Genomic DNA, 56,366 nt, shown 5'->3' with positions numbered 1-56,366 from the left:
GCCTCGACACACACGTCCGGTCCCCGCCCACCGCTGAACTCCCGCAACTGCGCCGCGACATCGGTGCCCCGCCGGTCGATGGTCTCGGCGCCGACGTGCTGCCGCGCCATCAGCAGCCGCGCGGGGTGCCGGTCGACGACGACCACCCGCTCGGCACCCAGCAGCCAGGCCGCCCGAGCGGCCAGCTGACCGACCGCACCCGCTCCCCACACCGCCACCACGTCACCGGGTCGCACCTCGCCTCCCTCGGCACCCAACCAGCCGGCCGGTGCGGCGTCCGAGGCGAACAGGGCCCGGTCGTCGCCGACGGACTCCGGCACCGGAAACGCCCCGACGTCGGCGTACGGCACCCGTACGTACTCGGCGTGGCTGCCGGCGAAGCCACCCGCGGCCCGGGGCTGGCCGAAGCAGCCCGCCACGGGGTGACCCCACTCCGCCTCGCTCGCGCTCGGGTCGCTGCTGCCGTTGTCGCAGCTGGACGGCAACCCTCGCCGGCAGTACCAGCAGGCACCGCAGGCCACCGACGCGCAGACCACCACCCGGTCGCCGACCCGGTGCCGGCGTACTCCGGCGCCCACCTCGACCACGTCGCCGAGGAACTCGTGGCCGAGTACGTCACCGGCGGCCAGGCCCGGCACCTGCCCGGTGAGCAGCGGCAGGTCGGCACCGCAGGTGGCGCTGCGCCGCACCCGGACGATCACGTCGTGGTCGTTTCGCAGCTCCGGGTCGGGCACCTGGCGTACGGCCAACTCGCCGCCGGTGGTCCAGCACAGCGCTCTCACCGTGGCGGCCCGTCCGTCCGCGGCCGGGGAATGTCGATCGGCACCACCGGCCCGCGCTCGCCGGGCGTCCGGTCGGCGCGTAGCACCTCACCGGTCTCGGCGAGCTGCTTGACCTGCCACAACGCTTGTCGCACCAGCAGGCCAGGGTCGTCGCCCAGCAGGTGCGCGGAGAGCCCGGGCCAGGCCGCGTGCGGCCGTGGCCGGGCCGCGAGTTCGGTACCCCGGCCGCCCGGTGCGCGTGCCACCGCGACCTCGACGGCGCCGTCGAGGCGGCGGAGCGGCTCGGGCCAGGCCGCGGTGGGCAGCACCTGCTCTGGTGGCCGGTCGACCGTGACCACCTGCCAGCGTCCCGGGTCTCGGGCGTGCCGGGCCCGCTGCCGGGTGACGGCGGTCCGCGCGGCCCTGGCCGCCGCCACGCCGAGGGCGCCGGCCACCGCGACAACTGTCCCGACCTGTCCCACTCGTACCTCCGACCCCGCTTTCGACCGTGTCGTTCCCCCGACCGGACGGCGTCGCCGGGTGACCCGGTGGGATCTGCGACGCGTCCGCCCAGCTCATCGCCAGCGTCGCCGCTGGCCGGGTGAACCCGGTTCCCCCGGAAGGGGTGAACCGTCGCGGGTCGGGTAACCGCCCGCCGCAGGGCCGGGGGAGGAAGCACGCGTCCGTGGGGGTGGGCCGGATGCCGGATGACCGCAGCACCGTCCGGGTCGACGCGGCGGTCCGTGCACCGGGCGGCCCACCCCTGCTGGCCTCCCGGCTGGCACCCGCCGTGCCGGGAGAACCGATGGTCCTGCGGCCCCGGCTGGCGCGGTTGCTCGACGAGGCGGTGACCCGCCCGGTCACCCTGCTCCGGGCACCTGCTGGCTGGGGCAAGACCACACTGCTGGCCACCTGGTGGCGGTCGCGGCAGGAGGCTGCGCCGGAGTTGCTGGTGCCGGCCTGGGTGTCCGTTGAGGCGGGTGACGACCCGGACCGCCTCTGGTCGTATCTCGGTGCCGCGCTGCGCTCCGTCGTGGACCCGGCGGAAGCGCCGCTGCCCGACCGGGCACCGCGTCCGGACGAGTTGGAGATCCTTGCCGCCGCCCTGGCCACCCGGGAACGGCCCCTGGTGCTGATCGTCGACGACCTGCACCGGATCACCGAACCGGCGGCGCTGGCCGGTCTGGAGTTCCTGCTGCGCCACAGCGAGCAGCGGCTGCGGCTGGTGGCGGCCGGGCGGACCGGTCCGCCGCTGGCGGTGCATCGGCTGCGGCTGGCCGGGGAGTTGACCGAGATCGGCCCGGACGACCTGGCATTCACCGGCGACGAGATCGCCGACCTGCTCACCGCGCACGGGGTGGCGGTGCCGGCCGCCGCGGTGGCCCGGCTGCGGCAGCGGACCGGGGGCTGGGCGGCCGTGCTGCGGATCGCCGCGCTCGCCCTGCGTGACCAGCCGGACCCGGAGCGCTGGATCAGCGAACTCGGCGCCGACCAGCCGGAGATCGCCGGCTACCTGCGGGCGGAGCCGCTGGCCGAACTGGAGCCGACGGACCGTGAGTTGCTGCGCCGCGCGGCGGTCGTCGACGCCGTCTGCGCCGGCCTCGCCGCCGCCCTCAGCGGCGACGCGGACGCCGAGGAACGCCTGCGCACCCTCGCCGACGACAGCGGTCTGCTCCACCATGACGGCAGCCGGCCGGTGTGGTACCGGTGCCATCCGCTCCTGGCCGATCTGCTGCACCGCGAGCTGGTCCGGCTGCCCGCGGTGGAGTTGCACGACCTGCACCTGCGGGCGGCCGGTTGGTACGCCCACAACGGCCGACCCGCCGACGCGTTGCGCCACGCGCTCGCTGCCGGTGACTGGACCGCCGCCACCGATCTGTTCGTGGTCCGGTGGCCGGAACTGGTGCCCTACGAGCGCCCGGCCGGCGTCGGGCCGGTGCCCGCGTCACCCCCGCCGGAAGCGGTGGAACGCGACCCGGAGCTCGCGCTGGCCTGCGCCGCCGAACGGGCGCTCGACGGCGACACCGGGGCGGCCGTGGCGTACCTGCGGCTGGCCACCGGGCACACCCGGCGGCTGCCGCAACCGCGCCGGTCCCGGTTCGGTCGGCTGGTCACCGCGGTCGAACTCACCCTGGCCCGACTGGCCGGCGACCCGCAGGCCGTACGCGACGCCGCCGCCCGGCTGCTCGCCACGGACGCTGGCCACCCGGCCGACGACCCGCAGCCCGTACCCGCCGTCGCGACGGCGGCCGGCAGCGGTGTGGCCGGGACGCCGGGCCACGCCGGAGAGGCCGCCGACGTGCGCGCTGTGGCCGGTACCGCGCTCGCCCTGCTCGCGTTGGACGAGGGCGACCTGACCGGGGCCGCGACGGGCTTCGCCGAAGCGCTGGCGGCTGCCCGGCAGGCGGCACGTCCGCGCACCGAGCTGGTCTGCGCCAGCCGATGGTCCCTGGTGGCGGCGCTGCGTGGACAGCTTCGCGCCGCCGAGGAGGCGGCCCGGGCGGCGTTGGCCCTGCCGCCCTGCCAGGGCTGGGCGGCCTTGCTCGACTGCGGGTACGCGCAGCTCGCGCTGGCGGTCGTGGCGCTGCACCGGAGCCAGCCGGCGGAGGCCGAGGCACACCTGGGGCTGGCCGCGCCCGCCGGCGGGGAACCGGTGCCCGGCGCGGTGGCCGGTTGGTGCCGCGCGTACCTGCGCCACGACGAGGGTGAGCCGAGCGTCGGCCACCGGCTGCTGGTGGAGGCCCGCACCGGGTGGGGCGCGCGCGGCGGTGAGCTGGGCTCGTGGCTGCGCGCTGCCGAGCTGGACCTGCACAGCGCGCGGGGCGACGTGCAGACCGCCCGGGAGCTGGCCGGCGAGTGGCCGCCCGGGCCGGTGACCGGTGCGGCGGCGGCGCTCGCCGTCGCGGCGGCCCGGACCGAACTGCGGGCCGGTGACCCACGTGCCGCCGACCGTCTGCTGCCGGACTGGACCGCCGCAGCGGCGGCCGACTGGCCGCTGCCGGTACGCCTCGACGCCGCGCTGCTGGCCACGGTGCTGGCCATCCGGGCCGGCGACGACCGTCGGGCGGGCCGGCTGCTGGAGCAGGCGCTCGACCTGGCCGCACCGGAGGATTACCGTCGCCCGTTCCGGCAGGCCGAGCCGGGACTGCGGGAACTGCTCGCCGCCCACCTCGACTCCGGCACCGCCCACTGGTCACTGGTGAGCGACCTGGTACGCGCCGTCGACGCGCCGGCCGGGCAGGGGGCCGGCACGGCCACCGCCGACACGGCGATGGCACCGCTTGACGAGCCGCTCACCGAACGCGAGCTGACGATCCTGCGCTACCTGCAGAGCATCCTCTCCAACGTGGAGATCGCCGCCGAACTGTCGGTCTCCGTCAACACGGTCAAGACCCACGTCCGCAACATCTACCGCAAGCTCGACGCCACCCGCCGTCGCGACGCCGTCCGCCGCGCCCGCCAACTCCACCTCATCTGACCTGTCCCACCCCGGGGCCCCTCCCCGTCGATCATGAAGTTGTTGTGCCCCTGCCCGGCGTGGCGCGACAACAACTTCATGATCAACGGGGGTCAGGGGGTGGCGGCGTCGATGGTGGTGAGGAGGGTGGGTGGGGTGAAGTCGCCGTCGTGGCGGATGTCGTTGACGAAGAGGGTGGGGGTGGCGTCCACCCCGCTGCGGATGGCACCGACGAAGTCGTGTCGGATCCGGTCGCCGTGCGCGTGCCGTCCGATTTCCGCCTCCACCTCGTCGACGGGCAGGCCGAGCTGCTCGACACCGAGCGTCAGGTGCACCGGATCCAACTGGTCCTGGTGCTCGTAGAGCCAGTCGTGCATCTCCCAGAACCGACCCCGCCGTCCGGCCGCCTCGGCGGCCTCGGCGGCCCGTTCGGCGTACGGGTGCATGTTGGTGATCGGGAAGTGGCGGTAGACGTGACGGACGGTGTCGGCGCGCTGCTGCAGCACCTCCGTCAGGTTGGCGTGGGCGAGACCGCAGAAGGGGCATTGGAAGTCGCCGTACTCGACGATCGTCACCGGTGCGTTCAGCGGACCACGGACGTGGTCGTGCTCCGTGACGGGTGCGCGGAGTCGCGCAGTGACCTGTAGGGGCGTGGTCAGCTGATCGGTCATACCCCCCAGCCTCGGACCGGGTCGGGTGAGCGCGACTCACCCGACCCGGGTGGTTCCGGTCGGCTCAACGGAGCACCGGGGCGACCGCGATGTGGTTCTGCACCTCGCGGATGCCGGGGGCGGACCAGACGACCCGTTCCACCTCGGCGCGTTCGGGCATCGAGTGCACCAGCCCGCCGAGCAGCACCGTGTCGCCGTGTACGCGTACCGTCACCTGTTCCGCGTCGGTGGCGCGGTTGCGGGCCAGCGCGTCGACGATGCGCCGGGCCAGGAGGGCGCCGTCCGGGCGTACCGGCGGCCGGACGCTCATGCCGTTGCTGACCCCGCGTACGCCGGTCAGTTGGCCGACGGCCTGCTCGGCGGCGCGGCGCTGGTACTCCCACTCGACCTCGCCGTGCAGGGTGACCCAGCCCTGGGAAACCGTCACGTCGAGCGCGTCGACCGGCACGAACGCCTGCCACTGCAGGGCGTGCTGGACCGCGGCGGCAATCTCCGGGTCGGTGCGTTCGGCCCCGGTCACCAGTCGCACCGCGAGGTCGTTGGCCACCGCCCGCACCTGCGTGACCCGGTGCGCGGCGCGCTCGGCCGCCCACTTCTTCGCGTAGCTGTCGACCCGCCCGGTCAGCGTCACCACGCCCTCGGTGACGGCGACCCCGATCTCGTGTGGCCGGACCCGGGGCTCCCAGTCGAGTTCGTCCAGCACCGCGGACTGGATCTCCTGGTCGGTACGGTTGATCGTCGAGATGCTGGCCATCGGTCGCTCCCTTCCCACCAGGGTGGCGCGGACTTCGTACCGGAGATGGCGCGAACTCCCCACCGGACTGGTGTGAACTCCTCGTCACGATGGCGGGAATTGGCGCGCCGTCACGCTGCCCCGGTTCCGTGTCGCGGAGCGCGCGGGCCGGCGTGCCAGGTCCGCCGCGACCGAGCCTGGTTACCGTGCGGGTGAGCCGGCCTCACCCGCACCGGACGAGGTCGGCCCGCCCCGACCGGAACCGCACGAAGGTTCCGGCTGGTGAGAGGGCGATGGGTGGCAGCACGACGGGCCCCGCCCGACCTCATCGGTCGGTGGGGCCCGTCGTCGCGGAGACCGTCAGGTGACGGGATTGGTCGGGTCGGCGGGGGAGTCGGGCCGGTCGACGTCGACGAACTCGATGTCCTCCAGGGCCCGGTCACGGCTGCCGGCGGCGCGTGCGGCGGTGCCGGCGGCCCAGCCGACCGCGGCACCGACCAGGGCGGCACCGATCAGCAACGTCCACGGCAGCGCCGGGCGGCGTCCGGCGAGCGCGTCGAAGGCGCGGCTGGCGCGGTGGCGGGCCTCCTCGGCGGCCGACTCGACCAGGTCACCGGCGTCGCCGGCGAAACCGGCGGAGCTGTGTCGGGCGGTGCGGGCAGTGTCTCGGATGCTGTCGCCGGCGTTGTTCACCGCCGAGACGAGGTGTTGCCACGCCTGGTCCGCGATCCGCTCCGGCTTGCTGCGGCGCTCCAGCAGATGTGTTCCGAACATTGTGGTTCCCTCCTCGACAGTGCCGGAGCCGGTGCACGCATCAGCTGTCGGCGGCGTTGTCCGGCCGGTGGCGGTTCGCATCGAGGCTGTGCCCGAACCGGCCCGGCCGCAAACCAGCGAAACTCTCGCCCCGGCCCGAAACGCCGGTGCGTTCCCCGGTGCGTTGCGGTCCGGACCGCACCGGGGCGACGCCGTGGGGGGCAGGGTCAGCGGACGACGACCGCCACCACCGCGGCGCGGGCGAAGTCGTCGTCATCGTCATCGTCGTCGTCACCGTCACCGCCGCCGAACCCGCAGGCAAGTACGAGGGCGAGTAGTGCACTGACACCGGCGAGCGCGGCGAGTCTGCGGAGCATGATGTCGTCCTCCCGTCATAGGGGTCACCCGTGATGCTAGGCACACCACGCCAGTGTCGCGCACCGAGCGCAGGTCAGGCCGGTTGTCGTGGGGCACGCCGGTAGTGCCGGGAAACGACGGGGATGGCGTCGGCCCGCTACCCTGGTTCGGCGGCGTCGGCAGAGGCCGACGCCGAGTGATAAGGCCAATAAAGTTCGGATATGGGTGATTTGCTGTGCCCGCATCCGTGAATTGCTCATCCCGAGGGGTGGCGACCGAGGCGGTTGAAGGAATACTGTCGGTCGCGGCCCGCGTACTGATGAGGCGCCCGTCGTACGGGCGAGTGGAGGTGCTCGCGTGAGCCTGTCGATCCTGCAGACGGTTCGGCCCGGTGGTGTCATCGAGATCGCCCCTCGGGGCGAGATCGACGTCGACACCGCGTACGAGGTGAAAGAGGCCATCGCCGAGGTGCTGGCCAAGGGGCGTCCGGCCCGGATCGAGCTCAACATGCGGCTGGTCACCTTCATCGACTCGGTGGGCATCAGCGCGATGGTCGCCGGCTTCCAGACCGCCGAGGTCAGCGGGGTGAAGCTGATCGTCACCGAGCCGAGCCGGTTCGTGCACCGGCAGCTCTGGGTGACCGGCCTGCTCGGTCTCTTCGGCGCACCCGAGCCCTACTACGCCGGGGCTGCCACGGCTCCCGAGGTGCTTCCCGGGGCCTGACCGCCTCGACTACCGCGCGGCCCTGATCACTCCCCGTCGAGGCCGGACAGGTCCACGTCGGCCACCTCGGTGACCGCCCGGACCGCGGTCACCGAGGCATAGCCGTCGGCGAGCAGAGCGAGGTCCGTGCCGGGCTGTACCGCCTGTCCCGGCTCCTCCAACGAGGTACGCACGAAGCCGTGCCCGGATTCGGCGACGGTCATCTGCACCTGGCCGAAGGTCGCCAGGGTGGCCTGGCGTACCCCACGCAGTCGACCCAGCGGTAGATCCGGCGCGTTGACGTTGAGCACGCTCTCCGTCGGCGCGGCGGTCAGTCGGGGCAGCAGATCCAGGGCGACGCGGGCGGCGGTGGCCCAGTTCCGTTCGGCGTCGCGTACCTGGGCGGCAGCCGCCACCGCGGCACCGCCGCTGGCCGCGGTGGCCTCGCCGGCCGAGAGCACGTCCAGCGACACCGCCATCGCCCGACAGCCGTTCGCCGCGGCGGTGAAGGCGGCACCCACGGTGCCGGAGTGCAGCACCGCGCGCCCCGCGTTGGCGCCCCGGTTGATGCCGGACAGCAGCACCGACGGTGGTGGTCCGAAGGCACCGTGCACGGCGATGAGGGCGATGAACCCGGGCGAGCCGCCGACGCCGAACGCCGGCACCCCGTCGAGTTCCGGCAGCGGATGTTCGCGGACCACCACCTGCCCGTCCTGCTCCATGGCGCTCATCGCGGCGCTGGTGCCGCTCGCCTCCTCCAGCGGGGCGGCCACCACCACGTCCAGGCCTCGGTCGACGGCTGCCCGGGCCAGCGCCTGGATTCCCGGCGCGGCGATCCCGTCGTCGTTGGTGATCAGCACCCGCAGCGTCATCGGCCACCCGCCCGTTGTGCCAGTTCGTCGGGGGTGGTCCGCTCCTGTGGACGGCTGCCCGCCGGTTCCAACCGGACCCGGTCGACGAGGCCGTTGATCGAGTCGAGGCGGCCGGTGCCGAGGCCGTGTCGGGTGACGTTGAGCGCGCCGGCTGCCGCGCCGGTACGGATCGCCGTGCGGACATCGCCACCCCGGGCCACCACGGCGGCCACCCCGGCGGTCATCGAGTCGCCCGCCCCGCGCGGGTCGGCCGCCTCCAGTCGCGGCATCTGCACCTCGAACACCTCGCCGTCGACAAGCGCCAACGCGGGCTTGTCGGCCCGGCTGACCACCACGTTCTCGGCACCGGAGGCGTGCAGGTCGTACATCGCGCGGGTGAGCTGTTCCTCGTCGTCACCGTCAGCCCGCCCGTCGGTGATCAGTTCCTCGTGACTGACCTTGAGGAAGAAGACGCCGCTCTCCAGAACTGCGGCGAGATGCTCGCCGCAGAGGTCCACCACCACTCGGCCACCGTTGGCGCCGAGATCGGCGGCGAAGCGCCGGTAGAGGTCGGCCGGGACCAGTGACGGATGGTTCGGCCCGCTCAATACGCTGACCGGCGCGCGCAAGCCCTCGCCGAGTGCGAGGTTGTACAGCTCGTCCAGCTCGTGCCGGCTCAACGGCTGGCCGACCACGTCGACGATCTCCCGACGGGTTCCCTCGCGGCGGTCGTGCACGTACCCGCCGGTGCCGCCGGAGTCGCGGGCCACCACCTTGAGGTCGACTCCCTCGCTGACCAGCAACGGCTCCAGTACCTGCCCGACCTCGCCGCCGAGCGCCGCGCAGAGCACCACGTCGACGCCGAGGGACAGCACCATCCTGGCCTGCCACACCCCCTGCCCGCCCGGGTGCAGGTGCAGCTCCGGCGCGTCGCTCGGCTGGTCGATGGTCACGGTCAGCAGCGGGGTCGGGGCGAAGATCATGACGCGGTCGCTCATGACCGCTCCCCGTTGTCCGTACCGCCGTCGCGCCTGGCGATTCGCTCGTTCATGGGGCGTCCCTCCCGTTAGCGGACAAATACCGCTTCCTGGTACGACGGTAACCAAGGAGACGCGTCAACGCGCGCCGAAGGGACGGTGCCCCGCCGCCCAGCGGTGGAAACGCAGCGCCGGGTGAACCGCTCGTGAAGAGCGGCTCACCCGGCGCGACGATGGACTCAGTACACCGACAGGTGGACGTGGTTGGTGTGGTCGCTGGACGGGTCACCCCGGGCGCCGCTGTACGACTTCCAGCCGCTGCTGGGCAGCCAGATCTGCCTGTACCAGATCACGTAGAGCACCGCGAGCCGGTCGGCGTTGTTGACGAAGTACGCCGCCAGGTTGTTGCCGTAGGACCGGTCGCCACCGGTCGCGTCCCCACCGAAGCCGTTCTTCTGGGCCGCGAAGTCGCAGGCCCGGCCCTTCGGGTGCTCGCCCGAGCCGCCGGAGCGGTAGCAGGAGACGTACCGGGTGAAGCCGGCCGACTTGGCCTGCTTCAGCGCGTGCAGGGTGCGTGGGGTGATGCAGCCGTTGGCCGGGGTCGGGTCGTTGACGCTGCACGACTCCGACGGCCATGACCCGTCCGAGTTACGGGGAGCGGGCTTGGCGGTGGGGCTCGACCCGCTGCTGCGCGACGGTGACCGGGCGGCCCGTTCGGCGGCCCTGGCCCGCTCGGCCGCCTCGTCCCGCTCGATGGACACGGTCAACGCCCGCTCGGCCTGGTCCTTGCGCTTGGCCATCACGGCCACCTGCTTGCGCTGTTCCTGGATCTCCGCGTCCAGCGCCTGCTTGGTGGCGCCGACCTCGTCTCTGGCGGTCTGGAGCTCGCGCAGTGCGCGATCCTCGTTGGCGGCCACCACGTCCAGCGCCGCCGCCCGGTCCATGAAACCGGCCGGTGAACCGCTGTTGAGCAGCGCCGACGCGGCACCCAGTCGCCCGGTGCGGTACGCCTGCGCGGCGATCTCGGCGACCTTGGTGCCGCGCTCGGCGACCTGGCTCTCGGTCGTCTTGAGCTGCTCGGCAAGCTGCTTCTGACGCTTCACCGAGCGGTTGAGCGCGGTCTTGGCGTCGAGGTAGCCCTTGCTGGCGGCCTCCAGTTGAGCCCGGAGTGCCGGGGTGCCACCCTCGTCGTCCACATCGCCCGGAGCTGCCGCCCGCAATTGCTGCGGTGCCGCGACGGCTTGGGTGAAGGGGGCCAGCGCGACGCCGAGGGTGAGGGCGAGCGCGGCGGCGATCAGGGCCGCCGTACGGGCGGCCGGTCTTACCGTTGCCACTGCTGGCATGCACATTTCCTTCCGTCAGCCGCCGACCGGGTTAGCTGACGGGTTCGGGACGGAAGATCCCTACCGCTGACGCGGATACACCCCAGGAACATGGTTCCCCGGTTCGCCCTGGCGGGCGATTAGGCGGCGGCCGCCGCCGGCACCGGTGGGCGCCGCCTGGCGGAGGCCGGGTCCGAGCCTACCGGTGCCCATGTGACCGGTGCAGCTGCTGTTACCGCTGGTGTTCAGTTGTTGACTAGTAGACCAGAACAAAAGCGGACGATAACCCCTTTCCGGTCGATTGCTCCGGTCACCACCGCGCCGCCCCGCAGTCCCCCGGATCCGATCGCGGCTCGACCTGCAGTGTCGCGTGCTCGATCTGGAAGTCCTCGTGCAGCGCCGAGCGGGCCGCTGCCAGCACGGCGCCGACGTCGGCGCCCGGGCTGACGGTCAGGTGCGCCGAGGCGACCTCCATGCCGGAGGTCAACGTCCAGACGTGCAGGTCGTGGACGCCGGCCACGCCCGGCACCGCGGCCAGCCGGTCGTACACCGCGGTGACCTGAAGGTGTTCCGGCGCGGCCTGGACAAGGATGCGTACCGCCGCCCGGCCCAGGCGCCACGTCCGGGGCAGAATGAACGTGGCGATCGCCACCGCGACCAGCGGGTCGGCCCACCACCAGTCGGTCACGGCGATCAGCAGGGCGGCCGCGATCACGCCCAGCGAGCCGAGTAGGTCCGCCAGCACCTCCAGGTAGGCACCGCGCAGGTTGATGCTCTCCCGCGCCCCCGGGCGCAGGAGAGCGAACGCGGCGATGTTGGCGAGCAGGCCGAGGGCCGCCACCACCAGTACCGGGCCGGCGAGCACCTCGGGTGGATCGCCGAACCGGCGTACCGCCTCGACCAGCACGTACACCGCGACGCCGGAGAGCAGTACCGCATTGGCCAGGGCCGCGAGCACCTCCAGCCGGTAGAGCCCGAAGGTGCGTTGCGGGTCGGTGTCGGCCCGTCGGGTGGCGGCCACGGCCGCGAGAGCCATCCCGATGCCCAGCACGTCGGTGAACATGTGCCCGGCGTCGGAGAGCAGGGCCAGCGAACCGGTCCGTAGAGCGGTGGCTGCCTCGACCAGCGTCAGCGCGCTGAGCAGGGCGAATGCTGCCCACAGCCGGCCGGAGTGGCGGTGCGCGGCGTTCGACACCGCAGCATGGTGGTGGTCATGGCCGGCACCCACCCAGACACCTTGCGTCGTCCGCCGGGCCGGGGACGGAGCTATGCCAACATCGCTATGTGTGCAATCGTCGGGTGGCTCGCGGTGCTCGGGCTCAACCGGTCGGGTCGACGGTGGTCAACCGCTGAGTGGCCCGGGACAGCGCGACGTAGAGGGTACGGACACCGGAGCCGGGCTCCGCCCGGATCTCGGCCGGGGCGACCAGCACCACACCGTCGTACTCCATGCCCTTGGCCTCCAGGCTCGTCACCACCTGCAACCGCTCCCCGCCCAGCGCCCCCAGCCAGACCGCGACCTGGTCCCGGCGGGGCACCGGCGTGATCACGCCGACGGTGCCCTCGACCTCGCCGAGCAGGGCGCTGACGGCCGTCACGACGGTGGTCTCCAACTCGGGCGCCCGCACCTGGAGCTGGACCGGATCGATCCCGGTGGAACGGACTGCGGTGGGCAACGCGAGATCCGGGTACGCCCGCCGGATCTCGGCCGCCGCCACCGCGAAGATCTCCGCCGAGTTGCGGTAGTTCGTGGTGAGGGTGAACCGGTGCCGCCGACGGCGACCCAGCGCCTGGTCGCGGGCCCGGGCCAACTCCTGTGGATCCCCCGTCCAGGCGGTCTGTGCCGGGTCACCCACCACCGTCCAGGACGCCAGCCGCCCGCGTCGGCCGACCATCCGCCACTGCATCGGTGAGACGTCCTGGGACTCGTCGACCACCAGGTGGGCGTAGTCGCGATAGTCCTCGGGCCGTTCCCGGGCGGCCTGCCGGGCGGCCCGTTGCCGGTCGGCGAAGGTGCTCAGCTCGCGCACCCCGCCGGCCAGCTGGAACGGGTCCCGCTTCCGTTTGGCGGGGCGCATCGGCTTGCCGAGCAGCGCGTCCAACTCGTCCAGCAGCGCGACGTCGGCGACGGACGGGCCGTCTTGGGCCAGCCCCCGGTACGCCGCACCGAGCAGCCGGATCTCGGCGCCGGAGAGCAGGCCGCCGGCGTACCGGCGCAGCCGCTGCGGATCGGCCAACCAGGCGAGCACGTGCCGCGGATGCAGCCGTGGCCACCACGCCTTCAGGAAGTCACGGAAGTCCGTCCGGTCGATCAGCTCGTCCTCGAAGGCGCGCTGCTCGGGCAGCCCGGCGATGCCCAGCCGGCGGGCCTGCGCCCAGAGCCCGGCGAGCACGCCGTCGAAGCCGGCCCGACGCACCTCGTTGCGGCGGGCACCGCGGGGCAGCGCGCGCTCCCGGATGGCGTCCAGTTCGGCCCGCTCCAGTCGCAGCAGCGTGCCCCGGTACAGCAGGCGCAACTCGGTCGGGGAGTCGGGCACCGCGTCCCGGGCCGCCCGTTCCAACACCCGGCGCATCCGCAGCGACCCCTTGACCGCCGCCACCTCGGGTGGGTCGGTGCGGGTGGCCATCACCCCGGGGAAGAGGCTGCCCAGCGAGTGCAGGGTGGCGGTGTCCTCGCCCAGCGACGGCAGCACCGAGGCGATGTACTCGACGAAAACCGAGGAGGGGCCGATCACCAGGATGCCGCCGCCGGCATACCGGCTGCGGTCGGCGTAGAGCAGGTACGCCGCGCGATGCAGCGCCACCGCCGTCTTGCCGGTGCCCGGGCCTCCGGAGACGAGGGTGACCCCCGAGCCGGGGGAGCGGATCGCCTCGTCCTGCTCGCGCTGGATGGTGGCCACGATGTCCCGCATGCCCCGACCGGTGGTTCGGGACAGGGTGGCCAGCAGCGCACCGTCCCCGACCACCGGCATGTCCGGTGGGGCGGCGTCCGGGTCCAGCAGGTCGTCCTCGATCCGGGTGACCCGCTCACCGCTGGACTGGATCGTCCGGCGCCGGACGACGCCGAGCGGCTCGGCCGGGGTCGCCTGGTAGAAGGCGGCGGCGGCCGGGGCCCGCCAGTCCACCACCAGGGTGGTGGCGTCCTCGTCGCGGATACCGAGTCGCCCGACATAGAGGGTCTGCCCGTCACGCAGGTCGAGCCGGCCGAAGACCAGCCCCTCGTACTCGGCGTCGAGCAGGTGGCGTCGCTGCGCGGCGTGGAAGACCATGGCGTCGCGCTCGACCAGCGCACCGAAGTTGCCGACCCGGGCGAGCCGGTAGCCCTCCCGTTCCGCACGAACCGCGGATCGGCGCAGCTCGGCCAGTCGCGCGTACACCCGGTCGAGATGCCGTTGCTCGGCGGCGATCTCCTGATCCAGGGTGCTCTGGTCCACCGCTCGCTCTCCTCGTGACGCCGCCCGGCCAACCGCACGAGATTACGCCCCGCGTCCCAGGGCGCTTCCCCCGGATCTTCGCCGACCTGCGACGGACCCGGCGGCAGGGCACCGTGGCCGCAGCGGGTGGCGGTCAGCCGAGGACGCGCTGCCCGGCCGGGAGGTCATCGAGGACCCGGCGCAACACGCCGGCCAGGGCGGCGTTGACCTCCTCCGGCCGCTCCATCATCAGCATGTGCCCGGCACCGGAACAGACGGTCAGCTCGGTGGCGGGTAGCGCGGCGGCGATCGACTCCGCGCACGGCGGCGGGGTGAGCCGGTCCCGGTCGCCGACCAGCGCCGCCGCCGGCAGGTGAGCCAGCGCGGTGAGCGTCGCCAGCCGGTGCTGGGTGCCGATGGAGGCCCGGAACCCGCCGATCGACCGGAGCGAGGCGCGGGCCACCGCCGAGGTGACCAGTCGGATGTCCGTGGGGTCGCAACGGTCGCCGAAGAGCATCCACCGGATGCTCGGGCGTAGCGCGCGCAGCAGGGCCCGAGGCGGTCGCCAGGCGCCGCAGCGGGCGAGGACCCCGGCTCCGGTGGTTTCGGCCAGCCGGATGATCCGGGCGATCCGGGGAGAAAGGCCGTAGACGGTGTGGGTGTGCCCCTCGGCGGTGGTGGAGACGAAGACCAGACCGGCGGTGCGTCGGGAGAAGTGGCCCGGGTGGCGGTGCGCGTACTCCATGATTGTCATGCCGCCCATCGAGTGACCGACAAGCACCACCGGGCCGGTGGGCGCCACCGTGTCCAGCACCGCGGCCAGGTCGTCACCGAGTTGGGCCAGGGTGGCCGTGGGCAGCGCCATACAGCTGGACCGGCCATGACCACGCGCGTCGTAGGTGACCACCCGGACCGAGCCGAACGTCTCGCGGAGGGCGGCGAGTTGCCGGTGCCAACTGCGTCCGTCCAGGGTCCAGCCGTGCAGCAGCACGGCGGTCACCTCGGCGTCGGTCGGGCCGGTGGTCTCCACGTGCAGGCGTACGTCGTCGCCCAGCCGTACCTCGGTCGGCTCCGGCATCGCCACCTCCCCACGGCGCACGGATGCGTAACACCGGGGATACCCGGTGGTAACACCGGCTACCCGCCATGACAACACGCCAACCCGGGTGTTGAGAAGATCTCGTCGATCGGCTCCGTCCGGGCGACGGCCCGGCCAGGCTTAGGAGATGGCATCCACGGGGGGAGTACCCGCCGGCTCCGCGCTCGCCGGCCAGGCCCGCGGCGGCACCCCGCGCGCGGCCCTGGCCGAACTGCTCGCCGGTAACCGGCGCTTCGTCAGCGGGCAGCCGGTGCACGGCCACGACGTGACCGCAGCGGCCGCCACCGCCTCCGGCGACCAGCAGCCGTACGCCGTGGTGCTGGGCTGCATCGACTCGCGGGTGCCGTTGGAGGCGATTTTCGACCAGACGTTCGGCTCGATCTGTGTCATCCGCACCGGGGCGCACGTGCTGGACCGGGCGGTGCTGGGTTCGATCGAGTACGTGGTGGAGGTGTTGGGCGTACCGCTGGTGATGGTGCTGGGCCACGAGCGGTGCGGCGCGGTGCAGGCGACCGTCGATTCGCTGCGTACCGGCCGGCGTCCGGCCGGTGCGCTGGCCCATCTGGTCGACCGGATCGCGCCGGCGGTCACCGAGGTGGGGATGGACGAACCGAACCTGCTGCCCCTCGCGGTCCGCCGGCACGTGGTCCGCACCGTGGCCGCACTGCGCGCCGACCCGAGGCTGGCGCCGCCGGTCGCCGCCGGCCGGGTCGCCGTCGCCGGGGCCCTCTACGACCTCGCCACCGGCGAGGTCGCCCTGCTGGATCCGCCGGAACGGACCTGACAGACCGGGCCGGCCGCAGCGGCCGTGAGTTCTCCGGCCGTCGCTGCGAACGGTGAACGCCCGCCGGGCGCGACCCGACGGGCGTTCACAGGTGGTACGGAGAGGGCGCGCCGCCCTCGGCCGATCAGGACTCGAAGACGCCGGCCTCGACCAGGCGCTTCTCGGTGGCGTCCCAGCCGTCACCCGGGTGGGCGGCGTTGAGACCGTTGAGCTCGGCCCGGATCTTGGCGGCGTGGCCGGCAGCGGCCAGCACCCGGATCTCCTCGATGAAGGCCTCGGAGTCGGTGCGCAGGTGCGCCGTCCTGCCGTTGGTCAGGTTCCGCACGTAGGCGTGCTTGCCGCCGTTGAGCGGGATGACGTACTTGAACTCGCCCAGCACGCTGAGGGCGCCACCCTGGCCAGCCTGGCCGGCCCGGACTGACGCGCGCGCGGTCTTAGAGGTGTTGCTCGCCACGGAGGTACTCCTTGCAAGACGTACGGAGGACGGAACGTCCGGGGGCTGTTGCGGGCGCCGTCGAAGGCGAGACCCGCGGAGGCTTACGCGGCACAGGCCGCCGATGGAACTGTACACGACCCACGATGCCGGCTGGTCATCGCGGCGTCACGAGGTGGAACCGCGGTCACCTGTCCGGGTATTCCGAGCGGCGGATTTTCCGATTCTCTGGCGTACCATCCGTCACACCAGTCATCATGTGTTCCACAAGCCCGGATCGGGCGAGGTCGTAGGGGAAGACGCACCTCGCACTCCGGGAGGTCACCGTGCCAACGTGTGGCGTCGTATACGTCCACTCGACCCCGCTCGCCGTGTGCTCGCACGTCGAGTGGGCGATCGCGCGCGTCCTCGCCGCGCCGGTCAACCTGCAGTGGACGGCTCAGCCCGTCGATCCCGGCGCCCGCCGGGCCGAGTGCGGGTGGTCCGGTCGCCCTGGAACGGGCGCCGAGTTGGCCGCTGCCCTCCGGCAGTGGCCCATGATCCGTTTTGAGGTCACCGAGGAGCCCAGTCCGGGGGTCGACGGTGAGCGTTTCATGCACGTGCCGGGCCGGGGTCTGTTCCGGGCGACCGTGGGCGCCGCCGGGGACATCCAGCTCGGCGAGGACCGGTTGCGCAGCATCATGGCCGGCGCGCGGGCGCCGGAGGCCCTCGCGCATGCCCTCGACAAGGCGCTCGGCACCGCCTGGGACGCCGAACTGGAGCCGTACCGCCACGCCGGGGACGGCGCACCGGTGACCCTGCTCACCCGGGTCGGATAGGCAGGTCCACCCGGTCGCGCGGGCAGCGGTCGAGTTGCCCGGTACGCGGTGAACTGGTGGGATGGTCCGCGTGTCGACTACCCCTCGGCGCGTCGCCGCCGCGCTCGTCCTGGTGACCGCGCTGCTCGTCGCCGGCTGTTCCGAGGCCGGCCAACGCCCCTCGGCGGGCCCCGCCTCGGCCCCGGTCACGGAGCCCGCGCCGCCGTCGAGCGTCCCACCCGAGGACCCGGCCACCCTGGCCGCCGCTCTCGTCGCCGAACTCGCCGACGAGGACCTGGTCGGCCAGGTGCTGATGCCGTACGCGTACGGCGACCACGCGACGAAGGTGTCGGCCGGTTCGGCGGCCGGTAACCGGACGCTGGCCGGGGTGGACACACCTGCCGAAATGATCGAGAAGTACCGCCTCGGTGGGCTGATCCTGGTGGGTTTCAGCGCGGACGACCCCACCCAGGGCAACCAGGAGACCACAAACGTCGACAACCCGAAGCAGGTCCGCGGGCTCACCACCGGGCTGCGCGAGGCCGCCGGGCGGCTGCCCGCCGGTGTGGCACCCTTCCTGATCGGCACCGACCAGGAGTACGGGGTGGTCACCCGGATCACCGACGGGGTCACCATGCTGCCCAGCGCGCTCGGTGCCGGAGCCGCCGGTGACCCGGACCTGACCGAGGCCGCCTGGCGTGCCGCCGGCACCGAACTGACCGCCATGGGCATCAACGTCGACTTCGCGCCGGTGGCCGACGTGCTGGTGACCCGCAGCACCGTCATCGGGTCCCGCTCGTTCGGCTCGGACCCTGAGCGGGCGGCCGACCAGGTCGGCGGCGCGGTACGCGGGCTGCAGACCGCCGGGGTGGCCGCCACTCTCAAGCACTTTCCGGGCCACGGTCACAGCGCCGTCGACTCGCACAAGGACCTGCCCCGGCTCTCCCAGTCCCGCGGCAAGCTGGCGGCCGAGGCGTGGCCGCCGTTCACCGCCGGCATCGAGGCCGGCGCGCTGGCCGTGATGTCCGCTCACCTAGACGTACGCTCGGTCGACCCGGGTGTGGCCGCCACCTTCTCGTACAAGCTGCTCACCGAGGTGCTGCGCGGGGAACTCGGCTTCCAGGGCGTGGTGATCACCGATGGGATGAACATGCCGCCGGCCCGTCGCTTCCCGCCCGGCGAGGCGGCGGTGCGGGCGTTGAAGGCCGGCAACGACCTAATCCTCATGCCGCCGCACGTCGGCCAGGCGTACGAGGGGCTGCTGACCGCGCTGCGCGACGGCACCCTGCCCCGCAGCCGGCTGGTCGAGGCGGCCACCCGCGTGCTGACCATGAAGTTCACCCTGGGCGACACACCCGCACCTCAGTTGTCCACGCTGGGCGCACCGGCGCACCGCGAGGCGGCCAACGCGCTGGCCGCCGGCGCGGTGACCGTGCTGCGCGGCCGGTGCGACACCACCGGCGTACGCGGTCCGGTCACCGTCACCTCGTCGGGCGGACGGGCACACACCCGGGCGGCCCTGACCGAGGCGCTGACCTCGGCCGGCGTGAAGGTGGTGCCCAGCGGTGGCACCGTCGTGCATCTGGTCGGCTACGGCGACGGCGCGAACGACCTGCGGGCCGACGCGGCCGTCACCGTCGCCATGGACACCCCGTACGTGCTGGCCAGGGCGAAGTCGGCCACGCTGCTGGCCACCTACTCGTCGAGCCGTGCCTCGATGACCGCGCTGGCCGACGTGCTCGCCGGCAAGACCCGCCCGGCGGGCCGCTCCCCGGTCAAGGTGCCCGGGCTGCCAAGAACCACCTGCGCGGACTGACCCCTCGGGGTCACGACGCCGCGCTCTCGGTGAAGGGCACCGCGTCCCTCGGTTGCCAAGCGCCGCGCCCCCTCCGGCTCAGGGCGCCGCGACGAGGGTGTCGCGGGCCAGCCGGTACGCGGGCAGCACGTCGAGCGGCTCACCGAGGCTGGTGCTGCTCGCCTCGACCAGGACCGTCCGGTCGGCCACCGTCACGGCCAGCGCCCACTCCCGCACGTCGGAGTCGGTAAGCGCCCGCCGGCTGAGCCAGGTCGCCTCCACCACGTCGAGGTTGCCGGCACGGGTCTCGCGGTACTGCTGCCCGCGCGACTCCGACTCGGCGGTGACGAACTCCTCCAGCGCCTGCCGGGCCGCAACGCCTGCGTCGTCGGCCGTCCAGACCCGCAGGAATCCCGGCGCCACCGCGCGGCCGTCCAGCTCGCAGCGCACGGTCGAACCGCCGCGGCGGGTCAGCGCCTCGGCCACCGCGTCACCCAGCTCGTCGGTGGGTTCCGGTGTTTCGATCGGCTCCGCCGCCCAGCCGTCGGCCAGCCCGAAGGTGACCGGCAGCGGGCAGGGCGCGCCGCCGCCGACCGTGCCGGCGGACTCCGCGGCGGCCACCTCGTCGTGCCACGGCTCTCCGGTCACGCCGCCGGCACCTTCCCCGGTGCCGCTGCACCCGGCGAGCAGCCCGATGGTCAGCGCTGCCGCGATCGTCCGTCGTCCCACGTACCCAACCCCCGTCAGTGATCGACAAGGGAGCCAGCAAAGCGGTGTCCCGAGTGGAAGTCAAGTCGTCGGGGCGACCACCGCTCGCCGGTCCGGGAGTGCCGGGAAACGCCGCGGTCGTGGCGGGTTTCCCGACACCCGGGTCGGCTCAGGGCCGGGTGAAGACCAGCGCCACGTTGTGACCGCCGAAGCCGAACGAGTTGTTCAGGGCGGCGGGCACGTCCATGTGCCGTGCCTTGTTGGCCGCCACCTCCAGGGTGAGACCGTCGTCCGGGTCGTCCAGGTTGATCGTCGGCGGCACCACGCTGTCGCGGATCGTCAGGATGGTGGCGATCGACTCCAGCGCGCCGGCCGCGCCGAGCAGGTGACCGGACATGGACTTGGTGGCGGTGAGCAGTGGATGATCGCCCAACGCGGCCCGCAACGCGGTGATCTCTGCGATGTCGCCCACCGGGGTCGAGGTGGCGTGCGCGTTGACGTGGACGATGTCGGACTTCGCCACGTCCGCGTCGGAGATCGCCTTCGCGATCGCCCGGATCGCGCCGGCACCCTCCGGGTGCGGCTGGACGATGTCGTAGCCGTCGGAGGTGATGCCCGCGCCGGCGAGCCGCGCGTACACCCGGGCGCCCCGGGCAGCGGCGTGGTCGGCGCGCTCCAGCACGATGACGCCGGCGCCCTCGCCGAGCACGAAGCCGTCGCGGCCCTTGTCCCAGGGGCGGGAGGCCCGCTCCGGCTCGTCGTTGCGGGTCGACATCGCCCGCATCGAGGAGAAACCGGCGATCGGCAGCGGGTGGATGACCGCCTCGGTGCCGCCGGCCACCACCACGTCGGCGCGGCCGGCGCGGATCATGTCCAGGCCGAGCGCGATCGCCTCCGCACCGGTGGCGCAGGCGCTGGCCACGGAGTGCACGCCCGCGCGGGCGCCCAGTTCCAGGCCGACCCACGCGGCGGGGCCGTTCGGCATCAGCATCGGGATGGTGTGCGGCGAGACCCGCCGTGGCCCGGACGCCTCCAGGACGTCGTCCTGGGCGAGCAGGGTGAGCGCCCCGCCGATGCCCGAGCCGACGCTCACGCCGAGCCGCTCCGGATCGAGCCCGGAGTCGGCCAGGCCGGCGTCCGACCAGGCCTGGTGGGCGGCGATCAGCGCGATCGCCTCGGATCGGTCCAACCGGCGCAGCTTCACCCGGTCCAGCAGGCCGGCCGGATCGACCGCGAGCTGGGCGGCGATCCGGACCGGCAGTTGCGCGGCCCACTCCTGGGCGAGTGAACTCACCCCGGAGCGGCCGGCGAGCATGGCGTCCCAGGTCGACGCGACGTCCCCGCCCAGCGGGGTCGTCGCGCCGAGCCCGGTGACGACGACGTCGATGCGACTCATGATCAGGACTGCGCCTCGATGTAGCTGACGGCGTCCCCGACGGTCTTGAGGTTCTGCACCTCGTTGTCAGGGATCTTGACGCCGAACTTCTCCTCGGCGGCGACCACGACCTCCACCATGGAGAGGGAGTCGACGTCCAGGTCGTCGGTGAAGGACTTCCCCTCGGCCACGTCGTCCGGGTTCACCCCGGCAACCTCTTCGAGGATCTCGGCGAGGCCGGCGGTGATCTCGTCACGGGTCATTGCGGTGGGTTCCTCTCATCGGGTTCTCTCGACGGGGCGGCGACGCCACCCGTCGCTCCTCGGCGCCACGCGCCGTGGGGGTATCAGGGGCAGCGGACGACCTGACCGGCGTAGGTCAGGCCGCCGCCGAAGCCGAACAGCAGCACCGGGGCGCCGGAGGGCACCTCGCGGCGCTCCACCAGCTTGGACAGGGCCAGCGGGATGCTGGCCGCGGAGGTGTTGCCGGACTCGACGATGTCCTTGGCGATGATCGCCTGTGGGATGTTCAGCCGCTTCGCGATGCCGTCGATGATCCGGGCGTTGGCCTGGTGCGGGACGAAGGCGGCCAGCTCCGACGGGTCGACACCGGCGCGTTCACACGCCTGCAGGGCGAGCGGCGCCAGCGCTGTGGTGGCCCAGCGGAACACCGTCTGACCCTCCTGGGCGACGTACGGTCGCCAACCCTCGATACGTACCGCGTCGCCGCGCTCCGGCACCGAGCCCCACACCACCGGACCGACGCCGGCCGGCTCGTCCTCGGCAGTGGCGGTGACCACGGCCGCGCCCGCGCCGTCGCCGAAGATGATGCAGGTGGAGCGGTCGGTCCAGTCGGTGAAGTCGGACAGCTTCTCCGCGCCGATCACCAGGGCGTTGCGTGACGCGCCCGCGCGGATCGCGTGGTCGACCGTGCCCAGCGCGTACGCGAAGCCGGAGCAGGCGGTGTTTACGTCGTACGCCCCCGGGACGTTGATCCCCAGCTTGGCGGCCACCCGGCAGGCCACGTTCGGGCTGCGGTCGATCGACGTGCAGGTGGCGACCACGACCAGGTCGATGTCGGCGGCGGTCAGGCCGGAGTTGGCCAGCGCCTTGTCGGCCGCGGCAGCGGCCATGTCGGCGACCGTCTCGTCACCGGCGATCCGGCGGGTCGCGATGCCGACCCGGTCACGGATCCACTCGTCGCTGGTCTCCACCAGTTGGGCGATCTCGTCGTTGGTCACCACCCGGGACGGCTGGTAGTGCCCGAGGGACAGGATCCGGCTGCCCGTCATGACGAGGCCTCCCCAGCGTCGGTGTTGTCGCGAGACGTGAGCGGACTGTTTTCGTTTACCGGACCGCCCGCCGTCGTGCCGTGCCGGGCGATGAGCTCCCGGGCGGCGGGCAGGTCGTCCGGGGTCTTCAAGGTAACGATCTCCGGCGCACCGGCACCGGCGAGTTCGCGCTTGACCAGGCCGGCGAGCGTGCCGGCGGGCGGCAGCTCGATCACGCCGGTCACGCCGAGGCTGGTGAGAGTGGCCATGCAGAGGTCCCAGCGGACCGGGGCGGTCACCTGGCGGACCAGCCGTTCGAGCAGCTCGCGGCCGTTGTCGACCGCCGTCCCGTCGAGGTTGGACAGCAGGATGCGGTCCGGATCGCTCGGGGTGATCCCGGCGGCGACGGTGGCCAGCGCCGCCTCCGCCGGAGCCATGTACGGGGTGTGGAAGGCGCCGGCCACCTGCAACCGGACGACCCGGACCCGCTCCGGGGGCTCGGCAGCCAACTTCTCCAGCCCGTCGAGCGCACCAGCGGCGACAACCTGGCCCTTGCCGTTGCGGTTGGCGGCGTGCAGCCCGTGGGCGCTGATCGCGGCGGTCACCTCGTCCGGGTCACCACCGAGCACGGCGGCCATGCCGGTCGGCTCCAGCGCGCAGGCGGCGGCCATCTCCCGGCCGCGTACGCCGGCGAGGGTGATCGCCGCCTCCGCCGGCAGCGCCCCTACCAGCGCCGCCGCGCCGAGTTCACCGACACTGTGCCCGGCGGTCACCGCGACCTGGCGCATCGGCAGGTGCTCGGCGGCGAGCAGCGCGGCGGCGACCAGCAGCGGCTGGGTGCGCGCGGTGTCCCGGATCTCGTCGGCGTCGGCGGTGGTGCCCAGGTGCACCAGGTCGACGCCGGCCAGCTCGGACCACGAGTGCAGTCGGGCTTCGGCGTCGGGCAGGTCGAGCCAGGGGGTCAGAAAGCCGGGTTTCTGGGAACCCTGGCCGGGGCAGAGTACGGCGAGCACGTCTATGACTCTCCTGGATACCCATGGGTTGCGCTGTGCCGGCTGGCACCAAACCGCACTAGGACAGTTGGAGGGATCCTACAAAGATTGACGCTGGTCATCACCATGCTGTGATCTTTTACTGACTGGTGGGGCCAATGTCTGGGTCGGTACCACCGGGTCGAGCCGGCCGACGGTCAGCGCGACCCGCAGCGCGAATGCGTCCCGGGGCGTCAGCGGGCTGAAGCCGGTCACCTCGGAGATCCGCCGCAGCCGGTAGCGCACGGTGTTCGGGTGCACGTACAGCGCCCGGGCGGCGCTCTCCAACGTGCCACCGGCGGCGAAGAAGGCGTCCAACGTCTCCAGCAGTTCACCGCTCGCGCGGACCAGCACCGCGTACACGTCATGGCGCAGCCGGCGACGGGCCTCGGTGTCGCCCGCCAGGGCCCGCTCGGGCAGCAGGTCACCGGCGTGCACCGGGCGTGGTGCCGCCGGCCACGCCGGGGCGGCCCGGTATCCGGCCAACGCCGCCCGGGCCGACTCGGTCGCCTCGTCCAGGCTCGGCACCGCCGGACCGACCACCACCGGTCCGTCGCCGAAGGCGGTGAGCAGCTTGCCCGTCGCCGCGACCGGGTCCGCCGCTCCGCCGAGCACGATCACCAGGCGGTCGCCGTGTACGCCGCCGATCACCTCGACACCGATCCGCCGGGCCTGCCGGTAGACGGTGTGCAGGACCGCGGCGACCTCACCGCCGGGGGAGGGACCGACCGCAACCGCCACCGGTGGCGCGTCCGTCCAGCCGAGCGCGGCGGCCCGGCTGGCCAGCACGTCCGGCGAGTCGCCGCGCAGCAACGCGTCAACCAGCAGGGCCTGCAACCGGGCGTCCCAGGAACCGCGCGACTCGGCGGCCCGGGCGTAGACCCGGGCGGCGGCGAAGGCGATCTCCCGGGAGTACCGCAGCACCGCCTCCCGCAGCTGCGGCTCCTCACCGGGGGCAGCGAGGTCGCCGACCTGCTCCTCGACGACGTCGATCGTGACCTTGATCAGGGCGACGGTCTGCTGAAGGGTGATCGAGCGGGCCAGCGCCTGCGGCGCGGTGGCGAACACCTCGTCGGAAACCTCCTGGGTGCCCTCGGCGGCCCCGCCGCCGGCACGCAACCACTGGACCAGGGAGCGGGCGCCGGCCTGGGCCACAAGCATCACCCAGGAGCGCTGGTCGGCCGGCAGCTCCCGGAACCAGGGCAGGGTCTCGTCCATCCGGACCACGCTCGCGGTGGCCAGCGCACCGGCCGCCCGCTCGATCCGGCGCAGCGTGGCTGACAGGTCCGTGCCGCCCGACTCGCTCACCCGCCTAGCCTGACATGCGCTGACCTGGACCTCGACGGCAGGCGTCGACACCGGCACCGGCGGCGGGTGAACCGGTACGCGCTGCGCGGCCGGTCCGAACCGGCCAGTACGGTGACAGGGCACGTCGGGTGGGCACCGGCGGGTGAGGGCGAGCGTGAGGAGACGCCGATGGCGTACGGGGAGGCCGACCACGGCTGTGCCCAGGGGGAGCCGTGCCGACCGGGCCCGCACGAGCAGCCGGCCCTCGCCAAGCACCACCGCCGGCCGCCCGGCCTGGTGCATCCGGTCGAGCCGGTCGCCGGTCGGGTGGCGGAACGCCCCGAGGACGACCCATCCGCCCGGCAGCGCGGTGGTGAGCCGCCGGTGCCTCGCCAGCGCACCATCGAGCCGTCGACGGCCGGGCAGACCGACCCGACGGCCGGCGGGTGCCGTAGTGACCTGCCCGGTTGGGCCGGGGCGCACCGGCACGGCCCGGTTCGCCCGGCCCACCGCAGCCTGCGGCGGCAACGCCCGCCGGGGCGTTGGTGCTGAGCGGCGGGACAGGCCGCTGCGGCGCACTCGCGGGTCGGACCGCGACCTCGCGCCAGGAGGTGGCGTCAGCGGGTACGGCGGCGGATCAGTAGCGCGATCCCGGCGAGCCCGACGGTGATCACCAGCACCACCGCGACGTTCAGCAGGAGCAGGCGGCGCAGCTCGCTGAACGCCTCGTTGATGTCCTGTGCGGGGTTGAGCGCGTCCTCCGGGATGATGCGTTCACCCCCGCCGGCACCCCCGCTGACCGCCTCGTAGGTCCGTTCCAGCGGCACACCGGCGGTCCGCAGCGTCTCGGACATGCTGACCCGTCCGAGGTACCAGGCTGCGCTGACCTTGCGGTCGGGCTGCTTCGCCGGGCGGTACACGCGCGGCCCACCGACCGCCTTCGGGTACAGGTCGTAGGTCTGCTTCGGAGCGTCGCCGGCCAGCACCAGGACTGTGTACTTCGGACCGAGGTCGGCCTTCTTCGGGCCGCCGGACTGGCGGACCAGGCCCTTGTGGTTGACCTGCTCGATGACGGCGACGACATGCGCGGGGTGGGTGTCGGCGCGCAGCCGCAACGGCTCGGCCAGCCCGTGCCCGGTGATGTCCACGCCGGCCGGCGGCGTCTTCGGTGCCGCCCCGGCCACCTCGGCCGAACTGAGCGACAGCAGCAGTGCCGCCACCGCACCCACAGTCGCTCCGGCCAGTCGCCTCATCCGTCGGACCATGCCGCCTCCTCGCCCCGTTCGATGGGTGGCTGTGCTGCAGGGGTCACACGTTGGAAGGCCGACGGTGGTGACCGTGCCCACAGGACAGGTACCCACTAAAAGACTCCGCGGAACGCCGATCGGTTGCAGCTGATGAAACACTAATTGGAACTATCCGCGATCGCGACTCGACCAACGACCAGCCGCGAAGCAGCGGGCGGATCTTACCTTTGCGGAGGCCATGATGGGGGGCAGGATAGCGCGTTTGACGCGTTCCTGGGCAGCGGTGCTCGGCGTGGCGTTCGGCGTGTCGTTGCTGATGCCGGCCGTGCCGGCCGCCGCGCACAACCAGTTGACCGGCAGCAGCCCTCGCGCGGGTGCCCGGGTGGCCGAGGCACCGGACCGCGTCGAGCTGCGCTTCCTGGCCCGGCTTGACGAGGCCACGACGAAGGTCACGATCACCGGGCCGGACAATGTCGACGCGGCGGGTGGCCAGCCGCGTTTCTCCGGCAACCGGGTCAGCGTGCCGTTCGCTCCCGGCGCCGCCGGGCTGTACATCGTCGGCTACCGACTGGTGTCCGCCGACGGTCACCCGATCACCGGCGAGGTGCGGTTCACGCTGACCACGAACACCCCCGCCGACCCGTCCCCGGAACCCACCGCCGTCGATCCGACGACCTCCGGTACGCCCGGGACCACCCCGGCGCCGGCCACCCCCGAGGCGGCCACGCCCGTGCCCCGGTCGGACGAGTCCACCGGCGGCGGGTGGTGGTGGGCGGCTGTCGCGGCGTTGCCGTTGCTGGCCATCCTGGTTGCGGCCCGGCTGATCCGCCGCCGCGCCTCCCGCCGTGGTTGAGCGCTGACGGTCCGGCCGCTCCGCCGGCGCCGCTGCGGAGCGTCAGACCAGGCGGACCCGGGCCGCGCGCATCCGGGTCAGGGCGCGCTCGCGGCCGAGCACCTCCAACGACTCGAACAGCGGCAAGCCGACGGTACGGCCGGTGACCGCGACGCGTACCGGTGCCTGGGCCTTGCCGAGCTTGAGGCCGCGTTCCGTGCCGACCGCCTCCAGGGTGGCCTTGAGCGTCTCCGCGTCCCAGGAATCGACCGCCTCGAAGGCGGCGATGGCGGCGTCGAGCAAGTCCGCCGACCCCTCCTTCATCGCCTTCGTCCAGGCCGCCTCGTCGATCAGCGGGGAGTCGACGAAGAGGAAGTCGACGTTCGGCACGATCTCGCTGAGCACCGCGATCCGGGTCTGCGCCAACGGGGCCACCGCCGCGAACACGGCCGCGTCGAACTCGGCCGGCTGCCAGGGGGGCGGCGCGATGGTGCCGGTGCCGGTCAGCCAGGGCTGGCACGCCTCGATGAACTCCGCGACGGGCAGCGCCCGGATGTACTCGCCGTTGAACGCGCGCAACTTCTTCTCGTCGAAGAACGCGGGCGAGGGATTGACCTCCGCCAGGCGGAACTCGTCCTCGATGACCGACCAGGGCACGATCTCCCGGTCACCGGAGGGCGCCCAACCGAGCAGCATCAGGTAGTTGCGCATGGCCTCGGCGAGGTACCCCTCGTCGCGGTACGCCTCCAGCGCGACCTTGTCGCGGCGCTTGGAGAGCTTCTGCCGCTTCTCGTTGACCACCACCGGCACGTGCGCCCAGATCGGCGGCTTCACCCCGAGCGCGTCCCAGAGCAGCTGCTGTTTCGGGGTGTTGGGCAGGTGCTCCTCGGCCCGGATCACATGCGTGATCCCCATCGTCATGTCGTCCACGACGTTGGCCAGCAGGAAGACCGGCGAGCCGTCACCCCGGGCGATGACGAAGTCCTCGATGAGTTTGTTCTCGAAGGTCGGCTCGCCCCGGATCAGGTCGGTCACCACCGTGGCACCCTCGTCGGGGGTCCGGAAGCGCAGCGCCCGGCCCTCACCGGGAGGCAGCGCCCGGTCGCGGCAGTAGCCGTCGTAACCGGTGTACTGGTTGCCGGTGCGTGCCTGCACCGCCTCGCGGGTGCAGTCGCAGTAGTACGCCCGGCCCGCCTCGTGCAACCGCCGCGCGGCGGCCCGGTGCTCACCGGCGTACGAGGACTGGAAGTAGGGCCCCTCGTAGCTGCCCCGCTCGATACCGATCCAGTCCAGCGCGGAGAGGATGCCCTCGGTCCACTCCGGCTTGTTACGGGCCGCGTCGGTGTCCTCGATGCGCAGCACGAACACCCCGCCCTGCTGCCTGGCGTAGATCCAGTTCTGTAGTGCCGAGCGGGCACCGCCGACGTGGAACATACCGGTCGGGGAAGGGGCGAAGCGCACACGTACCGTCACGACCTCCAGCCTACGGCGGCGCGCTACCGCCTTCGGCCAAGGGGTACGGCTCACGGCACCGAGCGGATCTTCAGGACCAGCACGCTGCCGAGCACGGTCACTGCGGCGGTGGTCGCGTACAGCGCGGGGTAGCCGCCGAGGTACACCACGATCGGCGCGGAGATGGCCGGGCCGAGTACCTGCGGGGCGGAGTTGGCGATGTTGATCACGCCCAGATCCTTGGCCCGGTCGGTGGCCTTGGGCAGCACCTGGGTGATCAGCGCGGCATCCACCGACAGGTACACCCCGTAGCCGGCACCGAGCAGCAGTGCGGCGGCCATCGCCATCGGCCAGGTGGGCGCCACGGCCAGCAGCAGCGCCGCCAGTGCGATCACCATCCCGGAAGTGATCACGTAGACCTTCCGTCTGCCGGACCGGTCCGACAGCCGACCGGCGACCACCGTGGTGGCCATCAGCCCGGCGGTGTAGAGCAGGATCAGCACCAGCAGGCCACCCTCGGGGTCGGCGACCCGGACCTCGTCGGTGAGGAAGTAGAGCAGGTACAGGGTGCCCAGGGCGTTGCCGAGCTGGACCAGGAACCTGGTGATCCAGGCCCAGCCGAAGTCGGGATGCTGCCGCGGCGACACCCACATCGAGCGGAACAGGCCACGTAGTGTCAGCCGGTGGGCATGGGGTAGCGGATCGTCCTTGGTGCGCACGGCGAACGGCACGGCCAGCAGCAGGATGGCCCCGGCGATCGCCAGGTAACCGGCGGTGATGCCGGTGAACACTGCGGTGACGAGGACCACCCCGAGCACCAACCCCAGCGCCTGCGGGATGCCGACCCAGCCGGAGACGCCGCCACGCTGGACGACTGGCACCCGGTCCGGTACGGCGGCGGTGAGGCTGGCCAGCATCGCGTTGAGGCAGACCTGCGCGGCGACCCAGCCGACCGCCACCCCGAGCACGGTCTGCGCCTGGGCGAGCAGCACCAGCGCCAGCGCGGCGAGCACCGCGCCACCGAGGGTCCAGACGTGCCGCCGGCCGAACTCCCGTCGGCCGATCCGTAGACAGGTCCGGTCGGACAGCGCCCCGGCCAGCGGGTTGGCGAGCACCGCCGCGAGGGCGCCGAACCCGGTGACCACCGCCAGCATGGTCTCCTTGTCGGCCGCTGCGATCTGCCCGAGCTGCTGGGGGAGCAGCACCTGGATCGGGGTGAAGAAGGCCATCCAGACGCCGAGGTTGGCGGCGAACAGCAGCGCGATCCATCCGCGCCGGACCGGCACGGTCGGCTCGGCGAGCGCGGCCGGCAGCGAGGCCGGGGTGGGGTCGACGGTGGTCACCGAGGTTCCCGCCGGTTGGTCGCGATCACCTCGCGCAGCCAGGCGTACGACGACTTGGGCGTGCGCTGCCCGGTGTCGAAGTCCACGTGCACCAGGCCGAAGCGTTTGGTGAAGCCCTCGGCCCACTCCCAGTTGTCCAGCAGCGACCAGACGAAGTAGCCGGTCACGTCCACCCCGTCGTCCATCGCGGCGCGGACGGCCCGCAGGTGGCCGTCGAGGTAGGCGATCCGGTCCGGGTCGGGCACCCGCCCGTCGGCGTCGGGCGCGTCGTCGTAGGCGCAGCCACTCTCGGTGACCTGGATCGGCGGCAGTGCGGTGCCGTAGCGGTCGTGCAGCCAGCCGAGCAGCTCACGCAGTCCGTCCGGGACCACCGGCCAGTCGAAGGCGGTACGCGGGTAGCCGGTGAGCGGCACCAGCTCGAAGGGCAGTGGCGAGCCCTCCTCGGGGGCGCGTATCGCGGTGGGGTTGTAGTAGTTGACGCCGAGCACGTCGATCGGCGTGGCGATCACGTCCAGGTCGCCGTCGCGGACCACGGCGGTGTCGAAGCCCAGCTCCGCCGGGTACCCGTGACCGAGCAGCGGGTCGGTGAAGAGCCGGTTGTGCAGGGCGTCGTAGGTCGCCGCCGCGGCGGCGTCGGCCTGGCTGCCACCGACCACGCGTACCGGGGAGTAGTTGTTGGCGATGGCCACCGGGCTGGTGCTGCGGGCACGCAGCGCGGCGACCGCGAGCCCGTGGCCGAGCAACTGGTGGTGGGCGACCGGAAAGGCGTCGAAGAGCAGCATCCGGCCGGGGGCGTGGACGCCGGTGGCGTGCCCGAGGCTCATGTGGATGAACGGTTCGTTGAGCGTGATCCAGAGCCGCACCCGGTCGCCGAGCCGGGCGGCCACCAGGTCGGCGTACTCGGCGAAGCGGTGCGCGGTGTCCCGGTTCAGCCAGCCCCCGGCGTCCTCCAGCGGCTGGGGCAGGTCCCAGTGGAAGAGGGTGGCGACCGGATCGATGCCGTGCGTGAGTAGCTCGTCGACCAGCCGTTCGTAGAAGTCCAGCCCGGCGGGGTTGACCTGGCCGGTGCCGCTGGGCAGCACCCGGGGCCAGGCGATCGAGAAGCGGTACGCGCTGACACCCAGCCCGGCCATCAGGGCGACGTCCTCGGCGTACCGGTGGTAGTGGTCGCAGGCCACGTCGCCGCTGCTGCCGTCGACGATCCGGCCGGGGGTGTGGGCGAAGGTGTCCCAGATGGACGGTCCACGTCCGTCGGTGCCGGTGGCGCCCTCGATCTGGTAGGCGGAGGTGGAGACGCCCCAGCGGAAGCCGGTGGGGAACTCGGGCATCGGTGCGGTCGACATGCGCCCTCCCGGTAAACGCGAAACGTGCTCGGAACTCTAGGGGGCGTCGAGACCGGACGCCATAGGCTCCCGGGCGACGAGGAGCAATACCTTTCGGCGTGTCTTTTACGAACCCGTCCATATACGTCCGTTTTTGCGCATAGAGTGCCGAATATTGTGGGATGTCCTCACTGGAGGAAGACGGAAATGATCCTCGTGGAACGCAGCGCGCACGTGGCGGCGCCGGTGGAAGCGGTCTGGGACGTGGTGCAGCGGGCCGAGCAGTTGCCGGCCTGGCTGGCCGGGGTCCGTGCGGCCGAGGTCCTCTCGGGGGAGGGCTTCGGTCGGCGGCAGCTGGTCCAGGCCGGACGCGGTGCCGCGCATGAGGCCGAGGTGATCGCCTATCAGGAGCCGACCCTGATCGGCTGGCGCGAACGCGCCAAGGGCGCCGGTGCCCGAGCGGAGGCGCGCACCGAGATATACGTCCAGCTCACGCCCGACGAACAGGAGGGCGGCACGGTCGTGCGGCTCATCGTCGTACGCTGGCCGGCCGGCCCGGTCAAGGCCGCCCTGCTCCGGCTCGGCCTGCGTCGGGTCGGCGCCGACCTGGAGGACTCGCTGGCCCGGCTGACCGATCTGGCCGCCGTCGGCTGACGGGCCACGTCCCGGCGTCACCCGCGAAGGTGGCGGCCCCGGTGTCCCCTTCCAGAGGCACCCGGGCCGCCACCGCTCGTCGCAGCCCGGTTACCTCACACGACCACGGTGAACGCGGCGACGCGTACCTCGTCGAGGTGCCGGAACTCGAAGAACAGCCGGTAGGTGCCGGTCGACGGCACGGCGACGCCGAACGCCACCACCGAGCTGGGCTGGCTGGCCGCCGCCGGGTGAACGTGCAGGTACGCCAGATCGCCCTGGCGCAGTGCCACCAGATGCCCGTACGCGCCCAGGTGCCGTTGCAGGTCGTTGACCGGCCGCCCGTCCTGCCCGAGCCAGACGAGCACCTGGTTGGACTCGCCCGCCCGCAGCCCACCGTCGAGGGTGACCGTGTAGCCGTCCACCAGGATCGTCTCCTCCGGTGGGGCCAGCGGGCCGGCGGCGTACCGGCCGGGGACCGGTACGTCGACGCCGAGCGTGACGCCCGCGGGCGCACCCTGCGGCCAGAAGTCCGCGATGGCCCGGAGCGGGCCGGGCGTGCTCGGCGTGACCGTGACCCGCCAGGTGCCGTCGGTCGACATCTCCGGGTGTACGTGCTGGTAGCCGGAGAGGTCCCGACCGACCAGGATCAGGTGCATCCGGCGCTCGTGGTTCTCCTGAAAAGTGGTGAGCGCCGTGCCGGCCGGGTCGGTGATCCGGAAGGCCAGTTCGCCCGGTCGGCCAACGATCAGGCTCGGGGTGTCCAGCGCCAGCGTCCAGCCGTCGCGGGACACCTCAAGCCCGCCCGGGCCGTGACCGAGGTGCGCGGTGGACGCCGCCTGCGGTGCCGGACCGGAGGCCGGCGCACCCGCGCGACCGGCGAAGAAGCCGACGGTCAGGGTCAGGCCGAGCACCAGCGCGGCGGCGGCGTACCGCCACGCCGTGCCGCCCGTCGGTGCCGCGGGCACCGGGTCGGGGCGGGGGCGCCCCGGCTGGGACGCCCCCTCGACCTGGCCGGCGACCGTCCCCGGCCGATGGTCGGTGGCGGTCATGACAAGCGGGGCTGGAGTACGAACAGCCCCTGCTCGATCCCGCTGACCACCACGATGCCGCTCGGGTAGTAGGGGTAGGTGCTCCACGCCCCGTTCATCGAGGCACTGTTGCTCGACGGGTAGATGTCGAAGAATCCGGCCTCGGTGGCCTGACCGCTGGCCACGTTACGCAGGTCCAGGATGCGCAACCCGGCCCGGTAGTTGGCCTGGTAGCTGTAGCTGCCCTTGACGTACTGGTTGTGATCGGTGGCCTGGACCCCGGACGGGGCGCTGTAGGTGCCGATGTGCCGAGGTGCGTCCAGGTCGGCCAGGTCCCAGATGTAGGTCTGCGTCCGTACCCCGCGCCGGGTCTCGTCCAACTCGTCGTCGAGCAGGAAGTACCGCTGGTTGTCGGTGAACCAGCCCTGGTGGGTGTACGCCCGCCCGCTGTAGCCGATGCGGGACAGCTGCCGGGGAGCGGACTTGGTGGTCACGTCGACCACGGTCACCGTGTCCTCGTTGGAGCTGACGCAGATCTCCCGTCCCGTGTAGGTGGTGTCCGGACCCCGGTAGACCACGCACTGGGTGTCGTGGGTGTAGCCGTCGTTGCTGACGCAGCCGGCGTACACCGGGGATTTCGGGGTGCGGATGTCGACCATGTGCAGGCCGCCGCTACAGGTGTTCGTGCCGACCGCGTACGCGTACCCGGTCTGCTCGTTGATGGCGATGTTGTGCGAGTTGCCGAACCGGCTGTAGTGCGTGTTGGCCGTCCAGGTCTGCGGTGCGGTGACGCCACGCAGCCGGGTCAGGTCGAACACCTGCATGCCGTGCCCGGAGACGTCCGCCACCACGTACGCGTGGTCCCGGTAGACCTTGATGTCCCGCCAGATCGCGGTGCGGTTCTGGTACGCGGGCAGGTTGCCCAGGTAGACCGGGGCGGTCGGGTTGGACACGTCCACGAAGGAGGTGCCGTTGCGGCGACCGACCAGCGCGTACTCCTTGCCGGTCTGCGGGTCCGTCCAGCCCCAGATGTCGTTGGCCTGGCTGCCACCGATGCTGGACAGCGGCATGAACGACAGCAGGTCCACGTTGCGGCAGGGGTAGCCCACCGCCTGGCCGTTCGTGCAGGTCGCGGCAGCGGCCGCGACGAGTTGCTGAGTGGGTTCGCGCTGGGCCATGAACTCCTGGGCCGACGCGCGCCCGGCCGGGGTGGCCGGGTCGTGTGCCACCGACGGCGAGCTCGCCGGGAACATCGACACCACCAGGACGCCGACGGTCAGGGCGAGACCGATCCGGACAGGTCGCATGTGCACTCCCTTCCGTCGCGCCGGAGCGTCGATAGCGTCCGGGCCGGCGGTGGGACGGCGCGACGGGATAGTCCACCGAACCGACCCAATGCCCGCAAGGGCCAACGCCTATCGACCATTCTGAATTAATCCCTGTTACAGGCGATAGCACCATCCAATACCACCTGCGTCATACCACCCCCCATCCCGACCTCCCCACCCCCACCCTTTGTTGATCATGAGGTTGACGGCAGTTGTTGATCTTCAAAACGCCGCTAACCTCATGATCAACAGGGCTGGGGCGGGGGGTGGGGGTGGGGGGATGGGGAAGGGCCCGGCGTGGGGTGCACGCCGGGCCCTTCGGGGTGGAACTGTTTAGCTGTCGCCGCCGGTCTCGCCGACCGGGGCGGCGTTGACGTCGTCGATGGCGTACTTCTTGGCCGCCTCGGCCGGTACGTGGGCCGGTACCGCCCCGCGTAGCGCGAGCTGGCGCAGGGTCGCCACCGTCACCGACTCGGCGTCGACGTGGAAGTGCCGGCGCAGGGCGTGGCGGGTGTCGGACAGGCCGAAGCCGTCGGTGCCCAGCGAGGTCCAGTCGCCCGGCACCCACCGGGAGATCAGGTCCGGCACCGCGCGCATCCAGTCGCTGACCGCGACCTTCGGGCCGTCGGCGTCGGCCAGCTTGCGCTGGATGTACGGCACCCGCTGCTCGGCACCCGGGTGCAGGAGGTTGTACTCCTCACACTCCACCGCGTCGCGGCGCAGCTCCGTCCACGAGGTGACCGACCAGACGTCGGCGGCCACCCCCCAGTCCTGCGCCAGCAGCTGCTGCGCCTTGAGCGCCCACTGCATGCCGGTGCCGGAGGCCAGCAGGTTCGCCCGGGGGGCGTCCCCGTCCAGCGAGGGGGCGGGGGAGTAGCGGTGGATGCCCTTGACGATGCCCTCGACGTCCACGCCGTCAGGCTCCGCCGGCTGGTGGATCGGCTCGTTGTAGACGGTGAGGTAGTAGAAGACGTTCTCCGGCTCCTCGCCGTACATCCGGTGCAGGCCGCTCTCCATGATGTGCGCGATCTCGAACGCGAACGCCGGATCGTACGCGACGACCGCCGGGTTGGTGGCGGCCAGCAGCAGGGAGTGACCGTCCTCGTGCTGGAGCCCCTCACCGTTGAGCGTGGTGCGTCCGGCGGTGGCACCGAGCACGAAGCCCCGGGTCATCTGGTCCGCGGCGGCCCAGAAGCCGTCGCCGGTGCGCTGGAACCCGAACATCGAGTAGAAGATGTACATCGGGATCATCGGCTCGTCGTGGGTGGCGTACGACGTGCCGGCCGCGGTGAACGAGGCGACCGAGCCGGCCTCGTTGATCCCCTCGTGCAGGATCTGCCCGACTGTCGACTCCTTGTACGACAGGAACAGCTCCCGGTCGACGGAGGTGTACCGCTGGCCGTGCGGCGAGTAGATCTTGGCGGTCGGGAAGATGGAGTCCAGACCGAAGGTGCGCGCCTCGTCGGGGATGATCGGCACCCAACGCTTGCCGAACTCCTTGTCCTTCATCAGGTCCTTGAGCAGCCGGACGAAGGCCATCGTGGTGGCCACCTTCTGCTTGCCCGAACCACGCTTGACGTCGGCGAAGCGCTCCGCGGCCGGGATGCCCAGCTTCTTGGTGCTGGTCCGCCGGGTGGGCAGGTAACCGCCGAGCTGCTTGCGCCGCTCGTGCAGGTACTGCATCTCGTCGGACTTCTCGTCCGGCCGCAGGTACGGCGGCAGGTAGGGGTTCTCCTCCAGCGCCGAGTCCGGGATGTCGAGGTACAGCCGGTCGCGGAAGGTCTTCAGGTCCTCCAGCGTCAGCTTCTTCATCTGGTGCGTGGCGTTGCGGCCCTCGAAGTGCGAGCCGAGCGTCCAGCCCTTGATCGTCTTGGCCAGGATCACGGTCGGCTGGCCGGTGTGCTCGGTCGCCGCCTTGTAGGCCGCGTAGAGCTTGCGGTAGTCGTGCCCGCCCCGCTTGAGATTCCAGATCTCGTCGTCGGTCAGCCCCTCGACCATCTTGCGGGTGCGCGGGTCACGGCCGAAGAAGTGCTCCCGCACGTACGCCCCGGACTCCGCCTTGTAGGTCTGGTAGTCGCCGTCGGGCGTGGTGTTCATCAGGTTGACAAGCGCGCCGTCGGTGTCGGCGGCGAGCAGCGGATCCCACTCCCGCCCCCAGACCACCTTGATGACGTTCCATCCGGCGCCCCGGAAGAACGCCTCCAGCTCCTGCATGACCTTGCCGTTGCCGCGTACCGGCCCGTCCAGGCGCTGCAGGTTGCAGTTGATCACGAAGGTGAGGTTGTCCAGCTCCTCGCGGGCGGCCACCCCGATCGCGCCCAGCGTCTCCGGCTCGTCCATCTCGCCGTCGCCGAGGAAGGCCCAGACGTGCTGGTCGGAGGTGTCCTTGATGCCCCGGTGCTGCAGGTACCGGTTGAACCGGGCCTGGTAGATGGCGTTCAGACCGCCCAGACCCATGGAGACCGTGGGGAACTCCCAGAAGTCCGGCATCAGCCGGGGGTGCGGGTACGAGGGGAGGCCGCCGCCAGGGTGGGACAGCTCCTGCCGGAACCCGTCGAGCTGGTTCTCGCTGAGCCGACCCTCCAGGTACGCCCGCGCGTACATGCCGGGGGAGGCGTGCCCCTGGTAGAAGATGTGGTCGCCGCCACCCGGGTGGCCCTTGCCCCGGAAGAAGTGGTTGAAGCCGACCTCGTAGAGCGAGGCCGAGCTGGCGTAGGTCGAGATGTGGCCACCGACGCCGATCTCCGGCCGCTGCGCGCGGTGCACCAGCATCGCCGCGTTCCACCGCACGTACGCCCGGATCCGGCGCTCGACGTGCTCGTCGCCGGGGAACCACGGTTCGCGCTCCGGCGGAATGGTGTTGATGTAGTCGGTGGTGGTCAGCGACGGCACCCCGACCTGACGCTCCCGGGCGCGCTCCAGCAGCCTCAGCATGACGTAGCGGGCTCGCTTGGTGCCACGGTCGTCGATGACACCGTCGAGCGACTCGACCCACTCGCTGGTTTCTTCGGGGTCGATGTCCGGAAGCTGGCTAGGCAGGCCGGCCGTGATCACCGGGCGCTTGCGTTCCGTAGCCACAGGCGTTCCCTCGGTTGTGTGTGGGATAGGTCTCTAGCGCCATCCTGCCCCGTCGTGGCGCTCGGCGTCACGTCCACCCGGCCGAAGGGCGACGCTCGACACAGGTACCCACCAGTAACTATGTGGGTTTCGTGACGGCGGCGAGCAGGCGCCTCGAGCGGGATCGGCGGGCGCTGGTCGGGTGCGGAAGAATACGGGCGTGCGCAGTGAGCTGATCACCGTCCGGACCGGTTCCCGGCCGACCGTCCGGGACATCACGGCCGAGGCCGAAAAGTTCGTCGCCGGCGCGGGTGACGGCCTGCTGCACGTCTTCGTGCCGCACGCCACCGCCGGCGTGGCCATCATCGAGACCGGGGCAGGCTCGGACGACGACCTGCTCACCGCGCTGGACGCGGTGCTGCCCACCGATGGGCGCTGGCGGCACCGGCACGGCTCACCGGGGCACGGCCGCGATCACGTGCTGCCCGCCTTCGTCGCCCCGTACGCGACGCTGCCCGTACTCGGTGGGCGGCTGGCCCTGGGTACCTGGCAGTCGATCTGCCTGGTTGACACCAACGGTGACAATCCCACCCGGCAGGTCCGCTTCTCCTTCCTGTCCGGCTGATTGCGTCCCATCGTCCCCGCTCACACGGTCCGTCCGGTTCGCCCGCCCCCGTCGTACCGCCGCCGGGGGCCGTGCCGCCTCAGCAGGCGGCGCGGCCCGGCAACACCGGCGAGCCCGACCGGGCTTGGCGGTCAGGGACGACGGGTCTCGCTCTCCACCGTGTGGTGCCCGGCGTCGGCGTCCGGACCGGCGGCCCGCGCGGCGGCCGGCGGATCGTCCCGGGTCAGGTGCAGACCCGGGAGACGGTCCTCGATGACGAACCGGGCCCGGGTGCGGACCGGGGCACCCGGGCTGCTCACGTACGGCAGCACGTCGAAGTCGGCGGTGAGCTGTTCCCTGCTGATCGTGGTGCGGACGTACCCGCGCAGGTTGTTGTGGAAGCGCAGGTGCGGGTTCCAGGCCAGCCACGGGTGCGAGCCGGTCGCCGAGTCCGCCCCGTCGCCACCCGACGTGATCGAGGAGCACACCAACTCGCTGCCGACGGTGCGTGAGGTCGGATCGGCGTAGTCGAGCTTCAGGTCGCTGGCCCAGTGCGCGTGCACGTCGCCGGTGAGGACGACCGGATTGCGTACCCCGGCCGCCAGCCAACCCCGGGTGATCCGGTCCCGCGAGGCGAGGTAGCCGTCCCAGGCATCCATGCTGGTCACCGTGAGCGGGCCGGAGTCACGGTCCCGCTGGGCGAAGAAGACCTGCTGCGCGAGGAGGTCCCAGCGAGCCGAGGAACGGCGGAACCCGTCCAGCAGCCACGCTTCCTGCCGCTCGCCGAGGATGGAACGGCTCGGCTCGGCCGCCTCCGGACACGACTGGTAGCCGTCACCGCAGGACTGGTCGTCGCGGTACTGCCGGGTGTCGAGCAGGTGGAAGGTGGCGAGCCGGCCCCACCGCAGCCGCCGGTAGAGCTGCATGTCGATGCCGCGCGGCAGGGAGGTCCGGCGTAGCGGCATGTTCTCGTAGTACGCGCGGAAGGCCGCCGCCCGCCGGGCCGGGAAGTCCGGGTCGGATGCCTCGGGGACGTCGTCGGCCCAGTTGTTCTCCACCTCGTGGTCGTCGAAGACCACCGCCCACGGCGCGACGGCATGGGCCGCCTGAAGATCCGGGTCGGTCTTGTACTGGGCGTGCCGCTGCCGGTAGTTGGCCAGCGTGCGGGTCTCCGGGCCGTCGTGGTCGCGCGGGTTCCCACCCGGTGCGGTGTAGGTGTCGCGGGCGTACTCGTACTGGTAGTCGCCCAGGTGCAGGACGATCTCCGGCTCGGTCTCGGCCAGCCGCCGGTACGCGGTGAAGTACCCGTGCTCGTACTGCGAGCAGGAGGCGAAGGCCATCGCCAGCGTCGCGGGCAGGCTCCACGGCGCAGGAGCGGTCCGGGTCCGCCCGACCGGCGACAGGTGCCGTTGAACACGGAACCGGTAGAAGTACTCGCGGCCGGGCAGCAGGCCGGAGAGTTCGACGTGGACGCTGTGTGCGCTCGCCGCGTGCGCGTCGGCGACTCCGCGCCGGACAACATGCCGGAACCGTTCGTCGGCGGCGAGTTCCCAGAAAACCGGCACGGTGCGATCGGGCATGCCACCGAGACCGTCCGCGGCCAGCGGCTGCGGTGCCAGCCGGGTCCAGAGCACGAAGCCCTCGTGGTCGGGGTCACCGGAGGCGACACCGAGGGTGAACGGGTAGGCCAGGGCCGTCGCGAGCGACCGGGACGGAGCCGGCGCGGCGCTCGCGGGCAGGGTGCCACCGGCGACTCCGGCGGCGCTCGCCGTCAGGCCGGAGAGCAGGATGGTACGTCGGGACAACGGCACGATTGCCTCCCCAGGTCGGTACGTGGTCCACCGGGAGACTCGCTTCCGTCGATGAATCGTGGGTGAAAGAAAGAACCCTTTCCCGCCGCTGTTGTCCGAACAAGGGCCGAGCTGTTCTCCGAACAAGGGCCGAGCGGAGCAGAACCGACGGACGTCCGCCGTCCGCATCGTCGCCAGGTGGACGAGGTCGAAGGCGGTCCGCGACCCTAGGATGTGACCATGTCACGGCCGATCATCGCCCCGGCCGGCCCGGAACCGGCCGACCGGACCGGGCTGGCCGGTGACGCGGTACGCCGGATCATGCACGTCGCCGCTGCCCTGCGGCACCACCAGGATCTCGACATCGCCGCGCTGGGCCTGACCCCGGCCGTGGCCCGCGCGCTGTACCAGCTCGACCCGGACCGTCCGCTGCCCGCCCGTGAGCTGGCCGACCAGCTGCGCTGCGACCGGTCCAACGTCACCGCCCTGGTCGACAAGTTGGAGCAGGCCGGGCTGGTCGAGCGTCGGGTCGACCCGACCGACCGGCGGCAGAAATCGTTGGTGGTCACCGACGCCGGTCGGCGGATGCGCGAGCGGGTCCATCTCGTGCTCTCCGACTCCCGGCTGCTGACCCCGCTCGACAACGAGGAACTCGCCGCACTGCGTGACCTGGTGTGGAAGGTTTCCGACGGCGGCTGCCCGGAGGACTGCGGCCCGGCCGGGCCGGCGTGAAACGCACTCGACTGTGCGCGGCGTGCCCCGGTCGGTAATGCTGTCGGACGTGACCACCCCGCAGGATCTCGACGACCGGTTCCGGGAGTCCCTGGCCGCCCTCGCCGCGCCGCCGCACCGGAGCGACCCGGCGCAGCCGGTGGCCGAGGACAGCGCGCTGACCGGTGCCCAGCTGCTGGACCTCTTCGACGCCCAGGTCGCCAGCCGGCAACTCGACCTGGCCGGCCGCTGGCTGCGCAGCTTCGGCGAGGGCTACTACACCATCGGCTCCGCCGGTCACGAGGGCAACGCCGCGGTGGCGGCGGCCCTGCGGCCCACGGACCCGGCCCTGCTGCACTACCGCTCCGGCGCCTTCTACTGCGTCCGCGCCGCCCAGGCCGACCCGTCCACGCCGGCTGCGTCGCCGTCCACGCCGGCTGTACCGTCCGCGCCGGCTGTACCGTCCGCGCCGGCTGTACCGTCCGCGCCGGCTGTACCGTCCGCGCCGGCTGTACCGTCCGCGCCGGTTGTGTCGACCGCGTCGCCGTCTGTGTCGCCGGCCGCGCCGCCGTTGCCGGCCGCGCAGGGGGCCGGGGCCGGCCACGCCGCGGACGCCGAGGGCGGCTCGTCCGGCCGGTCCGCCGTCACCCAGGACCAGCCGGAGGCCAGCGAACGGGGGACCGCCCCCGCCGCGCCGGAAGAACCGGCGACGGGCCCGGTCACGGCGGGCACCGACTCGCCCGGCGGTGGGCCCGACGCGACGGCGGTCGACCGGGCGGAGGGTGACCCCGCCGACCCCGCCCGGTCCGCCGCCGACCCCGCCCGGTCCGCTGCCAAGCCCGGAGCGGGCCCGCAGCCGGAGGCGACCGCAGCCGGGGACCAACCGGCAGCCGCACTGGCCGGCTCCCGACCCGCCACCGTGACCGAGCCGATCCCCGGGCCGGGCGACGGCGTCGGACCCGACGGGATCAGGATGACGGTCGTCAAGCGGCCGGTGCCCCGGGCGTACGCCGAGGCGGCCCGGGACGTTCTGCGCGGCATGGTGGCCTCCAGCCAGGAGCCGATCGCCGGTGGCCGGCACAAGGTGTTCGGCCGTGCCGACCTCGCGGTGGTCCCGACGACCTCGACCATCGCCTCGCACCTGCCCCGGGCGGTCGGGATGGGGCTCGCCGTGGAGCGGCTACGCCGGCTGGACGCCCGAGGAGAAGCGAACCGACCCGTCGCGGAACCCGAACCGACACCCTGGGCGGCCGACGCCATCGTGGTCTGTTCCTTCGGGGACGCCTCGATCAACCACGCCAGCGCCACGGCGGCGTTCAACACCGCCGGCTGGTACGACCACACCGGCCTGCGCATCCCGGTGCTCTTCGTGTGCGAGGACAACGGGTTGGGCATCAGTGTCCGGTCTCCGCAGGGGTGGGTGGCGACGGCCCTGCGGTCCAAGCCCGGCATCCGGTACTTCGCCGCAAACGGTGCCGACCTGGTCGGCACCTACGAGGTGGCGGCCGAGGCGGCGGCCTGGGTACGCCGGCACCGCCGCCCGGCCGTGCTGCACCTGACCACGGTCCGGTTGATGGGCCATGCCGGCGCGGACGCCGAGAGCGCGTACCGCCCCGCCTCGGAGATCACCGCCGACGTGGCCCGTGATCCGGTGGTCGCCACCGCGCGGCTGCTGGTCGACGCGGGCCTGGCCAGCGGCCCGGAACTGCTGGACCGCTACGACGAGATCGGCTGGCAGGTCCGCCGGATCGCCGAGGAGGTGCTCGACGAGCCGAAGCTGGCCGACGCCGCCGAGGTGATCGCCCCGCTGGCACCGCGCCGCCCGGTCCGGGTCGCCCTGGCGGTCGCCGACGCGGGTGCCCGCGCCGCCGGCCACGACGCCGCGACGCGGGCCGAGGCGTTCGGCGGTAAGCCACCGGAACTGGCCGGGCCGCTCACCCTCGCGCAGAGCATCAACGCGGCGCTCACCGACGGGCTGCTCAGCCATCCGCAGATGGCGGTCTTCGGTGAGGACGTCGCCGCCAAGGGCGGGGTCTACGGGGTCACCAAGGGGCTGCGTGACCGGTTCGGTGCCGCCCGGGTGTTCGACACGTTGCTCGACGAGACCTCGATCCTCGGCCTCGGTCTCGGTGCGGGGCTGGCCGGAATGCTGCCGGTGCCGGAGATCCAGTACCTGGCGTACCTGCACAACGCCGAGGACCAACTGCGGGGCGAGGCAGCGACCATGCGCTTCTTCTCCCAGGGGGCGCTGCGCAATCCGATGGTGGTGCGGGTGGCCGGGCTGGCGTACCAGGAGGGCTTCGGCGGGCACTTCCACAACGACAACTCGGTGGCCGTACTGCGGGACGTGCCGGGCTTGGTGATCGCCGTGCCGGCGCGGCCGGACGACGCGGCGGCGATGCTGCGGACCTGCCTGGCGAGTGCGGCGGTGGACGGCAGCGTCTGCGTGTTCCTGGAGCCGATCGCGCTCTACCACACCCGCGATCTCTACACCGACGGTGACGGTGAGTGGCTGGCTAGTTACGCCGAGCCGGGAGCTTGGGCCGGCGGCCACGTCCCGGTGGGACGGGCCCGCGTGTACGGAGTCGGTTCGGCCGCAGACGTAACCATGATCTCCTTCGGTAACGGCGTACGGATGTCGTTGCGGGCGGCGTCGGCGCTGGCCGACGAGGGGATCGGCACCCGGGTCGTGGACCTGCGCTGGCTCGCGCCGCTGCCGGTGGCCGACCTCATCCGGGAGGCCGCCGCGACCGGCCGGGTGCTGGTGGTGGACGAGACCCGCCGGTCCGGTGGGGTGGGTGAGGGGGTGATCGCCGCGCTGGTGGACGCCGGATATGTCGGGGCGGCACGGCGGGTGGCCGCAGTTGACTCTTTTGTGCCGCTGGGTCCGGCTGCCCGACAGGTCCTGGTGTCCGAGGAGGCCATCACCCAGGGTGCCCGTACGCTGCTGGCACGGTAAATTTCGTTCCACCCGGTGCGCCACTTGCGCAGGAGGGCACAACTGTGTGGACTTTGCCTGACGGCGTCGAGCAGACGCCGGCTCGGACGAGATGAGGAGGCACGCGACAGTGAGCGCGACCGCTGGTCAGGCTGCTGACGGGGTACGCAGCCTGGCGGACCGGTTCGGCATCGAGCCGGGGATGGTCGTCATGGAGATGGGCTACGACGTCGACGTCGACTCCGATCTCCGGGACGCCCTGACCGACCGTTGTGGAGATCTGGTCGACGAGGACACCGACGAGGTGGTCGACGCGGTGCTGGTCTGGTACCGGGACGGCGACGGTGATCTCTTCGAGCTACTCGTCGACGCCCTCGGCCCGCTGGCCGACAACGGGGTCGTGTGGCTGCTGACGCCCAAGGCCGGCCGCGAAGGCCACGTCGAGCCGAGCGAGATCGCCGAGTCGGCACCCACCGCCGGCCTTCAGCAGACTTCCACGGTCAACGCTGGCAAGGACTGGAGCGGTGCCCGACTCGTGCTACGTCGCGGCGCCAAGGGCAAGAAGTAGCCCGACCCACGGCGAGCCGTCCGAACCGATTCGAGGAGTTCGCATGCCCATCGAGGTTGGCGCCGAGGCGCCCGACTTCGTGCTGAAGGACCAGAACAACCAGCAGGTCCAACTCTCCGACTTCCGGGGCCGGCGCACCGTCCTGCTGGTCTTCTACCCGCTGGCGTTCACCGGGGTGTGCCAGGGTGAGCTGACCGAGGTACGGGACAACCTCGACGAGTACGTCAACGACGAAGTCCAGGTGCTGACCGTCAGCGTCGACTCGGTCTACGCGCACAAGGTCTGGGCGGAGCGGGAGGGCTACCAGTTCCCGTTGCTGTCCGACTTCTGGCCGCACGGCGCCGTCGCTCAGGCGTACGGCGTCTTCAACGACGTCGCCGGCATCGCCAACCGGGGCACCTTCGTCATCGACCAGACCGGCGTGGTCCGCTTCGCCGAGATGAACATGCCCGGTGAGGCCCGCGACCAGCAGGGCTGGCGCAAGGCTCTGGCGGAGGCCACGGCTTGACCCGGTCCACCGGGTGCGAGGCGTCCGTCCGGGCCGGCGGGTGGCAGGGTAAGCTTGCCAACCGCCGGCCCGCCGTACGGCGTTCCGGGCGCGTAGCTCAGTGGGAGAGCACTCGCCTTACAAGCGAGGGGTCGCAGGTTCGAAACCTGCCGCGCCCACCACACACCACCAACACCAACGACAGCCCGGAGATCAATTCTCCGGGCTGTGACAGCAGGGGCGGTCACGACAGTCAGCCGCAGCCTGGACCACCTCCGCAGCTGCTGATGCCGCTCGACCCCGCCTAGCATCGCCTGATGTATGGAGTACCGCCGGTCCCCGTCACGATCCAGCCGGACTGCAACGGCCCTGGTGATGCCTGGTTACTTCCCCGATTGCAGATGCGACTGCGACCGGTCAGTGCGCCGATCCACGCCCCGCGAGCCAAGCTGGGTGGCCAACCCGTGTGGCTGGGGCCGCCCACCTGGCCGCTGTCTCGCAGCCTGGGAACGCCCATGATGTTCGTCGGTCAGATTCCCATCCCCGGTGAACCAGCGAGCCTCGCCTACCTGTTCGTCACCGACGACCCTCAATGCATGGCCGAGACTTTCGACGCTGAGGCCGGCGAGAACGCACTACTGGTCCAACCGGGTGGCCGAATCCCACACTTCATCGTTACGACCGGCACGGCCACCGGTCCGTCCCTGTGGCGACGGGGCATGACGTGGAACGAGCATGTAGGCGTGGAACTCGCCATAGACCTGGTCCCGCCGGACCCAGCCGCCGAGGCATCCCTGGATGCGGACATCGCACGTCAAGAGGCCGAGCAGGCGGGCGTACTGCTGGACCTTCCCGACGCTGTCGATGCACCCGCCAGTGCGCTTCCGCCCTACAGCTACGTCGGCGGCAAGGCCCACCTGTGGCAGACCGATTTTCAGGAAGTACCGGCCGACTGGCGGTTCCACTTCCAACTTGACGGCGGAGAGGGCCACGGACCCGATGACCCCTACGCTCTCAACTTCGGCGGCGGGACCGGCTACAGCTTCCCGTCTCCAGATTTGCGCGAAGGCCGCTTCTTCTGGGATTGCGTCTGACGCCTGGGCCCCCGCCGATCGGCGCCCCAGCGCGACCGTGTCAAGCTCCGCAGCTCGATGAGAGGGGACCAGGTGGCTTTCGCCGAGGTCAACGGCGTCCGATTTTGGTACGAGACGCACGGTGCCGGGCGGCCGTTGGTGCTGCTGCACGGCGGGTTCGGCGCGGTGGAGACCTTCGCCGCGATCCGGCCGGCGTTGGCGCGGCGTCGCCTGGTGGTCAGCGTCGATCTGCCGGGCCACGGCCGCACCGCCGACGTCGGCCGCCCCCTGTGGTACGAGTCGATGGCCGACGACGTGGCGGCGCTGATCGTGCACCTCGGGCTGGCCGAGGCCGAGGTGCTCGGCTTCTCCCTCGGCGGTGGGGTCGCCGTGCGGTTGGCGGTGCAGCACCGGCAGTTGCTCCGCCGTCTGGTGGTGGTCTCCGCGCCGTGTCGGCGGCAGGGCTGGTTTCCCGAGGTGCTCGCCGGCATGCCCGAGCCCGACGAGGCGGACGCCGAGCGGATGCGTGGCACTCCGCCCGAGCAGCTCTACCGACGGGTGGCGCCCCGGCCGCAGGACTGGCCGCGGCTCTGGGCCAGCACCGGTGAGCTGCTGCGCCGTGACTACGACTGGTCATCGGAGGTCGCGGCGATCACCACGCCGACGATGCTGGTCTTCGCCGACGCCGACTCGGTTCGCCCGGCACACATGGTGGAGTTCTTCGGTCTGCTCGGCGGTGGCCACCGGGACGCCGGGTGGGACGGCACCGATCGCCCTGCTGCCCGGCTGGCCGTCCTCCCTGGACTCACCCACTACGACATCGTCGACTCACCCGCCCTCCCTGCGGCGGTCCTCCCCTTCCTCACCCACCCGTCCACCCCACCCACCTGAGTGTTGCGGGGTCACGGCTGCTCGGGGGCAGCAGGTTCGGGGATGTTGCTGCCTCGAAAGATGTGCGGGGTGCGGGCGGGGCGGCGAGCGTCAGGTGGCGACGCGCTCGGCCAGCCAGGTGAGCAGGACCTCGGCCTGGGCATGCTGGAACGCCCGGAGGGTGGGGATGCCCGGCGGCGGGGGCAGGCGCGCTCGGTCGGTGAAGAAGCCGGCGAGGCCGGCGTAGAGGCCGGTCACCGCGTCTGGGTCGGCTGCGGCGGTGAGCGGAAGCCGACGTAGCAGGGCCTCGGTGTCGTGCCCGCCCTGCAGGCGTACGTCGAGCAGCAGCATCGCGGTGTCCAGCCAGTTCGGGCCGCGAGCCGCCCAGGGCCAGTCGACCACGGTGACGCGGCCGGCCTGGTCGACGAGCAGGTTGTCCGTACGAAGATCCACATGGCACAGGGTGTCGCCGGTCAGCGACGCCAGGCCATGGTCCGCCCAGGAGCAGAGTTCGTCGAGATGGGCCCGGGCCCAGGAGTTCAACTCCGGCGGCGGGTCGTCGACGATCCGCCGCCAGCCGGCGAATTCATCGGCCAGCCGCTCGGCGATGGCCGGCACCTCCGTCACCGGGCTGGGCGTGAGCGCCGTCGACATCCGTTCCAGGGCGTCCAGCACCGCGTCGAGTTCCTCGGTGCGCCACGGAGTGACCGGGTGCCGCCCGGCGACGTCGGTGAGCACCAGCGCCACCCAGTGGCCGTCGTCGTGACAGCCGAGCAACCGGGGGGTCGGGGCGTACGCGGGCAGTGCGGCGGTGATCCGCGCCTCGGCCCGGTGCATGTCCGGGGTGTCCGGGTTCTGGGCCGGGCTGGCCGCTTTGACGAAGGCGCGACGGCCACTGGCGGTGCGTACCCGGTCGGCGGTGCCGGGGGAGTACCCGCCCGGCTGTGACACCGCTTCGACCACCCGGTCGCCGAGGATCTTCTCCACGGCGGATCGGACATCAGGGGGCAACTCGGCCCACCGTAGCCGATTCCGCGTCTGCGCCTGCATGTCGTTCACGCTGCCGGTCAGGCACCCGGGCGGGCAAGTCGTTTCCCGTCGGTGCGGGTGCCCCGGACCGGTCCGTGAGTACTTCGGGGTGCGAGGCGTCCGTCCGGGCCGGCGGTGGCAGGATGAGGTTGCCAACGCTGGCCCGCCGTACGGCGTTCCGGGCGCGTAGCTCAGCGGGAAGCACTCGCCCATGCGAGGGACCACCAGGTTCGTAACCTGTCGCGCCCTCCCGCCTGGCAACAGCGTCTTGCCAGGCGGGAGGGCGGCACGCGTGCCGCCCGAGCGGCGTCGAGCAGCGGCACCGCCGGTCAATGCGCGAGAACGACCTCCACCTGTTGTCGGGTACCCCAACCAGTCCGCCGCACCCGCCACCAGGAGCGGATGAAACTGCCCCGCATCCACCGCAGATACATGCGGCACAGGTGCCCGAACCGGTTCGGCATCAACGCGAAGGCGAACGCGGTCGGCTGTTGTACGGTGCGGCCCCTGACCATCACGAACAACGTCAACAGCGAATCATCCGAGAAGAGCGCATTCCGGCCGAAAACGTCTCCGTCCGGTAGCCGTCGAGGTTGTCCCGGATGGCAGCCGCCCGATAGGCGGCGATCGGCCCGGAGTTGACCCACACCGCCCCGAACACTGACAACGACGACCGGTCCGTGAGCTGACCCGTGACGAACCACAGGTCAGTGATCCGCGCCAGGAACGATGACCGGACGTTCGCGGCCATCACGACCCCGGCAACCGACTGCACGCGAGGATCAGCGAACGGCAGCAACAACTCGTCGAGCGCCCGCGGATCGGAGACCGTGTCCGAGTCGACCGTCCAGTAGATGTCCGCGTCGCCGGTGGTCCGCACGGCCACAGCCTGCGCATGTCGTTTGCCGGCGTTCTCCCGGACATGCCATGCCACGTTGATCCCGCGCGTGGGGGCGGCATCGAGAAACCACCGCTTCACGGTCTCGTATTCGTCGACATTGGTCGAGCCGTCATCCACCACGTAGATGACGTCAGGGGTCCGGGTCTGCCCGACCATGGATTCGAGGCAGGCACGCAGTGCCGCCGGATCCTCGTTGTAGACCGGCACGATCGCCACCACCCGCAACGCGTCGAGGTACTCACGAGCCTGGCAGGTCGCAGTCGCCGGCAGCTCCAGGTAGGCGCCGCCGATCTGCCACAACAACAACAGGAACATGCCCGCGTACACGTAGGTGAAGCGGTGTCCGGCGCCGTCGAAGGCGCCAAGAACCGCGAACACATGACGTATCGCCCACACTGCCGCGGCAGCCAGCACGACCGCCGCCGCGAGCAAGACCCGTCTGGGTACGATGCGCGCGCTCATCCGTTGATCGACCGTCCGCGTCGGAACGTCAGCCGGATCATGCCGGCACCGACGATCACCATCAGCACACCGACAGCCGCGATGACAAGCGGCCACGACAGCTGTACGAGGCCGACACCAGCCGTGCCGCCGATGGTGATTACGTCGACTCCGGTGCGAGGCAGGGTGCCACCTGACGACATCGAGTTCTCCGCTCGGGGCTGCGGGGGCTGTGACGGCGGCCAGGATGCAGCCCCAGTCGTACCCCGGCCGCCGCGTGGATCAGCCGCTCGGGGTCGAGGGGATCCGCCGGCCACCCTCGCAAAGCCGTCAACCAGCGTCAACCACGGTCTGTCACCCCATCGGGCTAATGTGTGACCGTCTGTGGCGCGTCGGGGTCGGCGCGTGCCGGGGAAGTCGAATTGTCGACAGCGGCCCGCCTGGAATGCCGCAGTCTGTGCGGTCGGCCGCTGGTCTCGGCCACGCCAGATCCGCCAGCCGCACCGTCTGATCGGGTGGCCGAGGAGCCCTCGAGGACTGTTCACCAGCGCAGCGGGGAAACGGCGGAGCGGACGCACCTGGGGAGGAGCGACGGATGACGCGTGCCGGACTGACCATCGGCGTGCTCGGCTCGTACGGTGGGCGCAACCTGGGCGACGAGGCGATCCTCACCGGTCTGCTGACCGATCTGCGGCAGCAGGAGCCGCATGCGCGGATCATCGTGTTCTCGCGGAATCCCGCGCACACCGCGGTCGCCCACCCGGACGTTGAGGCGGTGCCGTGGGAGGGGGTCAGCCGGACCGACTCCGCCCTCGTGCTGTCTCAACTCGACCTGCTCATCCTGGGCGGCGGCGGCATCCTCTACGACAAGGAGGCACGCCGCTACCTGCGGGTGGTCCGGGTGGCGCAGGAGCGGGGTCTGCCGCTGCTGACGTACGCCGTGGGCGTCGGGCCGCTCAACGAGATGGTGGACACCGGCATGGTCCGGGAGACGCTGGCCGGTGCGGTCCAGGTGACCGTACGCGACCAGGAGTCGCGGATGGTGCTGGAGGAGGCCGGCCTGCTCAATCCGATCACCGTCACCGGCGATCCGGCGTTCCTGCTGGAACCGGAGGACTTTCCCGCGCAGTTCCTCCGGGAGGAGGGCGTGCCAGCCGGCAAACGGCTGGTCGGGATGAGCGTGCGGGAGCCGGGCCGGGCGGCGGAACGGCTGGACGTGGACGGATACCACCGCCTGCTGGCGCAGATCGGTGACTTCCTGGTGCACCGGATCGACGCGCACGTGCTGTTCGTGCCGATGGAACGCGACGACATCCGGCACTCGCACGGCGTGCTGTCGCACATGATCGCCGCCGAGCGGGGGCGGATCCTGCACGGCACCTACTCCCCGCAGCAGGTGCTCGGGTTGATGCGGCACTTCGACCTGGCGGTCGGTATGCGCCTGCACTTTCTGATCTTCGCCGCGATGATGGGTACGCCGTTCCTGCCCCTGCCGTACGCCGGCAAGGTCTTCGACCTCGCGCAGCGACTCGGGGTGCCGGCGTTGCGTGGCGTGGAGCGCGAGGTGGAGGGCCCCCTGCTGGCCGAGGTGGACCAGCTGTGGGATGAGCGTGAGCAGCGGGCCGAGGTCACCGCCCGGCGGGTGGCGCGGGTGTGTGACGAGGCCAGGGGCACCTCTCAGGTCACCCGGGCGGTGCTGGAGAGCCTGCGCAACCGGTCCCTGGTCGAGGTCGGTGCCTGATCGGTGGCGCGGGGGTCGGCTTCAGACCGCCGGCCCCCGCCAGCAGTAGCGCCACTGTTGGCGGTCGGTGTCGACGGACTCCAGTTCGTAGATCTCCGCTGCCGCCAGCCCTTGTGGCCCCAGGTGATGGTGGGTCAGTGGGGGCCGGCCGTTCGGGTCCAGCTCGACGGTGACGTGCTCGCCGTCGGCCGTGCCGCCCACAAGTGGGATCTCAACCGTGGATGCCATGCGCCCATCCTGCCCCGGCCGTCGGTGACCCGCAGGACGAAGCGGGATGATCCCGCCGTCGGTCGGGCGCGGCGCACAGGGCGGCCACGCCTGCCGGGCTGAGCCGGTAGACCCGCCGGGTGCCGGCCTGCCGGTCGATGACGGTGCACTCCGACCGGTCAATCGCGGGGAAGCAGCCCCGGCGGGTACTCCATGCCGTCGTGGATGCAGGCAGCGGCGGCGACCCGGGACGCGTAGCCGGCCGCCTCCGCCCAGGTCGCGCCGCGCGACCGGGCCGTGATGATCCCCGCCGCGAAGGCGTCCCCGGCGCCGTTGGTGTCGACCACCGGGCCGGGTGGCACGGCCGCCGGAATCCGGTGGAGGTTCCCGCCCAGGTACAGATCGGCGCCGTCCGCGCCCCGGGTCACCAGGACCGGGCGCGGTGCCAGCGTGCCGGCCACGGTCGCCGCCCGGTCGCCGAGCGCCGCGCCGCTGACCAGCACGAGCTCGGCGATGTCGGCGAACGGGCGGTGGTACGGGTTGTGCCCGTCCCAGTCGTGCAGATCGGTCGAGCTGCCCACCCCCTCGCCCAGCAGGTCACCGAGGTCGGGCAGCAGCTCCCGCACCCAACCCATGATCGACAGGTGCACGTGGTTGGCGTCCCGGATCAGCTCCGCCACCCGGGCCGCCGCGAACGGTGGCGGACCGTCCGAGGCCCGGGGGTCGTACAGCGACATCCGCCGCCCGCCGGGGTCGACCAGGTTCACCGATCGTCGGGTACCCGCCGGGTCGTCGGCCAGGACCGCGCGCACGCCGGTACGGGCCAGCGCGGCCCGCACGACGGTGCCGGCCGGGTCCACGCCCACCGTGTCGACCACCGTCACCCGCAGCCCGAGCGCGTGCGCGGCGAGCACCACACCGGCTCCGGTGTTGCCGATGCGCAGCTCGATCGGGTCGACGGTGACCGAGTCGACCACCGGCAGCGGCAGTCGGGGCACCCGCACCCGCACGTCGACGCCGAGGCCGCCGATCACCAGGAGGTCGCACATGGCGCCGACGCTAGCCGGTCGGTGCCGCCTATCCTGGCCCCGGGTGTCGTCAGGGCCCCCGGGCCGCGCGGCGTCGAGCGGGCCCGTCCGGTCCGAGGGGGAGTGCGTGCTGGTCGTCCATGGGATGTGGCTGCCCGGCCGGGCGCTGGCGGTCTGGGCCGAGGACAGCACCCTGCCACCCCACGCCCCGCGTCGTCCCGGTCGGGCACCGCGAGCCCGCCCACACCCGTTCGCCGCCGCGCACGCCACGCTTGTCGCGCTGCTGGCCGATGCCGCCGAACCGGACGACCTCGGCACCGCGTTGCTGCGCCTGCCCACCCGGGCCGGCTCGCCGGTGGACTCGCCGGAGCTGGTCCGCACCGCCGTCGTGGAACCGGTCCGTGGCCCGGTCACCCTCGCCGGGTGGCAGGTCCCGGTGCTGGCGTACGCCCCGGACGCCGCGCTGTCGTTGCTGCGTACCGTCGAGAAGCTGGCCGCCGCACCCGGCGCGAGCCTGCGACACCTGGCCGAACTGGCCGACTTCGCCACCGAACTGGCCGCCCGTGGCCGGGTCCTGCCCAGCCTCGCCGGCCCGCCCTCGGCCAGTGACCCGTCCTCGGCGACCGGCCCGTCCTCGGCCACCGCGGCGTCCGACGCCTGGGCGGTGTGGCGACCGTTGCTCACCGGTACGGACGCCGCCTGGGCCCGGTCGCTGGCGCTGGCCCTGCCCCCTGCCGCCCGGGCCGTGATCGAGGCGGAACTGCCCGCGCTGGCCCCCGGCGACCGGCACGGGCGACGCCGGGCGGCCCCGCCGGACGCCGGCCCGCGTCGGCCGGCGTCGGCCGGCGAGCGTGCGGACGAATCCGGCCGACGGTCCACGAACCGGGCGGCGGGCCCGTCCGACATGTCGGTCGAGGTGCCCGGGCTGCTGGTCGCCGACGCGCTCGACGCCCTGACCGACGCGGCCGTGCGCGCCGCACTGCCGCCGATGACGCTGGCCCGGGGAGTGCGACCGAACGGTGCAGTGGCGGCCTGGCTGGGCGGGTTGACCGGACCGCAGCGCGGGTTCACCGCCGAGGCGGCGGCGCTGCGCACGCTCCGCGCCGAGCTGGACCAGTGGCAACGCGACGCCGCCGGTGGCCCGGTGCGGGCCAGTTTCCGGCTGGTCGAGCCGTCGGCCGACGAACTGACCGAACCGGTGACGGTGGTGCCGGCCGCCCCCGACGCCGTCGTCGCCACCACCGGCCGGTGGCGGGTCGAGTTCGGGCTGCGCGCCAACGACGAGCCGGGCCTGCACGTCGACGCCGGACAGGTGTGGCGCGGCGACGGCGCGACCGTGGTCGGTGACCATCCGCAGGAGATCCTGCTGGCCGAGCTCGGCCGGGCCAGCCGACTGTGGCCGGAACTGGACGTGGCCCTGCGTACCGCCCGGCCGGAGGTGCTGGAGCTGGACACCGAGGGGGCGCACCGGTTCCTGCGCGAGGGCGCACCGACGCTGCACGCGGCGGGCTTCACGGTGCTGCTGCCGTCGTGGTGGCGGCGGCCCGCGTCGCGGCTCGGCGCCCGGCTGCGGGCCCGCTCCCGCAGCGCACCGGGCGCGGTCACCGGCCCGGCCGACCGGGTGGGACTGGACGCCCTGGTCGACTACCGCTGGGAGCTGGCCCTCGGCGACGAGCCGTTGACCGAGGACGAACTGACCCGTCTGGCGGCGCTGAAGACCCCGCTGGTGCGGCTGCGGGGGCGCTGGGTCGAACTGGACCCGAAGCGACTCGCCGCCGGCCTGCGCCTGCTGCGGTCCACCGGCGAGCTGACCGTGGCCGACCTGCTGCGGCTCGGCCTGTCCGATGCCGAGCAGCCGGACGCGTTGCCGGTGCTCGAGGTGAGTGCCGACGGCGCGCTCGGTGACCTGCTCGCCGGGGCCGTGGACCGGCGGCTCGCCCCGCTGGACGAGCCGCCGTCCTTCCACGGCACGCTGCGGGCGTACCAGCGGCGGGGGCTGGCCTGGCTGGCGTTCCTCCAGTCACTGGGGCTCGGTGGGGTCCTCGCCGACGACATGGGGCTGGGCAAGACGGTGCAGCTGCTGGCGTTGTTGGCCGTCGACCCGCCACAGGCCGGTCCGACCCTGCTGATCTGTCCGATGTCGCTGGTCGGCAACTGGCAGCGGGAGGCCGCCCGGTTCACCCCGGACAAGCGCGTACACGTGCACCACGGCGCGCAGCGGGCACGCGGCGCGGAGTTCACCGCCACCGTGCACGCCGCGGACCTGGTCCTCACCACGTACTCGGTGGCCGCCCGCGATGCCGCGGAGCTGGCCGGCGTCGACTGGCACCGGGTCGTGGTCGACGAGGCCCAGGCCATCAAGAACGCCGCCACCCGGCAGGCCGAGGCGGTCCGGTCACTGCCCGCCCGGCACCGCATCGCGGTCACCGGCACGCCGGTGGAGAACCGGCTGGCGGACCTCTGGTCCATCATGCAGTTCGCCAACCCGGGCCTGCTCGGCCCGGCGGCGACGTTCCGCAAGCGGTTCGCCGAGCCGATCGAGCGGCAGGGGGACACCGAGGCAGCCGAACGGCTTCGCCGGATCACCGGGCCGTTCGTGTTGCGCCGGCTCAAGACCGACTCGTCGATCATCTCGGACCTGCCGGAGAAGCTGGAGATGGAGGTCTTCTGCAACCTCACGGCCGAGCAGGCGGCGCTGTACCGGGTGGTCGTCGACGACATGCTGGCCCGGATCGAATCCAGCGACGGCATCGAGCGGCGCGGGCTGGTGCTGGCCACCATGACCCGGCTCAAGCAGGTCTGCAACCATCCCGCCCAGCTGCTACGCGACGGCTCGCCCCTGGACGGACGGTCGGGAAAACTGGCCCGACTGGAGGAGATCCTCGACGAGGCCCTCGCGGCAGGGGAGAAGGCCCTGCTGTTCACCCAGTTCGCGGAGTTCGGCGGGATGCTGCGCGGGCATCTGTCGGCCCGGTTCGGCCGGGAGGTGCTGTTCCTGCACGGCGGGGTCGGCAAGGCCGACCGGGATGCGATGGTGACCCGCTTCCAGTCCGCCGGCGGTCCGGCGCTGTTCGTCCTCTCGCTCAAGGCCGGCGGGACCGGGCTGACGCTTACCGCCGCCAACCACGTGGTGCACGTCGACCGGTGGTGGAACCCGGCGGTGGAGGACCAGGCCACCGACCGGGCGTTCCGGATCGGACAGCGCCGCCGGGTGCAGGTCCGCAAGTTCGTCTGCGCCGGCACGGTGGAGGAGAAGGTAGCCGCGCTGATCGCCGACAAGCGTGGCCTGGCCGCCTCGGTGGTCGGCACCGGCGAGCAGTGGGTCACCGAGCTGTCCACCGCCCAGCTGCGTGAGTTGTTCGCTCTGGAGGCGGGGGCGGTGGCCGAGTGAGCGCCGACGATGGCGGCAGGTTCGCCGACTACGGCCCGCCGCGCCGGGTCGACGGTGGGCTGCGCGCCCGCAGCACCCGGGGCGCGATCGGCGTCTCCTGGTGGTCCCGCCGGTTCCTGGAGGTGCTGGAGTCGTTCGCGCTCGGCACCCGGCTGACCCGGGGCCGGTCGTACGCCCGCGCCGGCCAGGTGCTCAGCCTGGACGTCGCGCCGGGCGTGGTGACCGCGGTGGTCCAGGGCTCCCGGGCCAAGCCGTACCAGGTCAGCGTCGCACTGCCGCCCTTTCCGGCCCGGCTGTGGGCCCGGATCGAGGGGAAACTCGCCGACCAGGCGTTCTTCAGCGCGCGGCTGCTCGCCGGCGACCTGCCGGCCGAGTTGGAGGAGCTGTTCATCGCGGCCGAGGCGCCGCTGTTCCCGGCGGCGATCAGCGACCTGGACCAGCGGTGTTCGTGCCCGGACGTCGCGGTGCCCTGTAAACACCTCGCCGCCACCTTCTACCTGCTCGCCGAGGCGTTCGACGCGGACCCGTTCACCCTGCTGCACTGGCGTGGGCGCAGCCGGGCGGACCTGCTCGCCCGGCTACGGCACCTGCGCGCCGACGCCCACGCGTCGACGACAACGCAAGCCCGGGACGGCGAGTCGACAGCCGGTGCCGGCGCCCCTGCGGATCGGGGCGGCACAGCATCGCCGCACCCGACCGGCCACAATGGCCACTCGGACGCGCTGGCGACCGGGCCGGTCGACACCGGCCGCGATGGCGGCGGGTGGCCCGGGCACCACGAGGCGGACGTGCCCGCCGCAGGTGCCGCCCGGGCGCTGGCCGACCTGCCCGTCACGCCGCTGGCCGAGGCGGTCGACCGGTTCTGGTTGCCGCCCGTGCCGCTGCCCGACCGCCCGCCGAGCCTGACCGCCCACCCGGACCTGTTGTTGCGGCAACTGGGCGCACCCGCGCCGGCCATCGGCGGGCCGGGACTCGTCGAACGCCTGCGCCCCGCCTACCGCCAGCTCGGCGAAGAGTGAACCACCACGACCGTCCGGTTCACAGCCAACGTTGACGGAACCGCCACATCAGCGCCGCATTGGTCAACAGCACCACCGCGAAGATCGCCCCGGCCAGCCGGCCGGCGAGCACGGTGGTCGCCGGCAGTGCCGCCCAGAGCACGACGGTCAACAACAGCAGCCAGCGGCCGTGACGGCCCCGGGCTCGGTGGTCGAGCCGGGCGAAGAACGCCGGATCACTCTCCCGCAAATGGCGGGTGATCTGCTCAAATCTGCGTTGATCCTCTTTGCTGAGCATGTGCCTTCCCCTCACGCGTTCAGCAACGGTGCGACGGAATACCCGCTGCGGAGAGGGCTCACGCGCTCTTCCTGTTGCTACTTTGGCGCCCACGGCTCGGGAGCGCGGCCGGGCGAGAGCTGAACGACCCCTTATCCGAGGCTTAAATTTCACCTCCGCGACGGGTCGGCGCGGCGACGGTACCGGTTGTCGGATTGCCGCCCGCTGAGCATCGGCGACCAGCGAAGGCCCTGCTTGTGACGTGCGTACCCGAATTGGCCGACAACCGCCCGACGCCTGCCCCTGATGAGTTCCGCCTTAAGTGCTCCGGCCGGGGGCGGTCGACGGCCTTGTCGGGATGCCGACCGGTGACTACCTTCCCGGGGCAAACCCTCAGGCAGCAGGCGTCGCACCTCGGGAGACCGGTCACGTCCTGGGTCGACGCCCGGCAGGAATCGGAAACGGTGCATGGCCGATCAGCTCGACGAGTG

The 56,366-nt window shown here is 72.3% G+C and carries 52 protein-coding genes, 2 tRNA genes and 1 riboswitch (1 of these 55 only partly in view); of the genes, 20 read left to right on the top strand and 34 right to left on the bottom strand.

Going from position 1 to position 56,366, the window contains the following annotated elements; genetic code table 11:
• Positions 1-782, bottom strand: the 5' portion of a protein-coding gene (locus ACFY2A_RS20245) for an alcohol dehydrogenase catalytic domain-containing protein (RefSeq protein ID WP_387173559.1). It extends 373 nt beyond the left edge of the window; only the first 782 of its 1,155 coding nucleotides appear in the window; the start codon lies at positions 780-782; its stop codon lies off the left edge, out of view.
• Positions 779-1,243 carry a hypothetical protein gene (locus tag ACFY2A_RS20240; RefSeq protein ID WP_387173556.1) on the bottom strand — a complete coding sequence of 155 codons (465 nt, stop codon included), beginning with the start codon at positions 1,241-1,243 and terminating at the stop codon, positions 779-781. Before ACFY2A_RS20240 ends, ACFY2A_RS20245 begins: the two co-directional genes overlap by 4 nt.
• A gap of 143 nt (positions 1,244-1,386) precedes the next feature.
• Between ACFY2A_RS20240 and ACFY2A_RS20235 the strand changes: the two genes are divergently transcribed.
• Complete coding sequence (locus ACFY2A_RS20235) at positions 1,387-4,239, top strand: LuxR C-terminal-related transcriptional regulator (protein WP_387173709.1); 2,853 nt, start codon at positions 1,387-1,389, stop codon at positions 4,237-4,239.
• 92 nt (positions 4,240-4,331) lie between these two features.
• On the opposite strand, the gene ACFY2A_RS20230 is transcribed toward ACFY2A_RS20235, so the two are convergent.
• From ACFY2A_RS20230 to ACFY2A_RS20215, 4 genes are all read right to left on the bottom strand, one after another.
• Positions 4,332-4,877: a DsbA family protein gene (locus ACFY2A_RS20230; RefSeq protein WP_387173707.1), complete on the bottom strand. Its 546-nt coding sequence runs from the start codon at positions 4,875-4,877 to the stop codon at positions 4,332-4,334.
• Positions 4,878-4,953: 76 nt separating this feature from the next.
• Entirely contained in the window at positions 4,954-5,643 is a 690-nt protein-coding gene (locus ACFY2A_RS20225; RefSeq protein WP_387173554.1) for a BON domain-containing protein, read from the bottom strand.
• 339 nt (positions 5,644-5,982) lie between these two features.
• On the bottom strand, positions 5,983-6,396 hold the full coding sequence (locus ACFY2A_RS20220; RefSeq protein ID WP_363923186.1) for a hypothetical protein: 414 nt from the start codon (positions 6,394-6,396) through the stop codon (positions 5,983-5,985).
• Between the two features lie 206 nt (positions 6,397-6,602).
• The gene (locus ACFY2A_RS20215; RefSeq protein WP_281564110.1) at positions 6,603-6,752 is read right to left on the bottom strand and encodes a hypothetical protein; all 150 of its coding nucleotides are present in this window, start codon (positions 6,750-6,752) and stop codon (positions 6,603-6,605) included.
• 337 nt (positions 6,753-7,089) lie between these two features.
• Here ACFY2A_RS20215 and ACFY2A_RS20210 point away from each other — a divergent pair, with 337 nt between their 5' ends.
• Complete coding sequence (locus ACFY2A_RS20210) at positions 7,090-7,455, top strand: STAS domain-containing protein (RefSeq protein WP_093401327.1); 366 nt, start codon at positions 7,090-7,092, stop codon at positions 7,453-7,455.
• A gap of 26 nt (positions 7,456-7,481) precedes the next feature.
• Here ACFY2A_RS20210 and surE read toward each other — a convergent pair whose 3' ends face one another.
• The 6 genes from surE to ACFY2A_RS20180 form a co-directional block, all read right to left on the bottom strand.
• Positions 7,482-8,306 (bottom strand): 5'/3'-nucleotidase SurE, encoded by an 825-nt coding sequence (gene surE / locus ACFY2A_RS20205; protein WP_387173551.1) that lies wholly within the window; start codon positions 8,304-8,306, stop codon positions 7,482-7,484.
• On the bottom strand, positions 8,303-9,283 hold the full coding sequence (locus ACFY2A_RS20200; protein ID WP_387173549.1) for a 1-phosphofructokinase family hexose kinase: 981 nt from the start codon (positions 9,281-9,283) through the stop codon (positions 8,303-8,305). The genes surE and ACFY2A_RS20200 overlap by 4 nt, the downstream gene beginning before the upstream one ends.
• A gap of 218 nt (positions 9,284-9,501) precedes the next feature.
• Positions 9,502-10,605, bottom strand: coding sequence for a coiled-coil domain-containing protein (locus tag ACFY2A_RS20195; RefSeq protein ID WP_387173547.1), 1,104 nt, complete (start codon positions 10,603-10,605; stop codon positions 9,502-9,504).
• Between the two features lie 4 nt (positions 10,606-10,609).
• Positions 10,610-10,741, bottom strand: a riboswitch (cyclic di-AMP (ydaO/yuaA leader).
• Between the two features lie 153 nt (positions 10,742-10,894).
• A complete protein-coding gene (locus ACFY2A_RS20190; protein ID WP_387173545.1) occupies positions 10,895-11,812 on the bottom strand; it encodes a cation diffusion facilitator family transporter in 918 nt (305 codons plus the stop codon).
• Positions 11,813-11,903: 91 nt separating this feature from the next.
• Complete coding sequence (locus tag ACFY2A_RS20185; RefSeq protein WP_387173543.1) at positions 11,904-14,018, bottom strand: HelD family protein; 2,115 nt, start codon at positions 14,016-14,018, stop codon at positions 11,904-11,906.
• Positions 14,019-14,151: 133 nt separating this feature from the next.
• Positions 14,152-15,075, bottom strand: a complete 924-nt coding sequence (locus ACFY2A_RS20180) for an alpha/beta hydrolase (protein WP_363923200.1) — start codon at positions 15,073-15,075, stop codon at positions 14,152-14,154.
• A gap of 148 nt (positions 15,076-15,223) precedes the next feature.
• Between ACFY2A_RS20180 and ACFY2A_RS20175 the strand changes: the two genes are divergently transcribed.
• Complete coding sequence (locus tag ACFY2A_RS20175; RefSeq protein WP_387173541.1) at positions 15,224-15,880, top strand: carbonic anhydrase; 657 nt, start codon at positions 15,224-15,226, stop codon at positions 15,878-15,880.
• Between the two features lie 124 nt (positions 15,881-16,004).
• Here the strand turns inward: ACFY2A_RS20175 and ACFY2A_RS20170 are convergent, their stop codons facing one another.
• Positions 16,005-16,334 carry a hypothetical protein gene (locus ACFY2A_RS20170; RefSeq protein ID WP_387173539.1) on the bottom strand — a complete coding sequence of 110 codons (330 nt, stop codon included), beginning with the start codon at positions 16,332-16,334 and terminating at the stop codon, positions 16,005-16,007.
• A gap of 305 nt (positions 16,335-16,639) precedes the next feature.
• On the opposite strand from ACFY2A_RS20170, the gene ACFY2A_RS20165 reads away from it, so the two are divergent.
• Both ACFY2A_RS20165 and ACFY2A_RS20160 read left to right on the top strand, forming a co-directional pair.
• Positions 16,640-17,131, top strand: coding sequence for a DUF3145 domain-containing protein (locus ACFY2A_RS20165; protein WP_363923204.1), 492 nt, complete (start codon positions 16,640-16,642; stop codon positions 17,129-17,131).
• A 61-nt stretch (positions 17,132-17,192) separates the two neighbouring features.
• The gene (locus ACFY2A_RS20160) at positions 17,193-18,926 is read left to right on the top strand and encodes a glycoside hydrolase family 3 protein (RefSeq protein ID WP_387173536.1); all 1,734 of its coding nucleotides are present in this window, start codon (positions 17,193-17,195) and stop codon (positions 18,924-18,926) included.
• A 78-nt stretch (positions 18,927-19,004) separates the two neighbouring features.
• On the opposite strand, the gene ACFY2A_RS20155 is transcribed toward ACFY2A_RS20160, so the two are convergent.
• From ACFY2A_RS20155 to ACFY2A_RS20130, 6 genes are all read right to left on the bottom strand, one after another.
• Positions 19,005-19,634 (bottom strand): lipoprotein, encoded by a 630-nt coding sequence (locus tag ACFY2A_RS20155; protein WP_387173534.1) that lies wholly within the window; start codon positions 19,632-19,634, stop codon positions 19,005-19,007.
• 148 nt (positions 19,635-19,782) lie between these two features.
• Entirely contained in the window at positions 19,783-21,009 is a 1,227-nt protein-coding gene (fabF, locus tag ACFY2A_RS20150) for a beta-ketoacyl-ACP synthase II (protein WP_387173532.1), read from the bottom strand.
• Between the two features lie 2 nt (positions 21,010-21,011).
• On the bottom strand, positions 21,012-21,251 hold the full coding sequence (locus ACFY2A_RS20145) for an acyl carrier protein (protein WP_007072348.1): 240 nt from the start codon (positions 21,249-21,251) through the stop codon (positions 21,012-21,014).
• Positions 21,252-21,334: 83 nt separating this feature from the next.
• The gene (locus tag ACFY2A_RS20140; protein ID WP_363923212.1) at positions 21,335-22,279 is read right to left on the bottom strand and encodes a beta-ketoacyl-ACP synthase III; all 945 of its coding nucleotides are present in this window, start codon (positions 22,277-22,279) and stop codon (positions 21,335-21,337) included.
• Entirely contained in the window at positions 22,276-23,271 is a 996-nt protein-coding gene (locus ACFY2A_RS20135) for an ACP S-malonyltransferase (RefSeq protein WP_387173530.1), read from the bottom strand. The genes ACFY2A_RS20140 and ACFY2A_RS20135 overlap by 4 nt, the downstream gene beginning before the upstream one ends.
• Positions 23,272-23,349: 78 nt before the next feature.
• Positions 23,350-24,654, bottom strand: a complete 1,305-nt coding sequence (locus tag ACFY2A_RS20130; RefSeq protein ID WP_363923216.1) for a helix-turn-helix domain-containing protein — start codon at positions 24,652-24,654, stop codon at positions 23,350-23,352.
• Positions 24,655-24,765: 111 nt separating this feature from the next.
• On the opposite strand from ACFY2A_RS20130, the gene ACFY2A_RS20125 reads away from it, so the two are divergent.
• Positions 24,766-25,128, top strand: a complete 363-nt coding sequence (locus ACFY2A_RS20125; RefSeq protein ID WP_387173528.1) for a hypothetical protein — start codon at positions 24,766-24,768, stop codon at positions 25,126-25,128.
• A gap of 65 nt (positions 25,129-25,193) precedes the next feature.
• Here the strand turns inward: ACFY2A_RS20125 and ACFY2A_RS20120 are convergent, their stop codons facing one another.
• A complete protein-coding gene (locus ACFY2A_RS20120; protein WP_387173526.1) occupies positions 25,194-25,841 on the bottom strand; it encodes a hypothetical protein in 648 nt (215 codons plus the stop codon).
• A gap of 244 nt (positions 25,842-26,085) precedes the next feature.
• On the opposite strand from ACFY2A_RS20120, the gene ACFY2A_RS20115 reads away from it, so the two are divergent.
• On the top strand, positions 26,086-26,676 hold the full coding sequence (locus tag ACFY2A_RS20115; protein WP_387173524.1) for a copper resistance protein CopC: 591 nt from the start codon (positions 26,086-26,088) through the stop codon (positions 26,674-26,676).
• A 42-nt stretch (positions 26,677-26,718) separates the two neighbouring features.
• Here ACFY2A_RS20115 and gltX read toward each other — a convergent pair whose 3' ends face one another.
• The 3 genes from gltX to ACFY2A_RS20100 are packed head-to-tail and all read right to left on the bottom strand — an operon-like array spanning position 26,719 to position 30,793.
• Positions 26,719-28,128, bottom strand: a complete 1,410-nt coding sequence (gene gltX, locus ACFY2A_RS20110) for a glutamate--tRNA ligase (protein WP_387173522.1) — start codon at positions 28,126-28,128, stop codon at positions 26,719-26,721.
• A gap of 50 nt (positions 28,129-28,178) precedes the next feature.
• Complete coding sequence (locus ACFY2A_RS20105) at positions 28,179-29,450, bottom strand: MFS transporter (protein WP_387173520.1); 1,272 nt, start codon at positions 29,448-29,450, stop codon at positions 28,179-28,181.
• On the bottom strand, positions 29,447-30,793 hold the full coding sequence (locus ACFY2A_RS20100) for a GH1 family beta-glucosidase (protein WP_387173518.1): 1,347 nt from the start codon (positions 30,791-30,793) through the stop codon (positions 29,447-29,449). The genes ACFY2A_RS20105 and ACFY2A_RS20100 overlap by 4 nt, the downstream gene beginning before the upstream one ends.
• A gap of 186 nt (positions 30,794-30,979) precedes the next feature.
• Here ACFY2A_RS20100 and ACFY2A_RS20095 point away from each other — a divergent pair, with 186 nt between their 5' ends.
• Positions 30,980-31,426, top strand: coding sequence for an SRPBCC family protein (locus ACFY2A_RS20095; RefSeq protein WP_093401307.1), 447 nt, complete (start codon positions 30,980-30,982; stop codon positions 31,424-31,426).
• Positions 31,427-31,521: 95 nt separating this feature from the next.
• Here ACFY2A_RS20095 and ACFY2A_RS20090 read toward each other — a convergent pair whose 3' ends face one another.
• The 3 genes from ACFY2A_RS20090 to aceE all read right to left on the bottom strand — a co-directional run bounded on the left by ACFY2A_RS20090 (position 31,522) and on the right by aceE (position 36,842).
• Positions 31,522-32,457, bottom strand: a complete 936-nt coding sequence (locus ACFY2A_RS20090; RefSeq protein ID WP_387173516.1) for a hypothetical protein — start codon at positions 32,455-32,457, stop codon at positions 31,522-31,524.
• Complete coding sequence (locus ACFY2A_RS20085; RefSeq protein WP_387173514.1) at positions 32,454-33,743, bottom strand: choice-of-anchor B family protein; 1,290 nt, start codon at positions 33,741-33,743, stop codon at positions 32,454-32,456. The genes ACFY2A_RS20090 and ACFY2A_RS20085 overlap by 4 nt, the downstream gene beginning before the upstream one ends.
• 354 nt (positions 33,744-34,097) lie before the next feature.
• The gene (gene aceE / locus ACFY2A_RS20080; protein ID WP_363923234.1) at positions 34,098-36,842 is read right to left on the bottom strand and encodes a pyruvate dehydrogenase (acetyl-transferring), homodimeric type; all 2,745 of its coding nucleotides are present in this window, start codon (positions 36,840-36,842) and stop codon (positions 34,098-34,100) included.
• Positions 36,843-37,041: 199 nt separating this feature from the next.
• Between aceE and ACFY2A_RS20075 the strand changes: the two genes are divergently transcribed.
• Positions 37,042-37,446 (top strand): YjbQ family protein, encoded by a 405-nt coding sequence (locus ACFY2A_RS20075; protein WP_387173511.1) that lies wholly within the window; start codon positions 37,042-37,044, stop codon positions 37,444-37,446.
• Between the two features lie 131 nt (positions 37,447-37,577).
• Here ACFY2A_RS20075 and ACFY2A_RS20070 read toward each other — a convergent pair whose 3' ends face one another.
• Positions 37,578-39,236 (bottom strand): alkaline phosphatase D family protein, encoded by a 1,659-nt coding sequence (locus ACFY2A_RS20070; RefSeq protein WP_387173509.1) that lies wholly within the window; start codon positions 39,234-39,236, stop codon positions 37,578-37,580.
• A gap of 219 nt (positions 39,237-39,455) precedes the next feature.
• Here ACFY2A_RS20070 and ACFY2A_RS20065 point away from each other — a divergent pair, with 219 nt between their 5' ends.
• The 7 genes from ACFY2A_RS20065 to ACFY2A_RS20035 all read left to right on the top strand — a co-directional run bounded on the left by ACFY2A_RS20065 (position 39,456) and on the right by ACFY2A_RS20035 (position 45,883).
• The gene (locus tag ACFY2A_RS20065; protein WP_363923240.1) at positions 39,456-39,947 is read left to right on the top strand and encodes a MarR family winged helix-turn-helix transcriptional regulator; all 492 of its coding nucleotides are present in this window, start codon (positions 39,456-39,458) and stop codon (positions 39,945-39,947) included.
• A gap of 37 nt (positions 39,948-39,984) precedes the next feature.
• A complete protein-coding gene (locus tag ACFY2A_RS20060; protein ID WP_387173705.1) occupies positions 39,985-42,885 on the top strand; it encodes a thiamine pyrophosphate-dependent enzyme in 2,901 nt (966 codons plus the stop codon).
• A 109-nt stretch (positions 42,886-42,994) separates the two neighbouring features.
• Complete coding sequence (locus ACFY2A_RS20055) at positions 42,995-43,432, top strand: DUF3052 domain-containing protein (protein WP_387173507.1); 438 nt, start codon at positions 42,995-42,997, stop codon at positions 43,430-43,432.
• A 43-nt stretch (positions 43,433-43,475) separates the two neighbouring features.
• Positions 43,476-43,940, top strand: coding sequence for a peroxiredoxin (locus ACFY2A_RS20050; protein WP_387173505.1), 465 nt, complete (start codon positions 43,476-43,478; stop codon positions 43,938-43,940).
• Positions 43,941-44,026: 86 nt separating this feature from the next.
• Positions 44,027-44,101, top strand: a tRNA-Val gene (locus ACFY2A_RS20045).
• Positions 44,102-44,434: 333 nt separating this feature from the next.
• On the top strand, positions 44,435-45,013 hold the full coding sequence (locus ACFY2A_RS20040; protein WP_387173503.1) for a hypothetical protein: 579 nt from the start codon (positions 44,435-44,437) through the stop codon (positions 45,011-45,013).
• Between the two features lie 72 nt (positions 45,014-45,085).
• On the top strand, positions 45,086-45,883 hold the full coding sequence (locus ACFY2A_RS20035; RefSeq protein WP_387173703.1) for an alpha/beta fold hydrolase: 798 nt from the start codon (positions 45,086-45,088) through the stop codon (positions 45,881-45,883).
• 90 nt (positions 45,884-45,973) lie between these two features.
• Here the strand turns inward: ACFY2A_RS20035 and ACFY2A_RS20030 are convergent, their stop codons facing one another.
• Positions 45,974-46,912 carry a phosphotransferase gene (locus ACFY2A_RS20030; RefSeq protein ID WP_387173501.1) on the bottom strand — a complete coding sequence of 313 codons (939 nt, stop codon included), beginning with the start codon at positions 46,910-46,912 and terminating at the stop codon, positions 45,974-45,976.
• A 159-nt stretch (positions 46,913-47,071) separates the two neighbouring features.
• Between ACFY2A_RS20030 and ACFY2A_RS20025 the strand changes: the two genes are divergently transcribed.
• Positions 47,072-47,140: transfer RNA gene (locus tag ACFY2A_RS20025), tRNA-OTHER, on the top strand.
• Between the two features lie 80 nt (positions 47,141-47,220).
• On the opposite strand, the gene ACFY2A_RS20020 is transcribed toward ACFY2A_RS20025, so the two are convergent.
• From ACFY2A_RS20020 to ACFY2A_RS20010, 3 genes are read right to left on the bottom strand one after another with little or no spacing between them, the layout of a single operon-like run.
• A complete protein-coding gene (locus tag ACFY2A_RS20020; RefSeq protein ID WP_387173499.1) occupies positions 47,221-47,421 on the bottom strand; it encodes a hypothetical protein in 201 nt (66 codons plus the stop codon).
• Positions 47,418-48,254 carry a glycosyltransferase gene (locus tag ACFY2A_RS20015; RefSeq protein ID WP_387173497.1) on the bottom strand — a complete coding sequence of 279 codons (837 nt, stop codon included), beginning with the start codon at positions 48,252-48,254 and terminating at the stop codon, positions 47,418-47,420. The genes ACFY2A_RS20020 and ACFY2A_RS20015 overlap by 4 nt, the downstream gene beginning before the upstream one ends.
• Entirely contained in the window at positions 48,251-48,436 is a 186-nt protein-coding gene (locus ACFY2A_RS20010) for a hypothetical protein (RefSeq protein WP_387173495.1), read from the bottom strand. Before ACFY2A_RS20010 ends, ACFY2A_RS20015 begins: the two co-directional genes overlap by 4 nt.
• Positions 48,437-48,828: 392 nt before the next feature.
• Here ACFY2A_RS20010 and ACFY2A_RS20005 point away from each other — a divergent pair, with 392 nt between their 5' ends.
• Positions 48,829-49,974, top strand: a complete 1,146-nt coding sequence (locus ACFY2A_RS20005) for a polysaccharide pyruvyl transferase family protein (protein ID WP_387173493.1) — start codon at positions 48,829-48,831, stop codon at positions 49,972-49,974.
• Between the two features lie 21 nt (positions 49,975-49,995).
• On the opposite strand, the gene ACFY2A_RS20000 is transcribed toward ACFY2A_RS20005, so the two are convergent.
• Positions 49,996-50,202 carry a hypothetical protein gene (locus ACFY2A_RS20000; protein ID WP_093401294.1) on the bottom strand — a complete coding sequence of 69 codons (207 nt, stop codon included), beginning with the start codon at positions 50,200-50,202 and terminating at the stop codon, positions 49,996-49,998.
• Positions 50,203-50,360: 158 nt separating this feature from the next.
• Positions 50,361-51,230: a carbohydrate kinase family protein gene (locus ACFY2A_RS19995; protein WP_387173491.1), complete on the bottom strand. Its 870-nt coding sequence runs from the start codon at positions 51,228-51,230 to the stop codon at positions 50,361-50,363.
• A gap of 106 nt (positions 51,231-51,336) precedes the next feature.
• Here ACFY2A_RS19995 and ACFY2A_RS19990 point away from each other — a divergent pair, with 106 nt between their 5' ends.
• Positions 51,337-54,600 (top strand): SNF2-related protein, encoded by a 3,264-nt coding sequence (locus tag ACFY2A_RS19990; protein ID WP_387173489.1) that lies wholly within the window; start codon positions 51,337-51,339, stop codon positions 54,598-54,600.
• On the top strand, positions 54,597-55,619 hold the full coding sequence (locus tag ACFY2A_RS19985; RefSeq protein ID WP_387173487.1) for an SWIM zinc finger family protein: 1,023 nt from the start codon (positions 54,597-54,599) through the stop codon (positions 55,617-55,619). The genes ACFY2A_RS19990 and ACFY2A_RS19985 overlap by 4 nt, the downstream gene beginning before the upstream one ends.
• 19 nt (positions 55,620-55,638) lie before the next feature.
• Here the strand turns inward: ACFY2A_RS19985 and ACFY2A_RS19980 are convergent, their stop codons facing one another.
• Positions 55,639-55,896: a DUF3040 domain-containing protein gene (locus tag ACFY2A_RS19980; RefSeq protein WP_093401288.1), complete on the bottom strand. Its 258-nt coding sequence runs from the start codon at positions 55,894-55,896 to the stop codon at positions 55,639-55,641.
• Positions 55,897-56,366: the final 470 nt, after the last annotated feature.

Origin of the sequence: Micromonospora sp. NPDC000442 (assembly GCF_042898635.1) — a bacterium.
In the GTDB taxonomy this organism is placed as follows: Bacteria; Actinomycetota; Actinomycetes; order Mycobacteriales; family Micromonosporaceae; genus Micromonospora.
Note: the sequence above shows the minus strand (reverse complement) of the source record. Positions and strands in the feature narration are given on the sequence as shown.

What these genes read in the sequence shown, in the direction of transcription:
- ACFY2A_RS20175 (WP_387173541.1), top strand. Translation starts at nt 15,224, where the DNA reads ATGGCATCCACGGGGGGAGTACCCGCCGGCTCCGCGCTCGCCGGCCAG.
- ACFY2A_RS20040 (WP_387173503.1), top strand. Translation starts at nt 44,435, where the DNA reads ATGATGTTCGTCGGTCAGATTCCCATCCCCGGTGAACCAGCGAGCCTC.
- ACFY2A_RS20015 (WP_387173497.1), bottom strand. Translation starts at nt 48,254, where the DNA reads ATGAGCGCGCGCATCGTACCCAGACGGGTCTTGCTCGCGGCGGCGGTC.
- ACFY2A_RS20000 (WP_093401294.1), bottom strand. Translation starts at nt 50,202, where the DNA reads ATGGCATCCACGGTTGAGATCCCACTTGTGGGCGGCACGGCCGACGGC.
- ACFY2A_RS20160 (WP_387173536.1), top strand. Translation starts at nt 17,193, where the DNA reads ATGGTCCGCGTGTCGACTACCCCTCGGCGCGTCGCCGCCGCGCTCGTC.
- ACFY2A_RS20085 (WP_387173514.1), bottom strand. Translation starts at nt 33,743, where the DNA reads ATGCGACCTGTCCGGATCGGTCTCGCCCTGACCGTCGGCGTCCTGGTG.
- ACFY2A_RS20010 (WP_387173495.1), bottom strand. Translation starts at nt 48,436, where the DNA reads ATGTCGTCAGGTGGCACCCTGCCTCGCACCGGAGTCGACGTAATCACC.
- ACFY2A_RS20140 (WP_363923212.1), bottom strand. Translation starts at nt 22,279, where the DNA reads ATGACGGGCAGCCGGATCCTGTCCCTCGGGCACTACCAGCCGTCCCGG.
- surE (WP_387173551.1), bottom strand. Translation starts at nt 8,306, where the DNA reads ATGACGCTGCGGGTGCTGATCACCAACGACGACGGGATCGCCGCGCCG.
- ACFY2A_RS20060 (WP_387173705.1), top strand. Translation starts at nt 39,985, where the DNA reads ATGCTGTCGGACGTGACCACCCCGCAGGATCTCGACGACCGGTTCCGG.
- ACFY2A_RS20120 (WP_387173526.1), bottom strand. Translation starts at nt 25,841, where the DNA reads ATGGTCCGACGGATGAGGCGACTGGCCGGAGCGACTGTGGGTGCGGTG.
- fabF (WP_387173532.1), bottom strand. Translation starts at nt 21,009, where the DNA reads ATGAGTCGCATCGACGTCGTCGTCACCGGGCTCGGCGCGACGACCCCG.
- ACFY2A_RS20030 (WP_387173501.1), bottom strand. Translation starts at nt 46,912, where the DNA reads ATGCAGGCGCAGACGCGGAATCGGCTACGGTGGGCCGAGTTGCCCCCT.
- ACFY2A_RS20095 (WP_093401307.1), top strand. Translation starts at nt 30,980, where the DNA reads ATGATCCTCGTGGAACGCAGCGCGCACGTGGCGGCGCCGGTGGAAGCG.
- ACFY2A_RS20225 (WP_387173554.1), bottom strand. Translation starts at nt 5,643, where the DNA reads ATGGCCAGCATCTCGACGATCAACCGTACCGACCAGGAGATCCAGTCC.
- ACFY2A_RS20180 (WP_363923200.1), bottom strand. Translation starts at nt 15,075, where the DNA reads ATGCCGGAGCCGACCGAGGTACGGCTGGGCGACGACGTACGCCTGCAC.
- ACFY2A_RS20195 (WP_387173547.1), bottom strand. Translation starts at nt 10,605, where the DNA reads ATGCCAGCAGTGGCAACGGTAAGACCGGCCGCCCGTACGGCGGCCCTG.
- ACFY2A_RS20005 (WP_387173493.1), top strand. Translation starts at nt 48,829, where the DNA reads ATGACGCGTGCCGGACTGACCATCGGCGTGCTCGGCTCGTACGGTGGG.
- ACFY2A_RS20220 (WP_363923186.1), bottom strand. Translation starts at nt 6,396, where the DNA reads ATGTTCGGAACACATCTGCTGGAGCGCCGCAGCAAGCCGGAGCGGATC.
- ACFY2A_RS20050 (WP_387173505.1), top strand. Translation starts at nt 43,476, where the DNA reads ATGCCCATCGAGGTTGGCGCCGAGGCGCCCGACTTCGTGCTGAAGGAC.
- ACFY2A_RS20065 (WP_363923240.1), top strand. Translation starts at nt 39,456, where the DNA reads ATGTCACGGCCGATCATCGCCCCGGCCGGCCCGGAACCGGCCGACCGG.
- ACFY2A_RS20100 (WP_387173518.1), bottom strand. Translation starts at nt 30,793, where the DNA reads ATGTCGACCGCACCGATGCCCGAGTTCCCCACCGGCTTCCGCTGGGGC.
- ACFY2A_RS20145 (WP_007072348.1), bottom strand. Translation starts at nt 21,251, where the DNA reads ATGACCCGTGACGAGATCACCGCCGGCCTCGCCGAGATCCTCGAAGAG.
- ACFY2A_RS20125 (WP_387173528.1), top strand. Translation starts at nt 24,766, where the DNA reads ATGGCGTACGGGGAGGCCGACCACGGCTGTGCCCAGGGGGAGCCGTGC.
- ACFY2A_RS20215 (WP_281564110.1), bottom strand. Translation starts at nt 6,752, where the DNA reads ATGCTCCGCAGACTCGCCGCGCTCGCCGGTGTCAGTGCACTACTCGCC.
- ACFY2A_RS19980 (WP_093401288.1), bottom strand. Translation starts at nt 55,896, where the DNA reads ATGCTCAGCAAAGAGGATCAACGCAGATTTGAGCAGATCACCCGCCAT.
- ACFY2A_RS19995 (WP_387173491.1), bottom strand. Translation starts at nt 51,230, where the DNA reads ATGTGCGACCTCCTGGTGATCGGCGGCCTCGGCGTCGACGTGCGGGTG.
- ACFY2A_RS20090 (WP_387173516.1), bottom strand. Translation starts at nt 32,457, where the DNA reads ATGACCGCCACCGACCATCGGCCGGGGACGGTCGCCGGCCAGGTCGAG.
- ACFY2A_RS20200 (WP_387173549.1), bottom strand. Translation starts at nt 9,283, where the DNA reads ATGAGCGACCGCGTCATGATCTTCGCCCCGACCCCGCTGCTGACCGTG.